This window comes from Litorisediminicola beolgyonensis, assembly GCF_042679605.1.
In the GTDB taxonomy this organism is placed as follows: Bacteria; Pseudomonadota; Alphaproteobacteria; order Rhodobacterales; family Rhodobacteraceae; genus Litorisediminicola; species Litorisediminicola beolgyonensis.
The window spans coordinates 57672-102996 of sequence record NZ_JBHTMU010000012.1 but is presented as its reverse complement, the minus strand read 5'-3'; the positions used below and the strand labels follow the sequence as shown (position 1 = coordinate 102996).

Here is a 45325-nt window from a genome sequence, read left to right as displayed (position 1 = left end):
ATGCTGTCGCCCCTCGAGTTCGAGCGGCAGCAGAAACTGAGGCACGAGGGCGTCTAAGAGACGCGGGGCTATTCAGTAGGTCGCCTGGCTGATCCCCGCCTTGCGGCAGATCTCGGCGATGGGCGTGCCTTCCTCGCCTTGCTTCAGGATGAAAGCCTGTCTCGCGCTTCAGTGAACTTCGATGCCTTCATGCGATTCCGCTCCTCTCCCAGCCGGGGAAATCTAGCGGAAAACTCCAGCTTCAATCGATCCAATTCTCAGGGGGCAGAGCATCAGCGGCAGCAGCCGGGTCGCGAATGCGCGACATGGTTTCAACGCCGCGTGTCGTCTCTGCGAGGCGTCGTTCCCGCATCTGACGGGTAGACGACTGGACGAGGACATCTTCTTGGACGGCACATATCGCCAGCCCAATTTCGAAAACTCGAAAATTGCAGGGCGTGAGAACGTGCAGTCTTAACCCGTCTCCGCCCTCAAGGTGGAAGCTGAGACGTAGTCGGTTGCTGCCAATCTTTGGGACAAACCGATCTCTTCTGACACTTGGCGCAACGGCAGACCTTGTGCGTCGCGAGCGATGACGTTCGGCGGTGGTTGCGAGGGCCGCCGGTCGCTGCGGCACTCCTCTTTCTTTTACCATCCGCGAGCCACAACGCTTTCACCCGTGAGGTCGCGGTCAGCGACGCGTGGCTCACTGCTTCCTCAAGCTCCTGGCCCTGCCAGCTCCGGGTGCAGGTAGGCATCCGGATATGGCATCGGAGAGATCGGGCCGAGAGGGACGACGCCGTTCCAAGACCGGCCGAAATATCCCTGCCGACAATGGATCAGCGAACCGGACTTTGCCACGCCGGGCAGCGCGTAGACACCGCAGATCCAGCGCCAGAGATGTGGATAGTCGAGTATGCGCGCACCGTTGAGCTTCATCCGCAGATAATAAACCGGGTCGTGCCGATAGAGTGTCGGAAAGAGCCGGAGGTCGGCCTCGGTAAAGCTGTCGCCGGTCAGGAACGGGCGACCATCGGACAGCAGCGCTTCGAGACAGGCCAGCGTTTCGAAATAGGCATCGAAGGCGGCAGCATAGACCTCCTGGTCGGACGAGAACCCCGCCTTGTAGGCGCCGTTGTTGATCGCGGTGTATATGCGCTCGTTCAGCGCGTCGATCTCGTCCCTCAGCGTCGGATCGTCGGGATAGAGCCGGACGCGATCGGTCGCGGCGCCGAGGGCTCCGGCATGGGCATCGAGCATCCGGAGGATCTCGGCGCTTTCGTTGTTGACGATCCGCCCCGCGCGCCTGTCGTAGAGGATCGGCAGCGATTGTTCCTCCGAGCCTTCGCGCCGATATATCTCCTTCGCCAGCCTGAGCCCCAAACCCGTGCCGGTGTCCAGTGTGCATTCGGGAAGCGGCGCGCCGGTGAGCGAGGCTCTGCGGTCGGGCGAGAACTCCCACAGGTTCTGACCTGCTGGGTCGTCGTCGCCCGTGCGGTTGGGGAAGGCCACGTCCATCGTGATGCTGTCCCGCAACCCCAGGAGGCTCCTCGCCAATGTCACGCGGTGACACCACGGGCAGTTGAGCGCCACGAAAAGGTGATAGCGCCCCGGCTCGGGCGGGAAATCCGCGTCGCCGATAGCGTGGCGGAAGCCGCTGACGCCGCGCACGAATTCACCTCGTGCGCGGCGCTCCCCCGCCTTGGTCTGGTCTTCCTGAACGGAGGTGTCTTCCGTCATGACGTCGTCAGCCCCTCAGCCGGTGATGCAGGATGAGCGGCACGGCCAACTCTTCCTCGTCGGTCAGATGGCGCTTCAGAAACGCCTCGATCGTTGCGCTGGCGGCATGGACCTGTCCGGCCTCGTCATAGGCCTGCGCCTCGTCCAGCGTGGTCAGCTTTATCAACCGGTTCGCCGACCGGGTGAACCCGTCCAGCACCGCATCCAGATCGGAATGGTCTTTTTCGAGCAACTCGAGGCCCGCATCGAACCGGGGATCGGCCTCGGAGAGTTCCGGGAAATAGGCGTGATCTTCCCAGCTATGGTGGCCGTGCAGGTTTCCGACGAGGCTGCCGCCGTAGGAGGAGAGCCGCCCGGCATAGTCGTCGAGCGCCATGCCGCGGTCGAGGATCACCTCGGTGTCGCGCCGGATCTGTTCGGCAACGCGCCGGCACATCTGGTGCGCGCCAAGCCATTGACGGGTCTTTTCCTTGAAGCCGGGATGCGCCTCCCAGCTGTCGCGGGGATAGGTCTCGAGGAGAAAGCGCATCTCTTCGGGCATGGCGTCCTGGCGGATGGTGTAGCTGGTATCGAGCATCTGTCTCTCCTTTCTAGCGCTTCAAGTGGGGCGGCAAAGCGCCGCCCACCAGTGCGCCGGGCACGAGGGCGGCTATGCGAGGCTTGCAATTCAGAGGCCGCTCCTGCGTTTCGTTCGGAGAATGCCGCGACGCGTGAAGCCGGACCGGTCGTCCTGCCGACAGACGCCGACCAGCGCCAGCAGCGGTCCGGTGCCGAAGCCGAAAGCCAATCTTTACCCGACGCTGTCGCGGCTTGTCCCCTCGTCTCACACTACCGATGCAACGCGACTGCAAGTCGTGGGGCACCTCACTCATGCCACACTTGTCCCCCAAAGTTCGCAGGCACGTTAGCCCGTTACCAGCGAACTGAACCAAATCGTGGTGCATCAAGTGTGAGACACGGGAGAAATCTCTCGGCGCTTCGGAACCGCGGGGCCGCATGGTTGTTCGTTGGACAGAGTACGTTTTCAACGCCGAGATTGGGCACACCCACATGACTGGAACTTGTAGCGTTATGATTGTCGAGGACGAGGCAATCGTGCTCATGGACACTGTCATGCTGGTCGAAGATCTGGGCTTCGACATTCACTCCGAATGCTCGACCATTTCCGAAGCGCTCGGCGCGCTTGAAAGCAGCCTGCCCGATGTCGCGCTTCTGGACATAAACATCCGGACCGAGCTGATCTGGCCGGTCGCGCGCAAGCTGAAGAACCAGGGCAGCAAGATTATCTTCACCAGCGCCAATTCCCGGCACGCGGAGCTGCAAACCGAGTTCGCGGAGTGCCAGTTCGTCGAAAAACCGGTGTCGTCCCGCGACCTCCGCGAAGCTCTCCTCGAAGCGACCGCTGCGGATCGGCCGTCAGTGAACGACGCCGTTGTCCTCGAAAGTTAGCGTGCGGCGGTAACCGTCCGAGGTGCACTCGCCGGTCGCGCTGCCCCCCAGTTGACGTGCCGCAGCAGAGATCAGTCCGGTTCCGAACCCCACGCTCGGATCGCTGGCAGGCTTTTCCATCTGGCCGGTCTCGATCCAGGTGAGCTTGATCATGTTGTCTTCGGTCTGCCACGCGATCTCGATCTGCCCGCTTGGCACCGAGAGCGCGCCGTACTTGGTCGCGTTCGTGGCCCATTCGTGAAGAACGAGCGCCAGCGACGTGATCTGCGAGTTGCTGAGGGCCAGCGGTGTGCCGGTCTTCTCGATCGTCTGGGTTGAGAGGTTCGGTGCGACGACGGTGTCGATCAACTCGCTCAGGAAGACCGCCCGGTCGATGTCGTGAGGCTGGCCGAGCGTGAGGGCGTGAGACTTTCCGAGCGCGTGGATGCGGTTGCGCAGGCTGTTGGCCAGCTCCTGCGAGTCGTCCGACTCCCGTCCCGCGATCGACACCATCGCGGAGACCACGGAGAACAGGTTCTTCACGCGATGGTTCATCTCCCGGATCATCAATTCGCGCTGGTCGAGCAGCTCTCGATCTTTCGAGATGTCGAACGTGACGCCGATGAACTTCCGGACCCATGGACCTCGATCTGCTTGCCGAGGCCGTGGAGCCACCTGAACTTTCCATCGCCAAGCGGAACGCGGAAGGTTTCGTTGAACTCGCGATCGCCCTCGATGGCCATCCTGAGCGCACGGTTCACGCGATCCCGGTCTTCCGACGGCAGCGACGCGAGGATCGGTTCCATCGCGCCCGCCGGATCATCGTCGGAGATGTTCAGAAGCGCGCGTTCGGTCGCATCGAGAACCGTCTTGTCGGTGGCAGGCTCGTATTCCCAGATACCGATCTTCGCCACTTCGAGCACAAGTCTCAGGCGCTCGCGCTCTTCCCTCAGGTTGCGCTGCAGCGAAAGCGCTTCGGTCACGTCGGTGAAGACGAGGGTCGCGCCGTCGATGTCGCCATCCATGAGCCGGTAGGGAATGCTCCGCAGAATGTACTCCGCCTCAAGCTCCGTGGAATGCAGGCTGGTCTCGGTCTGCTCGCCATCGATCGCGGCGCGGCGCGCATCCTCGATCATGTGCCGGGCACTGAGCTTCGTCGGGATCTTGTCCAGCGGACGGCCGATGAAGCTCTTGTCGATGGGGAAAATCTCGAGAGCGGCGTCGGTGAAACTGCGAAGGTTCAGATCCGCGTCCACAACGAGGACGGCAAGCTGGGTGCTGTCGAAGAAGTTCTTGAGATCCGCGTTGGCGACCGTCAGCTGATCGAGCTTGTTCTTGAGCTCGTCATTGACCGTCGTCAGCTCCTCGTTCGTCGACTGAAGCTCTTCGTTCATCGACATCATTTCTTCGTTCGAGCTTTTGAGCTCCTCGTTGGCCGTCTCAAGCTCTTCGACCGTGGACCGCAGGCTGTGCCGTGTGTTCCGAAGCTCGTCCTCGAGGAACTGGATCTGGTTGTCGTCGGACTGGAACTCGTCGAAATCGTCGTTGTCCGTGGCCTCGAGCGGCTTCGTCTCCACGATCACGATCAGGAACGCATAGTCCTGCACCGGCTCGCAGATGACCTTCACGCCCAGCGTACCGAAGTCGGTCCGCACCTCGACGTCGAGCGCGCCGGCCCGGCGTCCCGATTCCGAGACCTGCCGTATCAGTGGCCCGATCTTTTCGCGAAGGCCCGGCTTGGCGAGCGTCGGAACGTGCACGTTGCGCTCCAGCCGTTCCGGGAACTCGAGATAGCGACCGGCGGAACCCCAGCGATCGAGAAGCATGCCCTCGCGATCGACCAGCAGGCTGACCGGCGCGTATTTCTGCGCGACGATCTCCATCGCGCTGACATCCACGCGGCTCGTGCGTTCCGGCTCGGACCGGGTCTTCTCCAGACGCCTCAGCGCCTGCGTCGTCCGGTTGTCCGCCGTGAGCTTGAGCGAGTAGTTGCTCTTTACGTTCCGCCGCCGGAACAGACGCGCGCTCTGCTCGACGACCTCGAACAGGTCCTCGTAGCGACCGATGGCCTCGGACGGGCCAAGAAGCAGGCGCCCGTCTTTTCTCAGGGCGAAGTGGAAGAACGGGATGACGATCTTCTGCAGGCTCTCTTCGAAGTAGATCAGGAGATTGCGGCAGGAAATCAGGTCGATCTTGGAGTACGGAGGATCGCGCACCAGGTTGTGCACGCTGAACCTCACCATGTCCTGGATGCGCGGCGCGATCGAGATCCGGTCATGTCCGACCAGCAGGAAATCGTCGTGAAACTCCTTCGGGATATCCCCCAGCGAGGCCAGCGGGTAACTGGCCTGCCGCGCCAGTTCGAGCATCTTGTCGTCGATATCGGTCGCGAAGATCTGCACATAGGGCCGCTTGCCGTGCTTGCGGACCGCGGCCGCGAACAGCATCGCGATCGAATAGGCCTCATCGCCGCTGGAACAGCCGGGCACCCAGACCCGCAATTCCTCGCCGTCGCGGCTTTCGGCGACGAGCGGATCGATGACCAGCCGGTTCAGGGTGTCGAAATGCTTGGGGTCGCGGAAGAAGCGCGTCACGTTGATCAGGAGATCGCGGAAGAGCGCGTTGCACTCCTCCGGCCCGTGGCGCAGCCGGTCGATATATTGCGCGCTGTCCTCGATGCCGAGCACCTGCATGCGCCGCGCGATCCGGCGATTGAGCGTGCTGCGCTTGTATTGCGAGAAATCATGGCCGACGGCTTCGCGAAGCACGGTGCACAGCTCGTCGACGCTGTCGGCGACATGGCCCGCATCTTCCGCCTCGTCGCCGGTCAGGCTGCCGCGTTCGAAGAAGGATTTCAGATAGCCCAGGATCTCCCGCGGCTCGGATATGATGTCGACAAGCCCCGTGCTGATCGCCGAGGAAGGCATGCCGTCATAGGCGGCGCTTTCGGGGCGTTCGACCACGCAAAGCCCGCCATGTTTCTTGATCGCCCGGAGACCCCGGCTGCCATCGGCGCCGGTGCCCGAGAGGATCACGCAGGCCGCGAGATTCTTCTGGTCGAGCGCGAGGCTCTCGAAGAAATCGTCGATCGGGCGCCGCATGCCGCGCGGGTCCTTGAAATCCGTCAGGCTGAGGATTCCGTCCTTCACCGCAAGGCCATAGCCCGGCGGGATCACGTAGACATGGTTGGGCTTGAGACGCTCGTTCCCTTCCGCCTGGCGGACCGGCATCGACGTGTAGCGGTCGATGAGTTCTGCCATGAGCGACTCGTGCGTGGGATCGAGATGCTGGACGACGACAAAAGCCATGTCCGGCAGGCGCTTGTGGCCGCTGAACATTTCCTTGAGGGCTTCAAGCCCACCAGCCGACGCACCCACTCCGACGACCGGAAAGATGTCGTCGCCGTTCTCAGTCTTCTCCATCGACCCCATCGAGTTTTGCCTGCGCAACGATCGAGTGAGACGATGCCAGAGATTCGTAGCTGCCCGCCAGCAACATCGCACTTTCGCTGAGAACGTCCTTCAAAATCCGGAGATCTTCAAGAAGCGCCGCGTCGTAAAGCTCGGTGTCGTGCTGGCTGTTCCCGGTGACGGAAAACTGCGAGCCGAGAACCATCGCGACGGCGCCCTGCCGATACAGCTTGCTCATGTAGACGAGATTGAGAAACAGCTTCCCGTTGCGCCGGATATTGGGGATCAGGAAGCGTCCATGCGTCTGCGAGGCGTCATGGAGAAACGTCCGCATCCGCTCACGCACCGGCCCCGCGCCGCCCGAGGGCTGCAGGAAGCGGCAATTGCGCCCCAACACCTCGTCCTGCCGGTATCCGCTCAGATCGCAGAACCGCTCGTTCACCGCGATCAGCGGGCAATCGTGTTGGGTGAAATCTGCAAGCGAGAGGGACACTCTGCTGTTCTGGAGCACGTCCCGGAGGCCGGCTGGAATCGGAGGGTCGTCACAGCTCGCGCTCATGCCGCGATCTTGTGCAGTTTCGCGTCCATGGCAAGGGCGGATCGTAGTGACGATGGCCAAAGGCTCACGCGCGGCGCTTGGGCGTCGTCCGCAATGACGAGCGGGCCAGGCGTTTGACAGGTAGTGCAACGGCGTCGCCATCGCTCGATCAGGTGATGAGCCCCGCGGAGCGTGCAGAAGACGTCTTCTGGTTCAGCGGGACCTTCAGTCCGTCGCGCGGACAGAGCCCCTCGACCCCGCTTACAGGAAGACGCGCTCGATGACCCACCAGAGACCAACGAGGCCGATGGCGGCGGAGGCCGGGATCGCGACATAGGCGCGATAGGCGTTCAGCACGTCGCGCCGCGCGACCGAGATCAGGCACAGGAGCGACAGGCCGGCGAGCGGCAGGAGGAACACCGGCGCGGGCGCGCCCATGGCCGCGGCGAAGCCCGTGCCACCGAGAAGGAGCGCGAGCGCGGTGAAGCTCAGCGTCAGGACGCCATAGGTCGCGTAGCCGGTGCGCTCGGAGATCTCGAGCGCGTCGACGCCTAGCGCGACATAGACCAGCGCGAAGGCCGCAGCGATCACCGAGAGCTGCCCGATCTCGACCCCGATATTGAAGCCCAGAAGCGCCGGGATGAATTGCCCGGACGGCAGGCCGAACTCGCCCAGCACCGCGGCGAAGCCGAGCCCGTGGAGAAGGCCGAAGAGGAACACCACCACGGGCCGCCAGCGGCTCAGTCCATCCGAGACGATGTTCTCGACCGCGACGAAGACGATCGACGCGGCGATTAGAGGCTCGACGATGGCGCCGGGGATGCTCACGATCCCGAGCGCGCCGAGCGCCAGCGTGACCGTATGGGCGGCGGTGAAGGCGCTGATCTGCCAGAGAAGCGGGCCGAGCCGGGTCGAGAGGAAGAAGAGCCCCAGCACGAAGAGAATGTGATCGAGCCCCATCGGCACGATGTGCTCGAAGCCCACGGGAATATAGGCCAGGAACGCGCGCCCCGCCGACATCTCGCCTCCGCCCTCGAGCGCGATGGGCTCGGAGGGAACGCCGCCTTCGAGATAGCCGGTATAGGGCTCGTCGACGCCCTGCTGGCGCAGGACCAGCATGCCCCAATTCGCGGGCCAGGTGACCACCAGTTCCGACGCCCCGGGCGGGAGCTCGGCGGTGAAGCCCAGCTGCGTGTCCCGGGGCAGCGACGGGTCGTCCACCGGTCCCGGCGCGATGCGGTCCAGCGCAAGGCCGACCGGCGTGCCGTTCGCGGTGACCGAGAGCGCGTCCGAAATCGCGGCCGCATCGGCGTCGAGCCGCGCGGCCAGATCCTCGGGCGGCAGTTTCCGGAGCGCGTCGATCTCGTCCGAGGCCTCGAGCGCGTCGGTGTCGGCGACCCCTTCGAGATCCGCACCGACGAGCAGCGCTTCGGCGTTCAACGTCACCTCGAGGCTGAGCCTGCCGCCCGTGACCTCGAGATCGGCAATGGCGGGCCGGACCTCATGCGCCTGCGCAGCGGCGCTCCAACCGAGGACAGCGAGGCAAAGAAGAACGAAACGCATCAAAAAACCTTTCCAGTGCGGGCCGGTGCGGCTGGGTGGGACAGAGCAGCCACGTCTCCCATGTCGCGCGAGTTTCACCCGAGGTCCAGAGGCGCTTGCGAAACTGCTCGAAAACCGGGCAGAAGAGATCCCATGACCCGTGCCCCTGCCCCGCCTGACATTCTCTGCATCGGAGCCGTCCTCTGGGACGTGATCGGCCGCACGCCGGGGCATATGGAGAAAGGCTCGGACCTGCCCGGGCGCATCACCCGCATCCCCGGCGGCGTCGCCTTCAACATCGCGATGACGCTGGCGCGCTTCGGAATGCGGCCCGCGCTCCTGGGCGCTTTGGGGCGCGATCCGCAGGGCACCGCGCTGATCGCGGCCTGCGAGGGGCTCGGGCTCGACACCGGCTACCTCTACGTCTCCGAGGACCTGCCCACCGACATCTACATGGCGATCGAGGCCGCGAACGGGCTCATTGCCGCGATCGCGGACGCGCATTCGCTGGAGGCGGCGGGCGCCAAGATCCTCGCTCCCCTGCGCGACGGACGGCTTGGGTCGGCGACCGCGCCCTATGCCGGGCCGGTGGCGCTTGACGGCAATCTGACCGTGAGCCTTCTCGAGGACATCGCGCAGGACCCGGCCTTCGGCGCGGCGGACCTGCGCCTGGCGCCCGCCTCGCCCGGCAAGGCCGAGCGGCTCCTGCCCTTCCTCAGGGCCGGGCGCGGGGCGCTCTATGTCAATCTCGAGGAGGCCGGGCTGCTCTGCCAGACCGTCTTCGAGAACGCACCGGCGGCGGCGCAGGCGCTGATCGCGCGCGGCGCGATGCGGGCGCTCGTCACCGATGGCGGGCGCACCTGCGCCGAGGCCGATGCCGACGGGCTGATCACCGCCGAGCCGCCCAAGGTGCTCGTGACCCGGGTGACCGGCGCGGGCGACACGTTCATGGCGGCGCATATCGCCGCCGAGGGGCGCGGCGATGATCGCAGCGCCGCACTGGCCGCCGCGCTCGATGCCGCGGCCCATTACGTCTCAGGAGACACGCCGTCATGACCGTTCAGCTTTCGCCCGCCGTGGCACATGCGCTCAAGACCCGCAAACCGGTGGTCGCGCTGGAATCGACGATCATCACCCATGGCATGCCCCGGCCCCAGAACCTCGAGACCGCGCGCGCCATCGAGGCCGAAGTCCGCAAGGGCGGCGCCGAGCCGGCCACGATCGCGGTCCTCGACGGCACGCTCTGCGTCGGTCTCGACGACGCGCAGCTCGAGGCGCTGGCCGATGCGAAGGGGGTCGCGAAACTCAGCCGCGCCGACATGGCGGTCTGCATGTCCGAGGGGCGCACCGGGGCGACCACGGTCGCGGCGACGATGATCGCCGCGCGGATCGCGGGCATCGCGGTTTTCGCCACCGGCGGCATCGGCGGCGTTCATCGCGGCGCGGAGACCAGCTTCGACGTCTCCGCCGACCTTCAGGAGTTGTCCCAGAGCCCAGTGACGGTGGTGGCCGCGGGCGCGAAAGCCATTCTCGACCTGCCGAAGACCCTGGAAGTGCTGGAGACCCTCGGCGTGCCGGTCATCGCCTATGGCCAGGATCTGCTTCCGGCCTTCTGGTCGCGCTCCTCGGGCCTGCGCGCGCCGCTCCGCATGGACAACCCCGCGGATATCGCCCGCGCGCACCGCGCCCGCGCCGTGCTTGGCCTTTCCGGTGGCCAGCTTGTCGCCAACCCGATTCCCGAAGAGGCCGAGATCCCGCGCGCCGAGCTCAGCCCGGTGATCGGCAAGGCGATGAAGGATGCCGAGGATCACGGCATCTACGGCAAGGCGCTGACGCCCTATCTCCTCCAGCGGATCTACGAGCTGACCGAGGGCCGCTCGCTCGAGGCGAACATCGCTCTGGTGCTCAACAATGCCCGCCTGGCCGCGGAAATCGCCGCAGAAATGGTCAAGCTGCCCGGCGGCGACGCAGCGGAGACCAGCCAGGCATTGTAGTTGAGACGGAGCGCGACTAGGTAAACCCTTGTAGCTGCACGAGCCATTTCGCCGACCGATGACGACGCCCTTCGAACAAGAACCCCGAAAACCGGGTTTCATCTCCCGTGTCAGGGCCAGCTTCCTGACGGGGATCGTCGTGATCGCGCCGGTCGGCCTGACGATCTGGCTCATCTGGACCGTGATCGGATGGATCGACGGCTTCGTCCTGCCGCTGGTGCCCGCGCGCTTCAACCCCGAGGAATATATCGGCATCAACCTCCGCGGCATCGGGGTGATCTTCTTCTTCGCCTTCACGATCTTCGTGGGCTGGATCGCCAAGGGCCTGATCGGCCGGTCGCTGATCCGCTGGGGCGAAACCCTCGTGCTGCGCATGCCGGTCGTGCGCTCGATCTATTCCGGCGTGAAACAGATCGCCGAGACGGTCTTCGTGCAATCCGAGCGCAGCTTCGAGAAAGCCTGCCTGATCGAATATCCGCGCAAGGGCATCTGGGCCATCGGCTTCATCTCGACCGACACCAAGGGAGAGGTCGCGCGCCGCGCGCCCAACACCTCGGGCATGACCTCGGTCTTCGTGCCGACCACGCCGAACCCGACCTCGGGCTTCTTGCTGTTCTTCCCCCGCGAGGACGTGATCGAGTTGGACATGTCGCTCGAGGATGCCGCCAAGCTCGTGATCTCGGCGGGGCTCGTCTATCCGAGCGGCGACGGCGTCAAGAAAGCCGAGGGCGAGGACAGCCCGGCGCGGCTGGCGTCCTGAGGCTGTCGAGCGCGTAGCTTTCGACAGCCTGAAGCGTCCCTGCCGCGCATAGGGCGCTCTCAGCACTCCCAGGAAATCTTTATCGCCGGGCCTTGATCGCCGCCGCTCCATGCCGATGTCTGCTCGGCCAGAGGCGCGGTGCCCGCGGCTCTTAACGGTTAACGAATGGACGTCCTTCTGATCGCCGCCGGTCTTCCGGCGCTTCTTTTCGGCGGCGAGTGGCTCGTCTCCGGTGCCGTCACCGTCGCGCAGCGGCTGCGCGTGTCGCCCCTCGTGATCGGGCTCACGCTTGTCGGCTTCGGCACATCCATGCCCGAGCTCATCACCTCGCTCCGGGCCGCGTCGCTCGGCAGTCCCGGCATCGCGCTCGGCAATGTCGTGGGCTCCAACATCGCCAATATCCTGCTGATCCTCGGGCTCGCCGCGGCCATCCGCCCGGTCGCGGTCGACCGGAGCGCGCTCAGACGCGACGGAGGCTGGGTTCTGGCCGCGGCGCTGGCCGTCGCGGCGCTGTCTCTCCTGCCGATGATCGGCCGTGGCGCTGGTCTGGCGCTGGTGCTGGCACTCGGGCTCTTCCTCTGGACCGCCCTGCGGTCTGGCAGCGTCGAGGCCGCACCGGACGAGGCCCAGGGCACCCTGCCCGGCGCGCTGATGCGCTTCGGGCTTGGCCTCGCGCTTGTTCTCTCGGGCGCGGTGATGCTGGTCGAGGGCGCCATCGGGATCGCGCGCGCCGCCGGGGTCTCGGAGACGGTGATCGGGCTCACCCTGGTCGCGGTGGGCACGTCGCTTCCGGAGCTTGTGACCTCGGTCGTGGCGGCGCGGCGCGGTCATGGCGCGGTGGCGCTGGGCAACGTGCTCGGCTCGAACGTCTTCAACGTGCTCGGCATCCTGGGCGTCACCGCGCTGGCGCTGCCCCTGCCCGTCGACGAGCAGATCGCGCGGCTCGATGTCTGGGTCATGCTCGCCGCGACGCTGGTTCTTCTTGTCTTCTGCCACTCCGGCGCACGGCTGAGCCGGCGCGAGGGATGGGCGCTTCTCCTGGGATATGTCGCGTATCTGGGCTGGCTCAGCCGAACATTCTGACCAGATCGACGGTCTGAGACACGTTCAGATCGTCGAAATGCTGATCGAGAAAAGTCTCCGCCGCGGCCCGTCCGGCCTTCTTCAGCTGCAGAATGACCGAGGGGATCGGCGTCAGCTTGGTTGCGACGGACAGCCGGTTCATCAGTTCGTCATCGGCGATCATGTGCACGAGGACGTTCTTCATCTGCCCTTCGCCGACCGCGCCGGTCGCGATCAGGCGCTGGACGAAGTTCACTGCCCGGAGATCGCGCAGGAGCGCCGAGTTGAAGCTGATCTCGTTGATTCGGTTCTGGATCTCCTGAGCCGTGATCGGCACCGCGTCGCGGTGGAGCGGGTTGATGTTCACCACCACGATATCGTCGGGCAGATCCTGCTGGTAGAGCGGGAAAAGCGCGGGGTTGGCCGAATAGCCGCCGTCCCAGAAGGCCTCGATCTCGCCGGTGTTCGGGCACGGCTCCTCGACCGCCTGGAAGAGAGTCGGCAGGCAGGCCGAGGCCATCAGCGCGCCGGTGGTGAGCTTGTCGCGGGAGAAGACGCGCACCTTTCCGTCACGCACCGACGTGGCGCAGACGAAAAGCTGCGGGCCGTCGACCGAGCAGACATGCTCGTATTCGAACCGCTCGACGATGGGTCTAAGGGGGTTGTCGTAGAGCGGTCCCCAGGCATAGGGCGAGGTCGCCCGCGCCAGGCTGTCGCCGAAGAGGAAGGCGGGAGAATAGCTGAGGCCCAGCGACACGATCCCGGGATCGGGGAGCCAGGCATTCATCCACTCGGGGAACCCGAGCGCATCGAGGCGCCCGATCTCGGACCAGAGCCAGTCGAGCTCCTCCCGTGCGCCCTCGCGGCCGTTCTTCATCCAGCCGGCCTTGTAGGCGGCCCCGTTGATCGCTCCGGCGGATGTGCCCGAGATGGCGGCGATCTCGATGCGCTCGTCATCGAGGAGACGGTCGAGCACGCCCCAGGTAAAGGCGCCATGCGCGCCGCCGCCCTGAAGGGCGATGTTGATGCGTTTGGATGTCATGAGCTGCTAGATGACCCCGGTTGCGGCTCCTCGCAAGGGGAAGCGGGCCTTGGGCGGCATGCCGCCGCGTCGCGCTGTGTCGCGAGCTCTTTCAGCGAGCAGGTCGAGCGGCCTGTGCAACGCCACCCAAGAGATCCCGCGCGATGCGCTCGAAGATCGCGGCGCCGATGGGGATCAGGTCGTCGGGAAAATCGTAGCGCGGATCGTGAAGCGGCGGGCAGGTCTCGCCCGAGCCGAGGCAGAACATCGCCGACCCGGCCTGCCAGCCGAACACGCCGAAATCCTCCGACGCCCGCATCGGAAGGCCCTGCCCGCTTACAGGAACGCCAAGCGCGTCCAGCGCCGCGCGCACCATCGCGACCGCCTCGGGCGCGTTGATCGACGCCGCGAAATCGTCCTGCACCGTCATCGAGACCGTCAGACCGTGTCGCTCGGCGACGTCTGTGATGATCGCGTCAGCCTCGGCGGCGAGCGCCGCCATGGCGTCGTCCTGCGCGGTGCGCAGGGTGACGTGCAACAGCGCCTCGCCCGGCGCGATCCCGAAGGTCGGCTCTCCGAGCCGCGCATGGGTGATCGTGGCCATGCGGAAGGCGTCCGACCGCTCGTCGCCATGTGCAAGGGCGGTCAGCGCCGGGATCAGCTCGGCCAAAGCCGGGGCGGGCGAGATGCCGGTCTCGGGCGTCGCGGCATGCGCGGTCCGGCCCGAGAGCGTGACAGCCAGCCCGCGCGAGGCGCAGTTCACCAGGCCGTCGCAGAGACCGACCTCGCCCAGCGGACGACCGGGATCGTTGTGGAGAGCGAAGACCCAATCCGGCGCGATCTCCGCATAGCGCGGGTCCGCAACCACGGCGCGCGCACCGGATCCGTCCTCTTCGGCGGGCTGGAACATCAGGACGACGCGGCCTTGCGCCACCTGACGGCGGGCGAGGAGCCGCCCCAGGGCCAGCAAAATGGTCATGTGACCGTCATGGCCGCAGAGATGCCCCTTGCCAGGCACTTGCGAGCGCCAGTCCGGTCCGGGCTCCTCGGGAATGGGCAGCGCGTCCAGTTCGGCGCGGAACAGCACGGTCGGCCCGGGCCTGTCGGAGGCGAAGATCGCGGCCACGCCGGTCCCGCCGAAACCCGTCAGAACCTGCGTGGGACCGAGCGGGACCAGAGCGTCGGCGATCCGGCGCGCGGTGTCGGTCTCTTCGCCGGAGGTCTCGGGCCATTGATGAAGGAGCCGCCGGAAGGCGGTCAGCTCGACGAGATCGGAATTGCTCAGCATCAACCTGACCGGCCGCAGAGCAGGCCACTGCAGGACAAAACCGCCCTACCCAAGCGCATAGCCCGCCCCGCGCACGGTCCGCAGCGGATCGGTGCCGCCGTTGCGCATCAGGACCTTGCGCAGCCGCCCGATATGCACGTCGACCGTCCGCGTATCGACATAGATGTCGCGGCCCCAGACCCGGTCGAGCAGCTGTTCCCGCGACCAGACGCGGCCGGGTTTTTCCATGAAAGTCGCGAGCAGCCGGAACTCGGTCGGTCCCAGCTTCAGATCCTGCCCGTCGCGGGTGACGCGATGGGTCTCGGCGTCGAGCACGATATCCTCGTGTTCGAGCCGCACACCCACGGTCGCGGGCCGTGCGCGGCGCAGCTGAGCGCGGACCCGGGCCATCAGCTCGACCACCGAGTAAGGCTTCACGACGTAGTCGTCGGCGCCGGTCTCGAGCCCCCGCACGCGGTCGACCTCTTCGGAGCGCGCCGAGAGCATGATCACCGGCAGCGCGCGGGTCTCGGCGCGGGTCTTCAGACGACGGCACACCTCGATCCCCGAGACCTCGGGCAGCATCCAGTCGAGCACGACGATGTCGGGATTCTCCTCCTCGACCATCAAAAGCGCCTCCTCGCCATTCTCGGCGGCGGCGACGCGAAACCCCTCGGCTTCGAGGTTGTAGGTCAGGACCGCGCGCTGGGCGGCCTCGTCCTCGACCACAAGCACGGTGGGCTGCTCGGAGCTCATCGCGTCACTCCTCGGAGACCGTGCCGGGGCTGTAGGTCGGATCCGACGAGGTCAGGTCGGCCTTCGGGCGCGGCGAGCCGGGCTTTTCGCCCGAGACCACGAAGATCACCTGCTCGGCGATGGACGTGACGTGATCGCCCATGCGCTCGATGTTCTTGGCGATGAAATGCAGATGCATGCAGGCGGTGATGTTGCGCGGGTCTTCCAGCATGAAGGTCAGGAACTCGCGGAAGAGCGTGTTGTACATCTGGTCGACATCGCGGTCGCGCTCGATCACGTCCTGCGCCAGCTCGGGATCGCGCTGCACATAGGCGTCGAGCGCGTCCTTCAGCATCAGCTCGACCTCGCGCGCCATGCGGCGGATCGAGGCGGGCGAGCTTTCGATGGGCTGGAGCTTGATCAGGACGCCGGTGCGCTTGGCCATGTTCTTTGCCAGATCGCCGATCCGCTCGAGATTGGCCGACATCCGGAGGACCGACAGCACCACGCGCAGGTCCGAGGCCTGCGGACCGCGCAGCGCGATCACCCGCGCGGCCTCGTCCGAGAGCTGCTCTTCCAGCGCGTCGATGGCGCGGTCGCCGAGCCGGACCTTCTCGGCCAGCTCCTCGTCGCGGCTCTCGAGACTGCTCGCCGCTTCGCGGATCGCGGTCTCGACGAGCCCGCCCATTTTCATGATCTGCGCCTGGATCCCTTCGAGGTCGCGGTCGAAGGCCGAGGCGATATGCGGGGTCATGTCACTGCCGGCCATCAGCCGATCCTCCCGGTGATGTAGCTTTCCGTGCGGCTGTCGCGCGGATTGGTGAAGATCTTGTCGGTGACGTCGTATTCCACGAGGTTGCCCAGGTGGAAGAACGCCGTCTTCTGGCTCACCCGCGCGGCCTGCTGCATCGAGTGGGTCACGATCACCACCGAGTAGTCGCGGCGGAGCTCGTCGATCAGTTCCTCGACCTGGCTCGTGGCGATGGGATCGAGCGCCGAGCACGGCTCGTCCATCAAGAGAACCTCCGGCTCGGTCGCCACGGCGCGCGCGATGCAGAGACGCTGCTGCTGGCCGCCCGAGAGGCCCGTCCCCGGCGCCGCGAGCCGGTCCTTGACCTCGTCCCAGAGCGCCCCGCGGCGGAGCGCCTTCTCGACGATCTCGTCGAGCTCGGCCTTGTTCTTGGCGAGCCCGTGGATCTTCGGGCCGTAGGCCACGTTGTCGTAGATCGATTTCGGAAACGGGTTCGGCTTCTGGAAGACCATGCCGACCTTGGCGCGCAGCTGCACCGGATCGACGCGCTTGTCGTAGATGTCCTCGCCATCGATCAGGATGTCGCCCTCGACCCTCGCGATCGGGATCGTGTCGTTCATCCGGTTGAGACAGCGCAGGAAGGTCGACTTGCCGCAGCCCGACGGACCGATGAAGGCGGTCACGGTCTTGTCCTGGATATCGACCGTCACGTCCTTGATGGCATGGGTGTCGCCGTAGAAAACCTGGACGTTCTTGGCGGAGATCTTGGTGTCGGTTGCGCTCACGGTTCTCTCCGAAAGGGGGGTGTCGTACATGGTTCTATACTCCTTACCAGCGGCGCTCAAACTTGCGGCGCAGGAGCACCGCGATGAGGTTCATCGCGAAGAGAAACACCAGAAGGATGATGATCCCGCCCCAGGCGCGTTCGTAATAGGCCGGATCGGCGCGTTTGGCCCATTCGTAGATCTGCGCGGGCATCGCCGAGTTGGGATCGAGAAAGCCCGAGGCGATCCCGTCGGGATAGTTGGTGGCGATATAGCCGACCATGCCGATCAGAAGGAGCGGCGCGGTCTCGCCCAGGGCCTGCGCGAGGCCGATGATGGTGCCGGTCAGGATGCCGGGCATCGCGAGCGGCAGGACATGGTGGAAGACCGACTGCATCTTCGACGCGCCCACCCCGAGTGCGGCGTCCCGGATCGAGGGCGGCACCGCCTTGAGCGCGGCGCGGGTCGAGATGATGATCGTCGGCAGCGTCATCAGCGTCAGGACCAGCCCGCCCACGACCGGCGCGGATTGCGGCAGCTCCATGAACTGGATGAAGACCGCAAGACCTAGGATACCGAAGACGATGGAGGGCACCGCGGCGAGGTTCGAGATATTGACCTCGATCAGGTCGGTGAAGCGGTTCTGGGGGGCGAACTCCTCGAGATAGATCGAGGCGGCGACGCCGATGGGCAGCGACAGGATCAGGACCGTCAGCATCATGAAGAGCGAGCCCAGCATCGCCACGCCCATGCCCGCCTGCTCGGGGCGGCTTTCCGAGGCGTCGGTGCCGGTGATGAAATCCCAGTTGAAGCCTTTGACCACGTCGCCCTCGGCGCGGAGCGCATCGACGAGATCGAGATGCGCCGCGTCGATGTTCTTGTCGCGGGCGACGCTGTCGCGGCTGACGCGGTCCTTGAGATAGCCGTCGACCCGGCTCGCCGCGAGAATGCGCACGTCGATGGTCTCGCCCACCAAGGCGGGATTGGCCAGCACCCGGTCCCGCACCTGGGCCGCGGCAGAGGCCGAGAAGAGCTCCTTCATCGCCTTCGGACCCTCGAGCTCGGTCTCGATGCCGCGCTCCTGGACATGCGCCCAGACCGCCTCCTGGATCAGCGGCGCGTAGCCGAAGGTCGAGACCTTGGCCATCTCCTCGGGGTCGCGGTTGCCGTTCTTGTCGAGCTTGGCGGGGTCGAGATAGACCGGCACCTCGATGAAGGTCTGCTGGAACGCGGTGACGCCGTTGCTCAGGATCGCGGCCAGAAGGACCACGAGGAAGAAGAGGCCTGCGCCGATGGCGGCGATGCCGTAGGCCCGGAAGCGCTTCTCCGCGGCGTTGCGCTTGGCGGTGCGCGCGTCGGTCCGGATCAGCGAGGATTTGGGGCGCGGCGCGGCGCCCGATTGTGCGGTCGCATCGGTCATTCGTACTGCTCCCGGTATTTGCGCACGATGTAGAGGGCGAGGACGTTCAGCCCCAGCGTGATGACGAAGAGCGTCATCCCGAGCGCGAAGGCCACGAGCGCCTCGGGCGAGGCGAAATCCGCGTCACCGGTCAGCTGGCTGACGATCTTGGCGGTAACGGTGGTCATCGCGTCGAACGGGTTGAGCGAGAGCCGCGCCGCGGCCCCGGCGCCCAGGACCACGATCATGGTCTCGCCGATGGCACGGCTCGCGGCCAGAAGGATGGCGCCGACGATGCCCGGAAGGGCTGCGGGCAGGATCACCTGGCGGATGGTCTCGGACTGCGTCGCGCCGAGCCCGTAGGATCCGTCGCGCAGCGATTGCGGCACCGCGTTGATGATGTCGTCCGACAGCGACGAGACGAAGGGGATCAGCATGATCCCCATCACCAGCCCGGCGGTCATCACCGCCGTGCCCGCCTGCATCCAGCCGAGCCCGTCATCCCCGAAGACGCCCAGAAGAAGCGGCCCGACGGTCAGGAGCGCGAAGAGGCCGTAGACGATGGTCGGGATCCCGGCCAGCACCTCGATCGCGGGTTTGGCGATGGAGCGGACGCGCTTGGTCGCGTATTCCGACAGGTAGACCGCGGCGAAGAGGCCGATGGGCACCGCGACGATCAGTGCGATCAGCGAGATGTAGAGCGTACCCCAGAGAAGCGGCAGGATGCCAAGCTCCGAGCCGCCGCCGAACGAGGGCTGCCACGTCGTCGACAGGAAGAAATGCGCCGCCGGGTAGATCCGGAAGAACTCGATCGTGTTGAAGACGAGGCTCAGGACGATGCCGATGGTGGTAAGGATCGCGATGCAGGCGGCGCCGATCAGGATGGCGCGCACGCCCTGCTCCACCACGTTGCGGGCGCGGAACTCGGCCCTCGCCTCGCGGAGCGCCCAGACGAAGCCCGCGACGGCCATGACAAGCGCCAAGCCGGTCAGGATCATCTGCCCGGTGGACGACAGCGCCCGGTAGCGCTGTGCGGCGTCGAGGACGGGGGGGCTCACGTCCGAACCAAGCGCGACGCCGGCCCGTGCGAGGCTGTCGCGGATCGCATCGTCATCGGCGGAGAGCGTGGCGACCTCTTCGGTGCTGAGGATGCCCTGCGCGAGGGCCGCGTCGAGCCCGTAGGCCACGCGGCGCACATCGGCGAGCATCAGGCTCAGGTCGCGGTCCTCGCTGGCCGCGCTTTCGGCGAGCCGGTCCGAGACCGCGTATTCGACGACGAGCGGCTGGGCGATCAGCCAGACGACCATCAGGCCGAGCGCCGGGGTCGCCGCCTTCAGCGCGACGTTCCAGCCGTAATAGCCGGGCAGCGAATGCAGCTGCCGGCGGTCGCCGCCGACACTGGCGAGCGCGCGGCTGCGGCCGAGGGCGAACCCCAAGGCGGCAAGAGCGAGGATGAGGCAGGCAAGCCAGAAGCCGGGCATGGAGACCTCTCTGGTGGTCGGATATCGGCCCCGGAGCAGACCGGAGGCCGGAAAATGGCTCCGGGGGCGGATCGGCGCCGCCCCCGGACAGGATCAGTCGGCCGGGATCAGGAGCCCTGGCCCATGGTCACCTCGTCGGCCACCACGGCCTGCGTCTCGCCCAGGGCGGGGTCGGCCACAAGACCGTAATCCGACAGCGGGCCGTCGGGGCCTGCGATTTCGTCGGCGACGAAGAACTCGGCGAACTCCTTGAGGCCGGGGATCACGCCGATATGCGCCTTCTTGATGTAGAAGAAGAGCGGACGCGACACCGGATACTCGCCCGACGCGATGCTCTCGGTGGTCGGCTCGACGCCGCCCATGGTCGCGACCTTCAGCTTGTCGGTGTTGTTCTCGTAGAACGCCAGGCCGAACACGCCGATGCCATCGGGGTTCGAGCTGATGCGCGCGAGGGTCTCGGTGTAGTCGCCATCGATATCGACGGCCTTGCCATCGGCGCGGACGGCCATGCAGGCCTCCTCGGTGGCGTCCTCGTCCATGCCCATGTCCATCATCGCCTTCATGGCGCCGGTGTCCTCGCAGCCCTGCAGCAGGACCTTCTCTTCGAAGACCTCGCGGGTGCCGTGCTTGGTGCCGGGGATGAAGGCGGCGATCTCGACCGCGGGCAGGTCGCCATTGACATCGGCCCAGGTCATGTTCGGGTTCGCGGTCATCGCGCCGTCGACGGGGATCTCGGCGGCCATGGCGCTGTACCAGTCGGCGGGCTCGAAGGCGGTGAACTCGGGGCCGTCGATCTGGCTGGCGAAGACGATGCCGTCATAGCCGATGCGGACCTCGATGATGTCGGTCACGCCATTGGCGGCACAGGCCTCGATTTCCTTCTCGCGGATCGCGCGCGAGGCGTTGGCGATGTCGATGGTGTTCTCGCCCACGCCTTCGCAGAAGCGCTTGAGGCCCGCCGAGGAACCGCCCGACTCCACCACCGGCGTCGGGAAGTCGAAGTTCTCGCCAAAGGCTTCGGCGACGATCGAGGCATAGGGCAGGACGGTCGACGATCCGGCGACCTGCACGTTGTCGCGGCTCTGGGCAAAGGCCGGAGTGGCGGCCGCGAGGGCCAGCACGGACGCGGCGGTGAACTTGGTGGCGTTCATGGATGAATGCTCCTTGTCAGGCAGTCTTGTGACGACCGGCGGTGAGTCCGCCGGTGCTGTCTGCGGCATAGGCGTCACGCGCAATGCTTTTGTGACAGTTGCGTAACAGTTTTATGACGCTGGAGGGTGTAAGCTTTTCCACAAGCTTATTCACAAGGCCGCGCCCAGATGCTGGCCCCTCGGCGTCCGCAGCCTACATGATTTTGTAACACGAGAACGGCAGGGTCTGACCGCAATAGCGCCGCTTTCTCGTGTGAGGATGAGACCATGATGGAAACCGACGGATATCGCGATCGCTCGATGGTCCTGATGGACCTTCCCCGCTCGCAATGGCTGGCCGACGCGGCCGTCAATGTCGCGGGCGTCATCGCGGCCTTGGCCGGCGGTTTTGTCCTCGTCTTCGCCGTCGTGCCCGAGATCGGACTGCCCGGACAGGCCGCGCTCTGTCTCTACGCCTTCTGCGTTCTGGCCAGTTTCCTGGCTTCGGCGGTCTATAATAGCGGCCCCTTCATCTCGCACCGCGCGGTCCTCCGGCGGCTCGATCACGGCGCGATCTACATCAAGATCGCGGGCACCGCGACGCCCTTCATGGTGATGTCGGGCAGCTCGATGGCCTGGGGCGGGCTGGTGATCATCTGGGGCCTGTCGCTTTACGGCGCGGTAAAGAAGATCGTCTTCTGGAGCGAGCCGGGAAAATACGACCCCTATCTCTACCTCGTCCTCGCCTGGTCTGCCGCGATCCCGACGGCGGAACTGATCGGAGAGGTCCCGGCGCGGATGTTCCTCTGGATGGCATCGGGCGGCCTGCTCTACACCGCGGGCGTCCTGGTTTATGTCCGCGACACGATGCCCTTCTCACGCGCGATCTGGCACCTTTTCGTCCTCGCCGCCGCGACCTGCTTCTTCGTCGCCATCATCCTCGGCACGATCGCGACGCTCGCGGTTTACTGATCTGGAGTGCGCGCTGCGTCAGGCGCGCGCACTGCCCTCAAGCCCTACGATTTTCGCCAACCGCTTGATCCGAAGCGCAACTCAAGGCGCCGGTCAGACCGGGAGAAGAATCTCGAAGCGCGTGCCCTGCCCCGGCTCGGACACGATCCGCATCCGCCCGCGATGGCGGTTCACGATATGCTTGACGATGGCCAGCCCGAGCCCGGTGCCGCCCTGCTCGCGCGAGCGATGGGTATCGACGCGGTAGAACCGCTCGGTCAGGCGCGGCAGATGACGCGGGTCGATCCCGGGACCGGTATCCGCGACGCTCAGGAGGACGCCTTCGGCGCGCAGACGCGCGCGGTGGGCGGGCGGCTCGATCGCGACGGTGACGGTCGCCCCGCGCCCGGCATATTTGATGCCGTTTTCGACGAGGTTCACCAGAACCTGCCGCAACTGGTCCGTATCTCCGCGAATCTCGACCGGAGCCTCGGGCAGATCCCGCGCCAGCGTGACAGCGGCAGCCTCGGCCAGCGGCTGCAAGCCCCCAAGCACCGAGCGGACCTTTTCGCCGAGATCGAGCCGATCGGTCGGGCGCATGCGCTCTTCCGCCTCGACGCGGCTCAGCGACAGGAGATCCGAGACCAGACGGTTCATCCGGCCTGCCTCGGCCTCCATGATGGTCAGGAACCGGTCGCGCGCCCCGGCATCGTCGCGCGCGGGGCCTTTGAGCGTCTCGATGAACCCCAGGACCGAGGTCAGCGGCGTCTTCAGCTCGTGGCTGACATTGGCGACGAAATCGCGGCGCATCTGCACCGCCTGCTCGACCGAGGTGACATCCTGGAAGGCCACCAGAACGCCCTCGAGGCCCACGGCGCGCAGCGTGACGTCGAAGGCCGTGTCCTGGCGTCCGTCATTGCCGAGATAGCGCGCGGTGCGCGGCTTGGCGTCGCGCATCGTCGCCTCGATCGCATCGAGCAGCATCGGCTGGCGCAGCGCGGTGATGAAATGCCGCCCGTCGATCCCCTCGCCCAGAAGCGCGCGGGCGGCGCGGTTGGTCGCGCCGATCCGCTCGTTGCGCTGGATGAACACCGCCGGGATCGGCAGCGCGTCGAGGAAGTCGCGCGGCTCCATCAGACCTCGGCGGCGGCGAGCCCGGCATCGAACGCGGCGATCAGCGCGTCCGCGTCCTCGAGCCCGACGGAGACCCGGAACGTGCCCTCGGTGATCCCGAGCGCGGCGCGCCGCTCCGGCGTCAGCGCGCGATGCGACGAGGATGCCGGGTGCGAAATCGTGGTGCCCACATCGCCGAGCGTCGGCGCGAAGGCAAGCGCCTCGGCGCCACGGGTAAAGGCATTGGCCGCGGCGCGTCCACCGGGGATCTCGAAGGTGACCATGTGCCCGCCCTGACCGCGCAAGAGCCCCTGGGCCCGCGCCGCGTCCGGATGATCGGGGCGCGAGGGATAGAGCGCGCGGGTCACGCCGGGATGCGCGGCCAGGTGATCGGCCAGCCGGTGCGCCGTCTCCTGCGCGCGGGCGAAGCGCAGATCGAAGGTCAGAAGCCCGCGCTCCGCGAGCCAGCAATCGAAGGGGCTGGGCGTGAGGCCCGTGGTCACCGCGAAGACCCGCAGCCGCGCCGCAAGCTCGGGATCGCGCGCCGCGACCCAGCCGAGCGTGACGTCGGAATGCCCCGCAAGCAGCTTCGTCACCGACTGGATGACGATATCGGCACCATGCGCTGCGGGCCGGATCGCGGCGGGCGTGGTGAAGGTGTTGTCGACGGCCAGGAGGATCCCCCGGTCGCGGCAGAGCGCCGCGATCCCTTCGAGATCGGCGATGCGGAGCGTCGGGTTCGAGACCACCTCGATCAGCACGAGCTTGGTTTCGGGCCGCAGCGCCGCCTCGATCGCGTCGACGCGGGTCGGATCGGCCAGCGTCGTGTCGATGCCGAGGCGCGGCAGGTCCTCGGCCATCATCCGAAGCGACCGGCCATAAAGTTGATCGCCGCCGACGACGTGATCGCCGCTCTTCAGAAGCCCGAGGAGAACCGCCGCCACCGCCGACATGCCCGATCCGGTGACGACGCCGTCTTCGATGCCTTCCAGCGCGTCGAGACGGATCGCCAGAGCGTCGGCGTTCGGGTGGCCCTCGCGGGCATAGGTGTAGCCCAGCGCCCGCCCCTCGTATTGCGCATCAAGCGCGTCGGGGCTTTCGGAGGCATAGACCACCGAAGGCTGGATCGGGGTCACGACGGGTCGGGACGCGGTGCGCGCGGGCCCCGCGGGGCGCATCAGGGTCGGCTTGATCATGGACGGTTCCTCTGTTCCGGGGCCAGCCGTGCCACAAGGCCCCGGCCCCGGCAAGAGGGCGCGCTCAGAGGTAGTCGGCGCGCTGGAGACCGTATTTCGCCATCTTCTCGTTCAGCGTCCGGCGTGGCAGGCAGAGCTCGTCCATCACCGCCGAGATCGCGCCCTTGTGACGCCGCATGGTGTTGTCGATCAGCATGCGTTCGAAGGCTTCCACATATTCCTTGAGCGGCTTGCCCTCGGTCGTCATCACCGGCTGCATGTCCTCGTGATCGTTCATCAAAAGCGACGAGATCGTGCCCGACCCGCGCCGCGACTGCAGCACCGCGCGTTCGGCGAGATTGATGAGCTGGCGGACATTGCCCGGCCAGGGCGCCTGCACGAGCTGCGCGGCCTCCTGTGCGGACAGCTCCGGCGCGTCGCAGCCGTATTCCTCGGCATATTGCTCGGACAGGCGGGTGAAGAGCGTCAGGATGTCCTCGCCGCGCTGGCGGAGCGGCGGCACGGTGATCCTGAGCGAGGCCAGCCGGTAGAAGAGATCCGAGCGCAGCGCCGTCTCGCAGGTCTTGCCCTCGTCCTGGAGATTGCAGATCGCCACGATCCGGGTCTCGGGCGGTGTGCCCTGGTCGTTGATCACCGACAGAAGCCGCGCCTGGGCAGCGTCCGACAGGCTCTCGATGTCTTCCAGGACCAGCGTCCCGCCCCGCGCTTCCTCCATCGCCGGAAGCCGCGTGTCATCGGCGTCCATCGGCCCGAAGAGCCGCTTTTTCAGCGCATCCTCATCCATCGCGGCGCAAGGCAGGAGCACGAAGCGCTTGCCCGCCCGGCTGCCGACCGCGTGCAGCGCATGCGCGATCAGCGTCTTGCCGGTGCCGGTCTCGCCGTCGATCAGGACGTGATTGTCGGCCTGACCCAGATCGAGCACGTCCTCGCGGAGACGCTCCATCGCGGGCGAATTGCCGATCAGCTTCTTCATGATTTCGCCGCCATCGGACAGCTCGCGCCGAAGCTGGCGATTGTCGAGCGTCAGCCGACGGTTGTTGGTGGCCTTCTTGGCCAGCTCCGACATCCGGTCCGGGTTGAAGGGCTTCTCGAGAAAGTCGAAGGCCCCGATCCGCATCGCCTCGACCGCCATCGGCACGTCGCCATGACCGGTGATCATGATCACCGGCAGCGAGCTGTCCGCGCTCATTAGCTTCTTAAGGAACTGGATCCCGTCCATGCCGGGCATCTTGATGTCCGAGATGACCACGCCGGGATAATCCGGCCCGATCTGGCCGAGCGCCTCTTCGGCGGAGGCAAAGGTTTCGGTGTCATAGCCCGACAGAGCCAGCCATTGGCTGATCGACTGGCGCATGTCCTTCTCGTCGTCGACGATGGCGATTTTCATGGCCTTGGCCATAGCGTGTTACTCCGCCGCTTGGGTCTTTGTTGCGTGAATGGGCAGCTGCATCTCGAAAACCGCGCCGCCGCCCTCGGCGTTCCGTGCGGTCAGGCGGCCTCCGAGATCGGACACGATCCCCGACGAGATCGCGAGCCCCAGCCCGACACCGTCGCCGGGCTGCTTGGTGGTGTAGAACGGCTCGAACAGCGCATCGAGGTCCTCGATGCCCGTGCCGTTGTCGCGAACCGAGAGCGTCGCGGTCTCGCCGGAGGCCAGCAGGATCTCGATCTCGGGATTGCGCACCGACTTGGTGGCGTCGAGCGCGTTGCGCAAGAGGTTGACGAGAACCTGTTCGATCCGCACCCGGTCGGCGAGCACGGTCACGGGGTGCTCGGGCAGGATGCGGCTAATCCGCACCTTCCGGCTCTTGAGCTGCGGCTCCATCATCGACAGGGCGCCGCCCAAGGCCTCGGCCATGTCGACGGGCTGAAGCTCTTCCTGGCCCTTCCGGGCGTAGCTCTTGAGCTGGCGGGTGATGGCCCCCATCCGCTCGATCAGGTCGTCAATCCGGTGAAACGCGCTCAGCGCCTCTTCAGGGCGGTTGCGCCGCAAAAGCAGCCGCGCGCCCGCCAGATAGGTCTTCATCGCGGCGAGCGGCTGGTTCAGCTCGTGGCTGACCGCCGCCGACATCTCGCCAAGCGCGGCAAGCTTCGAGCTCTGCGCCAGCGTCTGCTCGGCCACGGCGAGGTTCTCCTGCACCCGCTCCCGCTCGGCAATCTCGCGCTGGAGGCGCTGGTTCAGCGCCCGAAGCGCCACGCTCTCGCGCTGGAAGAACGCCATCCGAAGGGCGGTCTTTCGGCTGAGACCGTAGAAAAGAAGGGCCGCGACGAGCGCGAAGCCCATGATCTCAAGGGACAAAACGCCATTCACCCGCTCACGCACGCTGGCATAGGTGGTGAAGCTGGTCATCGACCATCCGCGGAACGGGATCCGCCCCTCGATCCGCATCACCGCCTCGCCGCCGAGATAGGCGTCGGCCGGAACCGCGGTCCAATCCGCGGTGGCCTGGATGGCCCGGGCGATGGCGCTGTCGGCAGGCTCGCGGCGCAGCGCGTCCTCGACCGTCAACCCGCGCCAGCGCGGCTCGGTCGCGAGGATGATCCGCCCCTCGGAATTGGTGACGAGGACCGCGTCGGAGATGCCCGCCCAGGCGCGTTCGAACTTGGCGAGGTCGACCTCGACCACGATCACGCCGATCGCGGTGCCCTGGTCCTCGATCCGGCGCGAATAGGAGAAATGGAACCCGCCGCTTTCGCGCTGGACCGACGTGAAGACCGTGGCCGAGGAGCGCAGCGCATCGACGAAGAACGGCGCGTTGCGATGCGCCTCGCCCAGCCGGTTGCGGTCGGTGGCCGCGACCGCGCGCCCGTCCCGGTCGAGAAGCATCAGCGACGCGGCGCCGATCTCGTCGACGAAGGAGATCAGCCGTTGCGAGGACTGGCTGTAATCCGACCCGTTCAGCGCCCCGATAAGCGCCGGGTCGCGGGCCAGAAGCTGCGGCACGATGGCGTTTCGGCGCAGCTCGGACAGGAGGTTGCCGGAATAGAGCGCCAGGCGCAGCTCGGCGCGGTTGCGCGTCGTCTCGGTGAAACGGTCGGTCAGAAGCCGGTTGGTCACGTAGACCGTCGCGACCGCCAGGACGAGCAGCGCAATCAGCGCGGCGCGCAGCCGCCAGCTGATCGGGACGCGACCGGTCTGCGCGCTGTCCTTGGAGTAATCCGACATGGGTCAGACGATACGCGCCGCCCGTCCGGGCAACAAGTCAGGCGCCGACCATCGGCTCGGCGAGATGAGCGAAAAGGCGCTGACCATCGGTGCCGCCATGGCCGGCATCCGCCGCCCGCTCGGGATGCGGCATCATGCCGAGCACGCGCCGGTTCTCCGACAGGATGCCCGCGATGTCGCGCTGCGAGCCGTTGGGGTTCTCGGCATAGCGGAACGCCACCCGGTCCTCGCCCTCGAGCCGGTCGAGCGTCGCGGTATCGGCGTAGTAGTTGCCGTCGTGATGGGCGATGGGGATCGCGATCTCCTCGCCCGCGCCATAGCCGCGGGTGAAGACGCTCTCGGTCGTGGCGACGCTGAGCGGCACGGTGCGGCAGATGTATTTCAGCCCCGCATTGCGCAGAAGCGCGCCCGGCAGGAGGCCCATCTCGCAGAGGATCTGGAAGCCGTTGCACGGCCCGAAAACGTAGCCGCCCCGCTCCGCGTGATCCTTGACCGCACGGTTGATCGGCGAGTTCGCGGCGATCGCGCCGCAGCGCAGGTAATCGCCATAGGAAAACCCGCCCGGCACACCGACGAGGTCGGTGCCTTCGGGCAGCGCGGTCTCCTTGTGCCAGACGAAGCGCGTCTCGAGCCCCGCCGCCTCGAAGGCGCGGAAGAGATCGCGGTCGCAGTTGGAGCCGGGAAAGACGAGGACCGCGGCGCGCATCAGAGCGTCTCGATCCGGTAGCTCTCGATCACGGTATTGGCGAGCAGCTTCTCGCACATCTCCGCGATCCGCGCCTCCGACGTGCCCTCGGCCAGATCGAGCTCGATCACCTTGCCCTGCCGCACACCGTTCACGCCCTCGAAGCCGAGGCTTCCCAGCGCGTGACGCACCGCCTCGCCCTGCGGATCGAGGACACCCTCTTTCAGCATGACATGCACCCGTGCCTTCATCGCGTCTCTCCGTCTGCCAGGCACCGACCTGCCTGCTTCTTCTTTTTCCAAATACGCAACACGACGCCTGCCGCCCGCGCCGTCAGTTGATCAGGGTCGGCTTGGTGATGGGCTGCGCGCTTTTCGGCATCAGCCCGAGCCGCCGGGCGACCTCGGTATAGGCGTCGGTCAACGAGCCCAGGTCGCGGCGGAACACGTCCTTGTCGAGCTTCTGCCCGGTCTCGATGTCCCAGAGCCGGCAGCTGTCGGGCGAGATCTCGTCGGCCACCACGAGGCGCTGGAAATCGCCGTCATAGACGCGGCCGATCTCGATCTTGAAATCGACGAGCTTGATGCCGACGCCGTACATCAGGCCCGACAGGTAGTCGTTGACCCGCAGCGCGAGGCTCAGGATGTCGTCCATGTCCTGCTGGCTGGCCCAGCCGAAGGCGGCGATATGCTCCTCGGTGACGAGCGGGTCGCCGAGCTTGTCGTCCTTGTAGCAATATTCGACGATCGGGCGCGGCAGCGGCGTGCCCTCCTCGATCCCGAGACGCGTCGCGAGCGAGCCTGCGGCGAAATTGCGGATGATCACCTCGAGCGGGATGATCTCGCAGGAGCGCACCAGCTGTTCGCGCATGTTCAGGCGTCGGATGAAATGCGTCGGCACGCCGATATTGTTCAGCCCGGTCATGAAGAACTCGGACAGGCGGTTGTTCAGGACCCCCTTGCCGTCGATCACGTCCTTTTTCTGGGCGTTGAATGCCGTGGCATCGTCCTTGAAGTACTGAACGATCGTTCCGGGCTCGGGGCCTTCATAGAGAATCTTGGCCTTGCCCTCGTAAATCTTCTTGCGTCGTGCCATGGAAGCCTTTCCCGACGGAAAACGGCGGGCGCGCGGGGCGCGGCCCGTTTTGCGCCCTCATAGTCCAAGCGTCCCGCCCCCGCAAGCGCGGTGCTTGCACCCACCCGGACAAGGGCGTTACTTGGAGAGGTGTAGGCAAAGGGAGACACGAGGCATGAGCACTTTCGATGATCGTGAGCGCGGTTACGAGAACAAGTTTGCCCATGATGCAGAGACGACCTTCCGCGCCGAGGCGCGGCGCAACAAGCTCGTCGGTCTCTGGGCAGCGGAGCTTCTGGGCAAGAGCGGCGCCGAGGCCGACGCCTATGCCGCCGAGGTGGTGAAATCGGATTTCGAAGAGGCCGGTCACGAGGATGTCGTGCGCAAGCTCGCGGGCGATCTCGGCGACAAGGCGACCGATGCCGAGATCCGCGCCAAGATGGCCGAGTGCCTGATCGAGGCGCAGAAGCAGCTCGCTTCTGAGTAAATCGGAGGTCCCGCGAGCCCGCCGCGGCGCCATACCGGCTTGGGGGCTGTGCAAACCGCCCTCAAGATGATCTTGAGCATTATGAATTTGCCTCATCCCGTGCCCTGTGACAGGAGGGGCGCGACCCGCGTATCCGCGATCCCAGGAGGCCTTTCATGACCGACGCGCTTACCAAGCTTCTCTCGACGCGGGACTGGCTGCTCGCCGACGGCGCGACCGGCACCAATCTCTTCAACATGGGCCTGAGCTCGGGCGATGCGCCGGAGTTCTGGAACGAGGACGAGCCCGACAAGATCCGCGCGCTCTATCGCGGCGCCGTCGAGGCGGGCTCGGACATCTTCCTCACCAATTCCTTCGGCGCCAATGCCTCGCGGCTGAAGCTGCACGACGCGGCGCATCGCGCCCGCGAACTCAGCCGTCTCTCGGCGGAGCTGGGCCGCGAGATCGCCGATGCCGCCGGTCGTCCGGTGATCGTCGGCGGCTCGGTCGGCCCCACCGGCGAGATCATGGAGCCCGTGGGCACGCTGAGCCACGCGCTGGCGGTCGAGATGTTCCACGAACAGGCCGAGGGTCTCAAGGAAGGCGGCGCCGATGTGCTCTGGCTCGAGACCATCTCCGCCCCCGAGGAATACCGCGCCGCCGCGGAAGGCTTCGCGCTGGCGGGCATGCCCTGGTGCGGCACCATGAGCTTCGACACCGCCGGGCGCACAATGATGGGCGTGACCTCCTCCGATCTCGCGCAGCTGGCCGATGGCCTTCCGAACCCGCCGCTGGCCTTCGGCGCCAATTGCGGCACCGGCGCGTCGGACCTTCTGCGCACCGTCCTGGGCTTCGCCGCGCAGGGCACCGAGCGGCCCATCATCGCCAAGGGCAATGCCGGTATCCCCAAATATCACGACGGCCATATCCATTACGACGGCACGCCCGAGCTCATGGCCGAATACGCCGTGCTTGCCCGCGATGCGGGCGCGACGATCATCGGCGGCTGCTGCGGCACGATGCCCGAGCATCTCGTGGCGATGCGCGCGGCGCTCGAGACCCGCGAGCGGGGCCCGCGTCCGACGCTCGACCAGATCGTCGACATCGTCGGGCCGTTCTCGTCCGAAAGCGACGGCACCGGCGAGGACGAGGCTCCGAAGCGCGCCCCGCGCCGCAGGCGCCGCGGCTGAGCGGAGCGCTGGCAGAATTTTAATTAAAATTCTGCCGCCGAGAGGATCAGAACAGCGACAGCTGATCGCCCCGCTTCGGCGGCACGCGAAACAGGTCCGTCCGCAATGGTGCGGTCGGGCGATCGAGACCGAGGCGTCTTGCGGCAAGGGCAAACCGATGAGCGATGATCTGGGCATGCGGCCCCTCGCCGCGCATCCGGCGGAACCAGGTGGCGTCGTACTCCTTGCCGCCATGCATCTCGCGCAGCCGTGCCATCACCTTGGCCGCGCGGTCGGGGTAATGCGTCTCGAGCCAGTCCTGCCAGAGCGGCGAGACCTCGCGCGGCAGCCGCAGCATGATCCAGTTCGCCGCATCCGCCCCCGCCTCTGCCCCGGCGGCGAGGATCGCCTCGATCTCGGGATCGGTGAGACCGGGCACGACCGGCGAGACCATGACCCGCACCGGCACCCCGGCGCCCGTCAGCGCCCGGATCGCCGCGAGCCTGCGCGCCGGTCCCGGCACGCGCGGCTCCATCCGGCGCGAGAGCACCGGATCGAGCGTCGTCACCGAGATGCCGACGCGCACCAGCCCCTCCGCCGCCATCGGCGCGAGAATGTCGAGATCGCGCTCGACCATCGCGCCCTTGGTGACGATGCCCACCGGATGACGAAACTCGCGCAGCACCTCGAGCACGCCGCGCATGACGCGCCAGTCGCGCTCGACCGGCTGGTAGGGATCGGTATTGGTGCCGATGGCGATGGGCTTCGGGACGTATCCGCGCTTCGACAGCTCGCGCGCCAGGATCTCTGCCGCGTTGGGCTTTGCGGTCAGCCGCGTCTCGAAATCGAGCCCCGGCGACAGCCCCAGATAGGCATGCCCCGGACGCGCGAAGCAGTAGATGCACCCGTGCTCGCAGCCGCGATAGGGATTGATCGAGCGGTCGAAGGGAATGTCGGGCGAGCTTTGCCAGGTCAGGATCGAGCGCGCCCTCTCGGCGCGGACCTCGGTGCGCTCCTGCCGGACCTCTTCCGGGATGTCCCAGCCGTCATGCGCAAGTTCGCGGCTGTGGCTCTCGAACCGGCCCGCATCGCGGCTTGCCGCGCCGCGGCCCTTGCGGGCGTCCCGGGGGACAGGGTTCTGGTGACGCGCCATGCCGCGAAACTAGAACGGAACAAGAACATGCGCAAGCGCACTTGCGTGTTCGGGTCTCGACAGGTCGGCGCTGAACTGAACCTTGTCGCAAACCGCCAATTGATCGGCCCGGAAAGGCCACATAGCTGTAATCAAACCGCTTCGAAGGCTTCGCGCCCGCCAAGCAACAAGGACCTATGCCATGTCGGATGAAGACGACGATCTGATCCTCGCGGACCTTCCGGACGAGGAACTCGTGCCCCAGATGCATGACGACCTCTATGACGGTCTCAAGGAGGAGATCGAGGAGGGTGTGAACATCCTTCTCGAGCGCGGATGGGAGCCCTACCGGGTCCTGACCGAGGCGTTGGTCGGCGGCATGACCATTGTCGGACGCGACTTCCGCGACGGCATCCTCTTCGTGCCCGAGGTTCTCCTAGCGGCGAACGCTATGAAGGCCGGGATGGCGATCCTGAAGCCGCTCCTCGCCGAGACCGGCGCCAAGCGCGTCGGCAAGATGGTCGTCGGCACGGTCAAGGGCGACATCCACGACATCGGCAAGAACCTCGTCTCGATGATGATGGAAGGCGCCGGGTTCGAGGTCGTCGATCTGGGAATCAACAACTCGGTCGAGGATTACCTCGAGGCGCTCGAGCGCGAGAAACCCGAGATCCTCGGGATGTCGGCGCTTCTGACCACCACCATGCCCTACATGAAGACGGTGATCGACACGCTGACCGAAAAGGGTCTCCGCGACGATTACATCGTGCTGGTGGGCGGGGCGCCCCTGAACGAGGAATTTGGCAAGGCCATCGGAGCGGATGCCTATTGCCGCGACGCCGCCGTCGCCGTCGAGACCGCGAAAGAGATGATGGCCCGCCGCCATAACCAGCTTGCCGCAGGGTGAGCTGGTTCTATTCCTCACGGAACCGGCGAAACCCCTTTTTCTTTCGGCCCTCCTGCCCCATATTGATCGGGGAAGGGGGAAACTGAATGCCAGTTACGTCTTTTGCACTTCTCGTCCTCGCCGTGATCGGCGCTGCCGGCCTGACGGTCGTCGCGCTGAACGCGTGGGGGCTCTGGACAGTGCTTCCGCTGATGATGGTGCTCGCCGCTTTCGCCCGCTGGGCGCTGGGGCATGTGCCCTTCGATGACAGCCACCAGTCCTGACGATGCGACGCTCAGGGATGACGGCCTGGCCCCGCGTGGAGCGGGCCGCGTCCTTCTGATCGCCTGCGGTGCGCTGGCCCGCGAAATCCTCGATCTGACACGTCTGAACGGCTGGGATCACCTCGATCTCGCCTGTCTCCCCGCCATCCTCCACAACCGGCCAGACCGGATCGTGCCCGCGCTGGAAGAGGCTCTGGCGAAGCACGGACGGGGCTATGACGCCATCCGCGTCGTCTATGCCGATTGCGGCACCGGCGGCGCGCTGCAGGCGGCCTGCGACCGGCTCGGGCTCGAGATGGTCGAGGGGCCGCATTGCTACGCGTTCTACGAGGGCCTCGACGCCTTCGCCGCCCGCGACGAGATCGACGCCTTCTACCTCACCGATTTCCTCGTGCGGCAGTTCGACGCCTTCGTCTGGAAGCCGCTGGGGCTCGACCGCCATCCCGAGCTGCGCGACGCCTATTTCGGCCATTACCGGACGCTGGTCTACCAGGCCCAGACCGACGATCCGGCGCTGACCGCGCTGGCGGAGAGCCATGCCGAGAGGCTCGGGCTTGCCTTCGAGAGACGCCTCACCGGATACGGCGATCTTGAGACCACGCTGGCGCGTTGGAGCGCCGAGGCGCGCGCGCGGACCTAGCGCCCGATGTCCTGAAGGATGGTCGAGACCGGCACCAGCGCCACTTGGCTGGCGCGGTCTTGCAAGCCCCAGAGCACCAGCGCCGAGAGCGTGTCGGCCCGGAGCCGTCCCATCATCACCACCGCGCCCTCCTGCCGCGCCCGGAAGGCGGCCTGGTCGAGAAACCGGCGCTGCACCCGCGCATCCTGACCGTCGCCGTCGAAATCCCGGAACACGGTCTCGGCGGCGACGCCTTCGCGGCGGGCTAGCGCCTCGGCGGTGTTGAGACCGCCCGGAAGGAGCACGAGCCCCCTGCCCTCGGACGCCAGGAGACCCGCCACCTGCTCGGTCACGGCGCGGTTCGATTGCAGGCTTGATTGTGGGCTTTCGAGGATCGCGACGCTTTCGGGCAAGATGGCGACCGAGGCCTCGAGCACGGTGGCCGCGTCCTGCGCGCTCGCGCCTTCGGGCACGGCGGCGAGCGCCAGAACCTCGAAGCCCTTGGCCCGGTAGCCGCGCATCCGCTCGGTGGCGTCGGGCGCGGCGGGATCGATGGCGAAGCTGACCGGGAACGGCATCTGGTCGATGGCGCTCGGCCCCAGCGGCCCCGAGCCGTCGTCGATCAGAACGACCGACAGACGCGGCTGGTCGCCTTCCGGCGCGGGCGCCTCTGCGGCGTAGCGCAGGAGCGGCGGCAGATCCTCGGGCGACGGGCCCTTGTCGGTGGTTTGCTCGGGCGCGCCTGGGTCCGGTTCGGCCTCGGGCTGCGTGTCCGCGACGGTCGGCAGGCGGCGCGTTGGCACCGCGCTTTCGCGGTTGAGAAGAGAGCCCGCGGGACGCCCGATCCCGGGCCCGGAGGTCGCGGGCGTCTCGGGCTCGGGGTCAGGCTCGGGCAAGGCGGCGATGACCGGCGGTTCTGCCTCGGTCTCGGCCGGTGCGGGGGCGAGCGTGTCTGTCTCCGCCATCTCCGGCTCACGCGCCGGTTCCGCTGGGGTCACTGGCTCGGTTGTGTCCACTGCGGTGTCGGGCTCGGACGCGTCGGGGATACCGGGCGTCTCGGCAACCGGCGCGGAGATCTCTGGTTCCTGGGTCTCGGTCTGCGCGTCGGGCTCGCTGGAAGAATTCGCATCCTCGGTCGGCGCAGCCTCTTCGGAGCCTGCGCCCGCATCCGCCACGAGACCGCTCTCGGCCTCGGGCATGGCGGGCAGAGGCGGCTGCGCGGGATCGGTCGAGATCGAGGGATCGCCCGTTGGCACGGGAACCGTGGGGCGCTCCGGCCCGCCGGTCGCCAGCATCGGCGCATCGGTGCCGAGCGAGGGTGCGGATGGGGCGTCACCGGTTTCGGGGGCCGCAAGCGGGTCCGTGGCGATCTCGACCTCGGGACGCGCGGCAGGTGCGGCGATCGCGGGTGCGCCTTCGATGCCCTCGGCGGTGGGCTGGGACAGGTCGGGATTGCCGACCCGTGCGACCTGCGCTTCATCCCCGGGACGGCGCGCAGGCGCGGGCGGCTCAGGGATCTCGGCCGTCTCGGGCGTCGGCGCGTCCTGCGGGACGTCACCCGTGTCCTCCCCGGATGGCGCAGCGGACGCGGGAGCCTGGGTTTCGGTCGGCTCAGAGCGCCCCGGCTCCTGCGTGGCCTCGGCGGTCTCCGGCTCGCCCTCGTCCGGCTCGGACACCGGCGCGACCGGCACAGGCTGCGAATTGGTCTCGGTTGCGGGCGGCTCGATCAGCGTCTCGGGCGCCTCCGCCGTCTCGGTCTCGCGCGGCGCGGATGCCTCGCCGGACGACATATCGGGAGCCTTGGACGGCTCAGGCGACGGCGCGACGGCGGCTGTGCCTCCGGAGGCCCCCGGCAGGCGCGGCATCGCCTGCTCGATCCGCCCGAGCGCCACGGACAGTCCCGACGCCGCGATCACCGACACCACCAGGCCCGTTGCGGCGCCCGCCAGAAATCCCCGTGCCATGTCGCCAGACCCTCTTGCTGCCCGTGTCGTCCTCAGCCGGTCTCTCGCGGACCGCTTCGCGGCGCGGGCGCCCTTGACGCCGCATTGCCGCTCGGCCCATCTATACCGCGAACCGCCGCTCTGCGACCAGCCCCGAGTTCCGCGCTTCGACGCGCGCCTGATCGAAAAGACCCATGCTGCTTCTCATCGATAATTACGACAGCTTCACCTACAATCTCGTGCATTACCTGGGCGAGCTCGGCGCCGAGGTGAAAGTCGCCCGCAACGACGCGTTGAACGTGCAGGAGGCGATGGCGCTGAAGCCTGAGGGCATCCTGCTCTCGCCAGGCCCCTCGGACCCCGACCACGCCGGCATCTGCCTCGCGCTCACGGCCGCCGCCGCCGAGACACGCACGCCGCTCATGGGTGTCTGCCTTGGGCACCAGACCATCGGCCAGGCCTTCGGCGGCACGGTCCGGCGCCATGACGAGATCGTGCACGGCAAGATGGGCAAGATGCATCACGCGGGCGGCGGCGTCTTCAAGGGCCTGCCCTCGCCCTTCGCGGCGACGCGCTACCACAGCCTTGTCGTCGAACGCGCCACGCTGCCCGAGTGCCTCGAGGTCACGGGCTGGCTCGAGGACGGCACGATCATGGGGCTCAGCCACAAGACCCTTCCGATCCACGGCGTCCAGTTCCATCCCGAGAGCATCGCCTCGGAGCATGGTCACCAGATGCTGCAGAATTTCCTCGACGTGATGAAGGTCCCGGCATGAGCGACCGCCTGAAACCGCTGATCGGGGCCGCCGCAGAGCGCCCGCTCACCCGCGACGAGGCCGAAGCCGCCTTCACCGTCCTCTTCGAGGGCGACGCGACGCCCGCGCAGATCGGCGGACTTCTGATGGCCCTCCGGACGCGCGGTGAGTCGGTCGACGAATACGCCGCAGCCGCTTCGGTGATGCGCGCCAAGTGCCACAAGGTCGTGGCGCCCGTGGGCGCGATGGACATCGTCGGCACCGGCGGCGACGGCAAGGGCACGCTCAACATCTCGACCGCGACGGCCTTCGTGGTCGCGGGCGCGGGCGTCCCGGTCGCCAAGCACGGCAACCGCAACCTGTCGTCGAAATCCGGCGCGGCGGATGCTCTGGGCCAGATGGGCGTGAACGTCATGCTCGAGGCCAAGCGCGTCTCCGAGGTGCTTGCCGAGGCCGGTATCTGCTTCATGATGGCGCCCATGCACCATCCCGCCATGGCCCATGTCGGCCCGGTGCGGCTGGAGCTTGGCACAAGAACGATCTTCAACATCCTGGGGCCGCTCACGAATCCCGCAGGCGTCAAGCGCCAGCTGACCGGCGCTTTCAGCCGCGCGCTGATCCGGCCGATGGCCGAGACCCTCGCCGCGCTCGGCTCGGAGCGCGCCTGGCTGGTGCACGGCTCGGACGGCACCGACGAGTTGAGCATCAGCGGGGTCAGCTGGGTCGCCGCGCTGAACGAGGACGGCTCGGTCACCGAGCACGAGGTTCATCCCGAAGAGGCCGGTCTGCCCGTCCATCCGTTCGAGGCCATTCTCGGCGGCACGCCCGAAGAGAACGGCCGCGCCTTCCGTGCGCTCCTGGCCGGGACCGAGGGCGCATATCGCGACGCGGTCCTGCTGAACGCCGCCGCCGCGCTGGTCGTCGCCGGACGCGCCAGCGATCTCCGCGAAGGCGCCGGTCTCGCGCGCGAGAGCATCGACAGCGGCGCGGCCCTAGCCCGGATCGAGACGCTGGCCCGCCTGACCCAGGGATGAGCCTGACCCCGCCGGCCGCCTGGGCGCATCTTCCGTTCTTCACAGACCGGCTGCCGGGCATCTCGGCGGCGCTCGCCGCAGATCCGCGCCAAATCCTGCCTCCGGAGCCGCAGATCTTTGCAGCGCTCGAGGCCGCGGCTCCCGAGGATGTCCGCGTCGTGATCCTGGGCCAGGATCCCTATCCGACGCCGGGCCATGCCCACGGGCTTGCCTTTTCGGTCACGGATGGAACGCCCCTGCCCCGCTCTCTTCGCAATATCTACATGGAGTTGTCGGACGACCTTTCCGTGATGCGTGAAACCGGATCGCTCCTCGGCTGGGCCGATCAGGGCGTGCTCCTCCTCAACACCGCGCTCACCGTGCCCGCGGGAGAGGCCGGCGCGCATGCGCGCTTGGGATGGTCGGAGCTGACGCGACAGGTGCTCGGCGCGCTATCGAATCGCCCGCGCGCCTTCGTGCTCTGGGGCGGGCATGCGCAGGGATTTTCGGACGCCATTGGCGGCGACGACCACCTCGTCCTGGGCTCAGCGCACCCCTCGCCACTCTCGGCCCGGCGGGGCTTTTTCGGCTCGCGCCCCTTTTCGCAGATCAATGCATGGCTTAAGGCAAGGGGCGAGACGGAGATAGATTGGGGACGCGCATGACCGACACCATTCTGGACAGGATCAAGGCCTACAAGCTGACCGAGATCGCCTCGGACAAGGCGACGATGCCGCTGAGCCTGATCGAAGAGGCCGCGAAGAACGCCGACCCCGTACGTCCCTTCGCGGAGGCCCTGCGCCGCGCCCAGTCCACCGGCTACGGCCTGATCGCCGAGGTCAAGAAAGCGTCGCCTTCCAAGGGTTTGATCCGAATAGATTTTGACCCCGCCACGCTCGCCGCTGCCTATGAGCGCGGCGGCGCGACCTGCCTTTCCGTCCTGACCGACATGCCGAGCTTCAAGGGCGCGAAGCCCTATCTGACGCAGGCCAGGAAGGCGACGCGCCTTCCCGCGCTGCGCAAGGATTTCATGTACGATCCCTACCAGGTGATCGAGGCGCGCTCGCTGCATGCCGACTGCATCCTGCTGATCATGGCGACCCTGTCCGACGAACAGGCCGCCGAGCTCGAAGCCTGCGCGACCGAGTGGGGCATGGACGTTCTGGTCGAGGTCCATGACCGCGAGGAGCTGGATCGCGCGCTCACCTTGAAATCCAGGATGATCGGCGTGAACAATCGCAATCTCAAAACCTTCGAGACCTCTCTTGATGTGACGAAGGAGCTTGCCGAAGGTCTCCCCGAGGACATCCTTCTGGTCTCTGAAAGCGGCTTGTCGACGCCCGCCGATCTCGCCGAGATGGCCAGGTTCGGGGCGCGCAGTTTCCTCATCGGCGAAAGCCTGATGCGGCAGGACAATGTCGAAGCCGCAACGGCGCAGCTGCTCGCGGATCCGGTGGCCTGATGGCGGAGCTGACGCATTTCGACGCCAAGGGCGATGCCCATATGGTCGATGTCTCCGACAAGCCGTCAACGGCCCGCGTTGCCGTGGCCGAGGCCTGGGTCAAGATGGCGGCCGAGACCTTCGCGCTGATCACCGAAGGTCGCGCCAAGAAAGGCGACGTGATCGGCGTCGCGCGTCTCGCGGGCATCATGGGCGCCAAGAAGACGCCCGAGTTGATCCCGCTCTGTCACCCTCTGCCCGTCACCAAGGTCGCGGTCGAGCTCGAGCCCGATGCCGACCTGCCGGGTCTGCGCATCACCGCGACCGTCAAGACGACCGGTCAGACCGGCGTCGAGATGGAGGCGCTGACCGCCGCCTCGACCGCGGCGCTTACGGTCTACGACATGGCCAAGGCTGTCGATCGCGCGATGGAGATCGGCGGGTTGCGGGTGGTGCTGAAAGACGGCGGCAAATCCGGCCGGTACGAGGCGCCATGATCTCGGTCGAGGACGCGCTCGACGCGCTCTTCTCGCTGGTGACGCCTCTGCCGAAGGAGGTCGTCGCCCTGACCGATGCCGATGGCCGGGTCTTGGTCGAACCGGTCACCGCAAAGCGCGACCAGCCGCCCTTCGCGGCGTCTGCCATGGATGGCTACGCGGTCGCGTCCTGCGCCCCGGGCGAGACGCTCGAGGTGATCGGAGAAAGCGCCGCAGGGCATCGCTTTGACGGTCAGGTCGGGCCCGGACAGGCCGTGCGCATCTTCACCGGGGCTCCCGTGCCAGGTGGCGCCACGCGCGTGATCATCCAGGAGGACACCGAGCGCGACGGCGATCGTATCCGCATCTCGTCGGACCCAGAGACGGCGACTCATATCCGACCCGCCGGTGCCGATTTCCGCGCGGGGTTCCAACTCGACGCGCCGCGGCGGCTCTGGCCCGAGGATATCGCTCTGCTGGCGGCTCTCAATGCGGATCGCGTTTCGGTATCGCGGCGACCGCGCGTCGCCCTGATCTCGACCGGCGACGAATTGGTGATGCCGGGAGAGGCCCCTGCATCCGATCAAATCGTGGCATCGAATATCTTCGGGTTGAGCGCGCTTTTCACGCGCGCCGGTGCGGAATGCCGGGTACTCCCCATCGCGCGCGACAGTGTGACGGCGCTGCGCGAGGTGATCGGCTTGGTCGACGATGCCAATCTGGTCGTCACGATCGGCGGCGCGTCCGTCGGTGATCACGATCTCGTCGCCAAGGTCGCAGGCGAACTTGGGTTGGAGCGCAGCTTCTACAAGGTGGCGATGCGACCGGGAAAACCGCTGATGGCGGGGCGCCTCGGCGGCGCGATGATGATCGGCCTGCCCGGGAACCCGGTTTCAGCCATGGTCTGCGGACATGTCTTCGTCTGCCCGGTGCTGAACGCGATGCAGGGACTTCCCGCGGAACCAACGCCGCTTTCGGCAGCGCCGTTGTCTAAGCCGGTTGGGCCCAACGGACCGCGTGAGCACTACATGCGCGCCCGCTGGAAAGACGCGGGTCTCGAAATCGAGGACCGACAGGACAGCTCGCTTCTGACTGTCCTGTCCGGCAGCGATGCGCTTGTCGTGCGCCCGCCGAATGACGGTCCTCGGGCTGCGGGTGAGCTTGTCTCCTACCTTCCGTTGCGCCGCATCCCCTCGCTCGGGTGAAGACACTTACCTTCGGTTCCATCACGACAATCGCGCGGCCACAGTGTCGGTCAGGTCGTTCAGAGAAAACGGTTTTGCCAAGAACGACGCGTTCGGCATCTGGTGCGCTGCGTTATCGAGCGCGTCTTCGGCGTAACCCGAAACGAAAACCACGCCGATATCCGGTCGCTGCTCGCGGGCTTTGCGCACCCAGCTCGGACCGTCTAGCCCCGGCATGATGACGTCCGAAACAAAGAGATCGACCTCAACCCCTGCATCCTCGAGGATCGCGAGCGCGGCTTCGGCGCAGTCCGCTTCGATCACGGTATAGCCGCGGAGCTTCAGTGCACGTGACGCGAAAGCCCGGACCGGCGCCTCGTCCTCGACCAGCATGATCACGCCGTCTCCGGATGCCTGGATCGGTCTCGGAGCTTCGAGCTCTGGTTTGGGCGCGGCATCGATCTGCCCTTCGTAGACGGGGATAAGGAGTTGGAAACAGGTGCCTTTACCGACCTCGCTATCGACGAAAATGAACCCGCCCGTCTGCTTGATAATGCCGTAAACTGTGGAGAGTCCGAGGCCGGTCCCTTCGCCTTGGCGCTTGGTGGTGAAAAACGGCTCGAATACTTTCTGGAGCTTGTCTCGTGGGATGCCGACGCCGTGGTCGGTGACGCGCACGCGCACATAGGAACCGGGCGCGACGACCGCACGGTCGCGTTTCAAGGGTTCTGTCAGCACGACGCGATCCGTCTCGACCGCGATGACACCGCCATCGGTCATCGCATCGCGGGCGTTCACCACGAGGTTCATCAAGACCTGCTCGAGTTGCCGACGGTCCCCGCGTATGTTCGGAAGCGCCGGATCATGGGTCAGTTCCAGCCGGACCCGCTCTCCGACCAGACGGTTGAGCAGATGCGCCAGGTCCGAGAGCGTGTCACGCAGGTCGAGCACTTCGGGCCGAAGGGTCTGCTTGCGGGAGAATGCCAGAAGTTGTCCGACCAGCGCCGCGGCGCGATTGGCGTTCTGGTTGATCTGGACCAGATCCCCGAAATCCGGATCGCCGCTGTCGTGGCGCAGGAGAAGCAGGTCGCAATGACCCGAGATCGCCGTCAGAAGATTGTTGAAATCATGGGCCACCCCGCCGGCAAGCTGGCCGATTGCCTGCATTTTCTGGCTCTGGACGAACTGCGCCTCAAGCGATTTCAACTCGGTCGCGTCGTTCAGCACCGCGATCAGGACGGTCTCGCCCTGCTCGAAGATTCGGCTGAGGGTGACCTGAACGAAGACTTCCCGGTCGTCGCGTGTCAGCCGCAGGAACTCGGAATGGTTCAGGGCACGACCGGCGGCGGCCTCGGCCAGCCAATCCGGGATGGAGCGACCCAGACCTTCCATGAACTGCGACAGCGGTGCGCCCGCGATCTCGGAGGCGGCGAGAAGCGTCTGCGCTTCGCGGTTGGCGCGGAGGATTGCGCCGTCAGGGTTCAGGCGCAGGAGCGCGATCGGAAGCGTGTCGAATTCCGACTCACCCTGGTCCGGCGATGCCGGAAGCAGCGTCATTTCCCGGCGACCGGGACCGGTCTCGAAAATGCCGATCACGAAACTTTCGACACCGTTGCGCGTCAGGACCTGCTGCGCCTTGCCGGACAGGACCGGTCCCTTGGGAATAAGGTCGGACAGCGCGCGCAACCGACGCCCGATGAGGTCACGCGCGGCCGCGTTCATCGACAGAACGACATCGTTGCGACCCAGGGTGATTGTCGGCAGGGCATCCTGCGAGGCCGCGGCGGCATCGACCCGCGCGAACCGCCACAGGCGCAGCCCAGCAGGCAGTCTTTGGAGCGAGATGCGCAAGGGGCCGTCGCGCAGCTCGACCTCGGCGCTGGTGCTCGAGGCGGTCCGGAGGCCCTGTTCGACCCGGTGCAGAACCTGTCCGGGAGCCGCCAGATAAGGGCGGAGAAGAATGGGCAGGCTTCCGCCTTCTTCGATATCGTAATCCCGCCGGGCCTGCGCATTGGTGTCGAGGACCGTTCCGGCCTCGTCGCAAATCAGGGCGGCCGTGCTGTCCTCGGCGATGAGGCTTGCGGCGAGGTCCATGCCGAGACGCTGGTCGCGCCTGAGAAACACCCGACCAAGCGCCCAGATCACCAACAAGACCGTGGCCGCAGAGACCATGGCGGCGGCGAGATGCGCGCCGCCGAGAAACACCAGCAAGGCACCGGCGCCGCCGACGCCACACACAAGTCCGGTGAGCGCAAGCGCGCTTCTCGACGGGCTCGCGACGCGCGCCCCGAACTTTTCGGTCATGGTCATGTGCGATTCTGCTCCCTCGTTCATCGCGACACGGGAGACACTTCGCCATAGCGGTCTTAATAGTGGTTTAATGTCCCTCGAAGAGACTCGTAAAAGTTGATTCCAAGTCTCGTCAACGACAGAATAACACGCATAGGTAGAATCCATCCCCGGCGTGATCTGGAAGAAACCGTAGTTCGTCTCCCCGCTCCCACTTCGGATTGCGGTCGAGAAAGCTTTTGATCTGACTGGAGTTTTCCGCGGACAGGATCGAGCATGTGGCATAGGCCAGCGCGCCTCCGGGCCCGACGAGCGTCGCGGCCCGATCGAGGATCTCGGCCTGAACGGTCAGGAGGTCGTCCAGATCGCCCGGAGACAGACGCCATTTCGCTTCGGGCGCGCGGCGCCACGTCCCGCTGCCCGAACAGGGCGCATCGCAGAGAACGAGGTCATAGGTACCCTCGGGGGCAGGCACGATCCGCAGATCCGCACCGGCGCGGGCCGCGCGCGCGGGCAGATCGGCCATGCGGCGCGGCGCGGCGTCGTGGCAGTCGATCCGGCCGCCGGTTTCCGCTGCCATGGCCAAGGCCTTGCCGCCGCCCCCGGCACAATAATCCAGAACGCGCGCGCCGGGCTTGAGCGGCAGCGCTGCGACAATGGCCTGGCTCGAGGCGTCCTGCAGCTCGACACGGCCGTCCTGATAGGCGGCGCTCTGCGCCACGCGGCGTGGATTGCTGGTGACGGTCAGCGCCAGAGGCGCTCGGGGGTTCGGCTCGGTCTCGATGCCCTCCGCGGAGAGATCGGCGCGGGCGGCCTCGAGCGTGGTCTTGAGACGGTTCACGCGCAGGGTGACCGGGGCGCGGTGGCGCAGGGCCTGGGCCGCGGTCTCGGCCTCGTCGCCCAGGTCATCGGTAAATCGGCGGGCCAGCCAGTCGGGCAGATCCCAGGCGGCTGCGCCTTCGGGCGCGGCGCCTGCGGCACGCTCGGCGTCGCTCAGAGGCTCCGGCGCGAAGCGCTCTCCGGTGAAGAGGGTCTCGGGGTCGATGCCAGACGCCCTGAGAAGGCCGATCATGCGCCCGCGCCCGCTTTCGGAGCCGCCGAGCACGGCGGAAGAGCGCCATTGCCGGAGCGCGTCGAAGACGTGATCGCGCACGGCGGCGCGGTCCTTCGACCCCGCATAGCGCGATCGCCGCCCCCAATCCGTCAGGACCTGCTCCGCCGCCGCGCCCGAGGCGATCCGGTCGAGGCATTCGATCGCGGCCTGAACGCGCGCAGCCGGGGTCACCGGCTCATCCGATCCGGTAGTTCGGGCTTTCGCGGGTGATCTGCACGTCGTGGACATGGCTTTCGCGCAGGCCCGCCCCGGTGATCTTCACGAACTGGCAGTTGGCACGCATCTCGTCGACGGTGGCGCAGCCGGTATAGCCCATCGCGGCACGGAGGCCGCCCACGAGCTGATGGATCACCGCGCCGGCCGCACCCTTATAGGGCACCTGCCCCTCGATCCCTTCGGGCACGAGCTTGTCCGAGGCGGCGTCCTTCTGGAAATACCGGTCGGCCGAGCCGCGAGCCATGGCGCCGAGCGAGCCCATGCCGCGATAGGCCTTGAAGGAGCGGCCCTGGTAGAGGATCACCTCGCCCGGGCTTTCATCGGTTCCGGCGATCATGCTGCCGACCATGGCGCAGGACGCGCCCGCGGCGATGGCCTTGGCGAAATCGCCGGAGAACTTGATGCCGCCATCGGCGATCACCGGCGTGTCGCCCGCGGCCGAGGCGCAATCCATGATCGCGGTGAGCTGCGGCATGCCGACGCCCGCGACCATGCGCGTGGTGCAGATCGAGCCCGGGCCGATGCCGACCTTGACCGCATCGGCGCCCGCGTCGATGAGCGCGCGGGTGGCCTCGGCGGTGGCGACGTTCCCGGCGATCACCTGCAGCTCGTTCGAGAGCCGCTTGGCGCGGGTCACCGCCTCCAGCACGCCGCGGGAATGACCATGGGCGGTGTCGACCACGACGATGTCGACGCCCGCATCTAAGAGCGCCTCGGTGCGCTCGAACCCGGAATCGCCGACCGAGGTGGCGGCGGCGACACGCAGACGCCCAAGCCGGTCCTTGCAGGCGGTGGGGTTGAGCACGGCCTTCTCGGTGTCCTTGAGCGTCAGGAGACCGGTGAGCTTGCCGCTGGCATCGGTGATGAGGAGCTTCTCGATCCGCCGCTCGCGCATCAGGTCGATGGCCTGGTCGCGGTCGGCGGGCTCGCGCAGGATGGCGAGATTGTCGGAGGTCATCATCCGCGCGACCGGGGTCTCGTCCTTCTGGGCGAAGCGCATATCGCGGTTGGTCACGATCCCCACCACGCGCCCGCTTTCATCCACCACCGGGAAGCCGGTGAAGCCGTAGCGCTCGGTCAACGCCTTGGCATCGGCGAGCGTCTGGTTCGGTGTCAGGGTGACCGGGTTGTAGACGATGCCGCTCTCGAAGC

At 66.8% G+C, this 45325-nt stretch carries 43 protein-coding genes and 1 pseudogene (1 of these 44 running past the window's edge); 17 read left to right on the top strand and 27 right to left on the bottom strand.

The window, feature by feature from the left end; genetic code table 11:
• Positions 1-75: 75 nt before the first annotated feature.
• The 3 genes and pseudogenes from ACFQ4E_RS08950 to ACFQ4E_RS08940 form a co-directional block, all read right to left on the bottom strand.
• A pseudogene (locus ACFQ4E_RS08950) lies at positions 76-191 on the bottom strand (transposase); the annotation flags it as partial.
• 505 nt (positions 192-696) lie between these two features.
• Positions 697-1719, bottom strand: a complete 1023-nt coding sequence (locus tag ACFQ4E_RS08945; RefSeq protein WP_386802711.1) for a glutathione S-transferase C-terminal domain-containing protein — start codon at positions 1717-1719, stop codon at positions 697-699.
• A 7-nt stretch (positions 1720-1726) separates the two neighbouring features.
• On the bottom strand, positions 1727-2296 hold the full coding sequence (locus ACFQ4E_RS08940) for a hemerythrin domain-containing protein (RefSeq protein ID WP_386802709.1): 570 nt from the start codon (positions 2294-2296) through the stop codon (positions 1727-1729).
• A gap of 419 nt (positions 2297-2715) precedes the next feature.
• Here ACFQ4E_RS08940 and ACFQ4E_RS08935 point away from each other — a divergent pair, with 419 nt between their 5' ends.
• The gene (locus tag ACFQ4E_RS08935) at positions 2716-3168 is read left to right on the top strand and encodes a response regulator (protein WP_386802707.1); all 453 of its coding nucleotides are present in this window, start codon (positions 2716-2718) and stop codon (positions 3166-3168) included.
• Here ACFQ4E_RS08935 and ACFQ4E_RS08930 read toward each other — a convergent pair.
• The 4 genes from ACFQ4E_RS08930 to ACFQ4E_RS08915 all read right to left on the bottom strand — a co-directional run bounded on the left by ACFQ4E_RS08930 (position 3136) and on the right by ACFQ4E_RS08915 (position 8658).
• Positions 3136-3702 (bottom strand): sensor histidine kinase, encoded by a 567-nt coding sequence (locus tag ACFQ4E_RS08930; protein WP_386802705.1) that lies wholly within the window; start codon positions 3700-3702, stop codon positions 3136-3138. The two genes, ACFQ4E_RS08935 and ACFQ4E_RS08930, sit on opposite strands and share 33 nt — an antisense overlap.
• A gap of 11 nt (positions 3703-3713) precedes the next feature.
• Positions 3714-6569 (bottom strand): chemotaxis protein CheB, encoded by a 2856-nt coding sequence (locus ACFQ4E_RS08925; RefSeq protein WP_386802703.1) that lies wholly within the window; start codon positions 6567-6569, stop codon positions 3714-3716.
• The gene (locus ACFQ4E_RS08920; RefSeq protein WP_386802701.1) at positions 6556-7116 is read right to left on the bottom strand and encodes a PAS domain-containing protein; all 561 of its coding nucleotides are present in this window, start codon (positions 7114-7116) and stop codon (positions 6556-6558) included. Before ACFQ4E_RS08920 ends, ACFQ4E_RS08925 begins: the two co-directional genes overlap by 14 nt.
• Positions 7117-7356: 240 nt before the next feature.
• A complete protein-coding gene (locus tag ACFQ4E_RS08915) occupies positions 7357-8658 on the bottom strand; it encodes a HupE/UreJ family protein (RefSeq protein ID WP_386802699.1) in 1302 nt (433 codons plus the stop codon).
• A gap of 132 nt (positions 8659-8790) precedes the next feature.
• Between ACFQ4E_RS08915 and ACFQ4E_RS08910 the strand changes: the two genes are divergently transcribed.
• The 4 genes from ACFQ4E_RS08910 (at position 8791) to ACFQ4E_RS08895 (ending at position 12474) form a co-directional block, all read left to right on the top strand.
• Positions 8791-9693 (top strand): PfkB family carbohydrate kinase, encoded by a 903-nt coding sequence (locus tag ACFQ4E_RS08910; RefSeq protein WP_386802697.1) that lies wholly within the window; start codon positions 8791-8793, stop codon positions 9691-9693.
• Positions 9690-10631 (top strand): pseudouridine-5'-phosphate glycosidase, encoded by a 942-nt coding sequence (locus ACFQ4E_RS08905; protein ID WP_386802695.1) that lies wholly within the window; start codon positions 9690-9692, stop codon positions 10629-10631. Before ACFQ4E_RS08910 ends, ACFQ4E_RS08905 begins: the two co-directional genes overlap by 4 nt.
• 58 nt (positions 10632-10689) lie before the next feature.
• Positions 10690-11391 carry a DUF502 domain-containing protein gene (locus tag ACFQ4E_RS08900; protein WP_386802693.1) on the top strand — a complete coding sequence of 234 codons (702 nt, stop codon included), beginning with the start codon at positions 10690-10692 and terminating at the stop codon, positions 11389-11391.
• 165 nt (positions 11392-11556) lie between these two features.
• Positions 11557-12474, top strand: a complete 918-nt coding sequence (locus ACFQ4E_RS08895) for a calcium/sodium antiporter (RefSeq protein ID WP_386802691.1) — start codon at positions 11557-11559, stop codon at positions 12472-12474.
• Here ACFQ4E_RS08895 and ACFQ4E_RS08890 read toward each other — a convergent pair.
• The 8 genes from ACFQ4E_RS08890 to ACFQ4E_RS08855 form a co-directional block, all read right to left on the bottom strand.
• Positions 12458-13495 carry a patatin-like phospholipase family protein gene (locus ACFQ4E_RS08890; RefSeq protein WP_386802689.1) on the bottom strand — a complete coding sequence of 346 codons (1038 nt, stop codon included), beginning with the start codon at positions 13493-13495 and terminating at the stop codon, positions 12458-12460. The genes ACFQ4E_RS08895 and ACFQ4E_RS08890 overlap by 17 nt on opposite strands.
• Positions 13496-13586: 91 nt before the next feature.
• The gene (locus ACFQ4E_RS08885; protein ID WP_386802687.1) at positions 13587-14762 is read right to left on the bottom strand and encodes an amidohydrolase; all 1176 of its coding nucleotides are present in this window, start codon (positions 14760-14762) and stop codon (positions 13587-13589) included.
• A 45-nt stretch (positions 14763-14807) separates the two neighbouring features.
• Positions 14808-15497 carry a phosphate regulon transcriptional regulator PhoB gene (gene phoB, locus ACFQ4E_RS08880; protein ID WP_386802685.1) on the bottom strand — a complete coding sequence of 230 codons (690 nt, stop codon included), beginning with the start codon at positions 15495-15497 and terminating at the stop codon, positions 14808-14810.
• Between the two features lie 4 nt (positions 15498-15501).
• The gene (phoU, locus tag ACFQ4E_RS08875; RefSeq protein WP_386802683.1) at positions 15502-16245 is read right to left on the bottom strand and encodes a phosphate signaling complex protein PhoU; all 744 of its coding nucleotides are present in this window, start codon (positions 16243-16245) and stop codon (positions 15502-15504) included.
• Positions 16245-17042, bottom strand: a complete 798-nt coding sequence (gene pstB / locus ACFQ4E_RS08870; RefSeq protein ID WP_386802680.1) for a phosphate ABC transporter ATP-binding protein PstB — start codon at positions 17040-17042, stop codon at positions 16245-16247. The genes phoU and pstB overlap by 1 nt, the downstream gene beginning before the upstream one ends.
• A 13-nt stretch (positions 17043-17055) precedes the next feature.
• On the bottom strand, positions 17056-18411 hold the full coding sequence (gene pstA / locus ACFQ4E_RS08865) for a phosphate ABC transporter permease PstA (protein ID WP_386802678.1): 1356 nt from the start codon (positions 18409-18411) through the stop codon (positions 17056-17058).
• The gene (gene pstC / locus ACFQ4E_RS08860) at positions 18408-19871 is read right to left on the bottom strand and encodes a phosphate ABC transporter permease subunit PstC (RefSeq protein WP_386802675.1); all 1464 of its coding nucleotides are present in this window, start codon (positions 19869-19871) and stop codon (positions 18408-18410) included. Before pstC ends, pstA begins: the two co-directional genes overlap by 4 nt.
• A 107-nt stretch (positions 19872-19978) precedes the next feature.
• On the bottom strand, positions 19979-21022 hold the full coding sequence (locus ACFQ4E_RS08855) for a substrate-binding domain-containing protein (protein ID WP_386802673.1): 1044 nt from the start codon (positions 21020-21022) through the stop codon (positions 19979-19981).
• A 267-nt stretch (positions 21023-21289) separates the two neighbouring features.
• Between ACFQ4E_RS08855 and trhA the strand changes: the two genes are divergently transcribed.
• Positions 21290-21973 carry a PAQR family membrane homeostasis protein TrhA gene (trhA, locus tag ACFQ4E_RS08850; protein ID WP_386802671.1) on the top strand — a complete coding sequence of 228 codons (684 nt, stop codon included), beginning with the start codon at positions 21290-21292 and terminating at the stop codon, positions 21971-21973.
• 93 nt (positions 21974-22066) lie between these two features.
• Here the strand turns inward: trhA and ACFQ4E_RS08845 are convergent, their stop codons facing one another.
• From ACFQ4E_RS08845 to purC, 7 genes are all read right to left on the bottom strand, one after another.
• The gene (locus tag ACFQ4E_RS08845) at positions 22067-23086 is read right to left on the bottom strand and encodes an ATP-binding protein (protein WP_386802669.1); all 1020 of its coding nucleotides are present in this window, start codon (positions 23084-23086) and stop codon (positions 22067-22069) included.
• Positions 23086-24261 carry a trans-sulfuration enzyme family protein gene (locus tag ACFQ4E_RS08840; protein ID WP_386802667.1) on the bottom strand — a complete coding sequence of 392 codons (1176 nt, stop codon included), beginning with the start codon at positions 24259-24261 and terminating at the stop codon, positions 23086-23088. The genes ACFQ4E_RS08845 and ACFQ4E_RS08840 overlap by 1 nt, the downstream gene beginning before the upstream one ends.
• 64 nt (positions 24262-24325) lie before the next feature.
• Complete coding sequence (locus ACFQ4E_RS08835; RefSeq protein ID WP_386802665.1) at positions 24326-25660, bottom strand: sigma-54-dependent transcriptional regulator; 1335 nt, start codon at positions 25658-25660, stop codon at positions 24326-24328.
• 6 nt (positions 25661-25666) lie between these two features.
• Positions 25667-27427, bottom strand: a complete 1761-nt coding sequence (locus ACFQ4E_RS08830; protein WP_386802663.1) for a sensor histidine kinase — start codon at positions 27425-27427, stop codon at positions 25667-25669.
• 37 nt (positions 27428-27464) lie between these two features.
• A complete protein-coding gene (purQ, locus tag ACFQ4E_RS08825; RefSeq protein WP_386802661.1) occupies positions 27465-28133 on the bottom strand; it encodes a phosphoribosylformylglycinamidine synthase subunit PurQ in 669 nt (222 codons plus the stop codon).
• The gene (gene purS, locus ACFQ4E_RS08820) at positions 28133-28363 is read right to left on the bottom strand and encodes a phosphoribosylformylglycinamidine synthase subunit PurS (RefSeq protein ID WP_386802658.1); all 231 of its coding nucleotides are present in this window, start codon (positions 28361-28363) and stop codon (positions 28133-28135) included. The genes purQ and purS overlap by 1 nt, the downstream gene beginning before the upstream one ends.
• 82 nt (positions 28364-28445) lie before the next feature.
• Entirely contained in the window at positions 28446-29207 is a 762-nt protein-coding gene (gene purC / locus ACFQ4E_RS08815; protein ID WP_386802656.1) for a phosphoribosylaminoimidazolesuccinocarboxamide synthase, read from the bottom strand.
• Positions 29208-29361: 154 nt separating this feature from the next.
• On the opposite strand from purC, the gene ACFQ4E_RS08810 reads away from it, so the two are divergent.
• Positions 29362-29673 (top strand): DUF1476 domain-containing protein, encoded by a 312-nt coding sequence (locus ACFQ4E_RS08810; RefSeq protein WP_386802654.1) that lies wholly within the window; start codon positions 29362-29364, stop codon positions 29671-29673.
• Positions 29674-29828: 155 nt separating this feature from the next.
• Entirely contained in the window at positions 29829-30842 is a 1014-nt protein-coding gene (gene bmt / locus ACFQ4E_RS08805; protein ID WP_386802652.1) for a betaine--homocysteine S-methyltransferase, read from the top strand.
• 46 nt (positions 30843-30888) lie between these two features.
• Here the strand turns inward: bmt and ACFQ4E_RS08800 are convergent, their stop codons facing one another.
• Positions 30889-31974, bottom strand: a complete 1086-nt coding sequence (locus ACFQ4E_RS08800) for a PA0069 family radical SAM protein (protein ID WP_386802650.1) — start codon at positions 31972-31974, stop codon at positions 30889-30891.
• A gap of 181 nt (positions 31975-32155) precedes the next feature.
• On the opposite strand from ACFQ4E_RS08800, the gene ACFQ4E_RS08795 reads away from it, so the two are divergent.
• The 3 genes from ACFQ4E_RS08795 to ACFQ4E_RS08785 all read left to right on the top strand — a co-directional run bounded on the left by ACFQ4E_RS08795 (position 32156) and on the right by ACFQ4E_RS08785 (position 33763).
• Positions 32156-32860: a corrinoid protein gene (locus tag ACFQ4E_RS08795; protein ID WP_386802648.1), complete on the top strand. Its 705-nt coding sequence runs from the start codon at positions 32156-32158 to the stop codon at positions 32858-32860.
• 86 nt (positions 32861-32946) lie between these two features.
• The gene (locus tag ACFQ4E_RS08790) at positions 32947-33123 is read left to right on the top strand and encodes a hypothetical protein (protein ID WP_386802646.1); all 177 of its coding nucleotides are present in this window, start codon (positions 32947-32949) and stop codon (positions 33121-33123) included.
• Positions 33104-33763, top strand: coding sequence for a DUF1638 domain-containing protein (locus ACFQ4E_RS08785; RefSeq protein ID WP_386802644.1), 660 nt, complete (start codon positions 33104-33106; stop codon positions 33761-33763). The genes ACFQ4E_RS08790 and ACFQ4E_RS08785 overlap by 20 nt, the downstream gene beginning before the upstream one ends.
• On the opposite strand, the gene ACFQ4E_RS08780 is transcribed toward ACFQ4E_RS08785, so the two are convergent.
• On the bottom strand, positions 33760-35706 hold the full coding sequence (locus ACFQ4E_RS08780) for a divergent polysaccharide deacetylase family protein (RefSeq protein ID WP_386802641.1): 1947 nt from the start codon (positions 35704-35706) through the stop codon (positions 33760-33762). The genes ACFQ4E_RS08785 and ACFQ4E_RS08780 overlap by 4 nt on opposite strands.
• A 173-nt stretch (positions 35707-35879) precedes the next feature.
• On the opposite strand from ACFQ4E_RS08780, the gene ACFQ4E_RS08775 reads away from it, so the two are divergent.
• Genes ACFQ4E_RS08775 through ACFQ4E_RS08750 form a run of 6 tightly spaced genes read left to right on the top strand, consistent with a single transcriptional unit; the run spans position 35880 to position 40575 of the window.
• A complete protein-coding gene (locus ACFQ4E_RS08775; RefSeq protein WP_386802639.1) occupies positions 35880-36461 on the top strand; it encodes an anthranilate synthase component II in 582 nt (193 codons plus the stop codon).
• Complete coding sequence (gene trpD, locus ACFQ4E_RS08770; RefSeq protein ID WP_386802637.1) at positions 36458-37474, top strand: anthranilate phosphoribosyltransferase; 1017 nt, start codon at positions 36458-36460, stop codon at positions 37472-37474. The genes ACFQ4E_RS08775 and trpD overlap by 4 nt, the downstream gene beginning before the upstream one ends.
• Positions 37471-38118 carry a uracil-DNA glycosylase gene (locus ACFQ4E_RS08765; protein WP_386802635.1) on the top strand — a complete coding sequence of 216 codons (648 nt, stop codon included), beginning with the start codon at positions 37471-37473 and terminating at the stop codon, positions 38116-38118. The genes trpD and ACFQ4E_RS08765 overlap by 4 nt, the downstream gene beginning before the upstream one ends.
• Positions 38115-38915: an indole-3-glycerol phosphate synthase TrpC gene (trpC, locus tag ACFQ4E_RS08760; RefSeq protein ID WP_386802633.1), complete on the top strand. Its 801-nt coding sequence runs from the start codon at positions 38115-38117 to the stop codon at positions 38913-38915. Before ACFQ4E_RS08765 ends, trpC begins: the two co-directional genes overlap by 4 nt.
• Entirely contained in the window at positions 38915-39391 is a 477-nt protein-coding gene (moaC, locus tag ACFQ4E_RS08755; RefSeq protein WP_386802631.1) for a cyclic pyranopterin monophosphate synthase MoaC, read from the top strand. Before trpC ends, moaC begins: the two co-directional genes overlap by 1 nt.
• Positions 39388-40575 (top strand): molybdopterin molybdotransferase MoeA, encoded by a 1188-nt coding sequence (locus ACFQ4E_RS08750; RefSeq protein WP_386802629.1) that lies wholly within the window; start codon positions 39388-39390, stop codon positions 40573-40575. The genes moaC and ACFQ4E_RS08750 overlap by 4 nt, the downstream gene beginning before the upstream one ends.
• A 21-nt stretch (positions 40576-40596) precedes the next feature.
• On the opposite strand, the gene ACFQ4E_RS08745 is transcribed toward ACFQ4E_RS08750, so the two are convergent.
• The 3 genes from ACFQ4E_RS08745 to guaB form a co-directional block, all read right to left on the bottom strand.
• Positions 40597-42858, bottom strand: coding sequence for an ATP-binding protein (locus tag ACFQ4E_RS08745; RefSeq protein WP_386802715.1), 2262 nt, complete (start codon positions 42856-42858; stop codon positions 40597-40599).
• Between the two features lie 118 nt (positions 42859-42976).
• Complete coding sequence (locus ACFQ4E_RS08740; RefSeq protein WP_386802627.1) at positions 42977-44128, bottom strand: RsmB/NOP family class I SAM-dependent RNA methyltransferase; 1152 nt, start codon at positions 44126-44128, stop codon at positions 42977-42979.
• A 4-nt stretch (positions 44129-44132) separates the two neighbouring features.
• Positions 44133-45325, bottom strand: the 3' portion of a protein-coding gene (guaB, locus tag ACFQ4E_RS08735) for an IMP dehydrogenase (RefSeq protein ID WP_386802625.1). It continues 256 nt past the right edge of the window; the window shows 1193 of its 1449 coding nt (coding positions 257-1449); the start codon falls outside the window, past its right edge; it ends in the stop codon at positions 44133-44135.

What these genes read in the sequence shown, in the direction of transcription:
- ACFQ4E_RS08945 (WP_386802711.1), bottom strand. Translation starts at nt 1,719, where the DNA reads ATGACGGAAGACACCTCCGTTCAGGAAGACCAGACCAAGGCGGGGGAG.
- ACFQ4E_RS08940 (WP_386802709.1), bottom strand. Translation starts at nt 2,296, where the DNA reads ATGCTCGATACCAGCTACACCATCCGCCAGGACGCCATGCCCGAAGAG.
- ACFQ4E_RS08935 (WP_386802707.1), top strand. Translation starts at nt 2,716, where the DNA reads ATGGTTGTTCGTTGGACAGAGTACGTTTTCAACGCCGAGATTGGGCAC.
- ACFQ4E_RS08930 (WP_386802705.1), bottom strand. Translation starts at nt 3,702, where the DNA reads ATGAACCATCGCGTGAAGAACCTGTTCTCCGTGGTCTCCGCGATGGTG.
- ACFQ4E_RS08925 (WP_386802703.1), bottom strand. Translation starts at nt 6,569, where the DNA reads ATGGAGAAGACTGAGAACGGCGACGACATCTTTCCGGTCGTCGGAGTG.
- ACFQ4E_RS08920 (WP_386802701.1), bottom strand. Translation starts at nt 7,116, where the DNA reads ATGAGCGCGAGCTGTGACGACCCTCCGATTCCAGCCGGCCTCCGGGAC.
- ACFQ4E_RS08915 (WP_386802699.1), bottom strand. Translation starts at nt 8,658, where the DNA reads ATGCGTTTCGTTCTTCTTTGCCTCGCTGTCCTCGGTTGGAGCGCCGCT.
- ACFQ4E_RS08910 (WP_386802697.1), top strand. Translation starts at nt 8,791, where the DNA reads ATGACCCGTGCCCCTGCCCCGCCTGACATTCTCTGCATCGGAGCCGTC.
- ACFQ4E_RS08905 (WP_386802695.1), top strand. Translation starts at nt 9,690, where the DNA reads ATGACCGTTCAGCTTTCGCCCGCCGTGGCACATGCGCTCAAGACCCGC.
- ACFQ4E_RS08900 (WP_386802693.1), top strand. Translation starts at nt 10,690, where the DNA reads ATGACGACGCCCTTCGAACAAGAACCCCGAAAACCGGGTTTCATCTCC.
- ACFQ4E_RS08895 (WP_386802691.1), top strand. Translation starts at nt 11,557, where the DNA reads ATGGACGTCCTTCTGATCGCCGCCGGTCTTCCGGCGCTTCTTTTCGGC.
- ACFQ4E_RS08890 (WP_386802689.1), bottom strand. Translation starts at nt 13,495, where the DNA reads ATGACATCCAAACGCATCAACATCGCCCTTCAGGGCGGCGGCGCGCAT.
- ACFQ4E_RS08885 (WP_386802687.1), bottom strand. Translation starts at nt 14,762, where the DNA reads ATGCTGAGCAATTCCGATCTCGTCGAGCTGACCGCCTTCCGGCGGCTC.
- phoB (WP_386802685.1), bottom strand. Translation starts at nt 15,497, where the DNA reads ATGAGCTCCGAGCAGCCCACCGTGCTTGTGGTCGAGGACGAGGCCGCC.
- phoU (WP_386802683.1), bottom strand. Translation starts at nt 16,245, where the DNA reads ATGGCCGGCAGTGACATGACCCCGCATATCGCCTCGGCCTTCGACCGC.
- pstB (WP_386802680.1), bottom strand. Translation starts at nt 17,042, where the DNA reads ATGTACGACACCCCCCTTTCGGAGAGAACCGTGAGCGCAACCGACACC.
- pstA (WP_386802678.1), bottom strand. Translation starts at nt 18,411, where the DNA reads ATGACCGATGCGACCGCACAATCGGGCGCCGCGCCGCGCCCCAAATCC.
- pstC (WP_386802675.1), bottom strand. Translation starts at nt 19,871, where the DNA reads ATGCCCGGCTTCTGGCTTGCCTGCCTCATCCTCGCTCTTGCCGCCTTG.
- ACFQ4E_RS08855 (WP_386802673.1), bottom strand. Translation starts at nt 21,022, where the DNA reads ATGAACGCCACCAAGTTCACCGCCGCGTCCGTGCTGGCCCTCGCGGCC.
- trhA (WP_386802671.1), top strand. Translation starts at nt 21,290, where the DNA reads ATGATGGAAACCGACGGATATCGCGATCGCTCGATGGTCCTGATGGAC.
- ACFQ4E_RS08845 (WP_386802669.1), bottom strand. Translation starts at nt 23,086, where the DNA reads ATGGAGCCGCGCGACTTCCTCGACGCGCTGCCGATCCCGGCGGTGTTC.
- ACFQ4E_RS08840 (WP_386802667.1), bottom strand. Translation starts at nt 24,261, where the DNA reads ATGATCAAGCCGACCCTGATGCGCCCCGCGGGGCCCGCGCGCACCGCG.
- ACFQ4E_RS08835 (WP_386802665.1), bottom strand. Translation starts at nt 25,660, where the DNA reads ATGGCCAAGGCCATGAAAATCGCCATCGTCGACGACGAGAAGGACATG.
- ACFQ4E_RS08830 (WP_386802663.1), bottom strand. Translation starts at nt 27,427, where the DNA reads ATGTCGGATTACTCCAAGGACAGCGCGCAGACCGGTCGCGTCCCGATC.
- purQ (WP_386802661.1), bottom strand. Translation starts at nt 28,133, where the DNA reads ATGCGCGCCGCGGTCCTCGTCTTTCCCGGCTCCAACTGCGACCGCGAT.
- purS (WP_386802658.1), bottom strand. Translation starts at nt 28,363, where the DNA reads ATGAAGGCACGGGTGCATGTCATGCTGAAAGAGGGTGTCCTCGATCCG.
- purC (WP_386802656.1), bottom strand. Translation starts at nt 29,207, where the DNA reads ATGGCACGACGCAAGAAGATTTACGAGGGCAAGGCCAAGATTCTCTAT.
- ACFQ4E_RS08810 (WP_386802654.1), top strand. Translation starts at nt 29,362, where the DNA reads ATGAGCACTTTCGATGATCGTGAGCGCGGTTACGAGAACAAGTTTGCC.
- bmt (WP_386802652.1), top strand. Translation starts at nt 29,829, where the DNA reads ATGACCGACGCGCTTACCAAGCTTCTCTCGACGCGGGACTGGCTGCTC.
- ACFQ4E_RS08800 (WP_386802650.1), bottom strand. Translation starts at nt 31,974, where the DNA reads ATGGCGCGTCACCAGAACCCTGTCCCCCGGGACGCCCGCAAGGGCCGC.
- ACFQ4E_RS08795 (WP_386802648.1), top strand. Translation starts at nt 32,156, where the DNA reads ATGTCGGATGAAGACGACGATCTGATCCTCGCGGACCTTCCGGACGAG.
- ACFQ4E_RS08790 (WP_386802646.1), top strand. Translation starts at nt 32,947, where the DNA reads ATGCCAGTTACGTCTTTTGCACTTCTCGTCCTCGCCGTGATCGGCGCT.
- ACFQ4E_RS08785 (WP_386802644.1), top strand. Translation starts at nt 33,104, where the DNA reads ATGACAGCCACCAGTCCTGACGATGCGACGCTCAGGGATGACGGCCTG.
- ACFQ4E_RS08780 (WP_386802641.1), bottom strand. Translation starts at nt 35,706, where the DNA reads ATGGCACGGGGATTTCTGGCGGGCGCCGCAACGGGCCTGGTGGTGTCG.
- ACFQ4E_RS08775 (WP_386802639.1), top strand. Translation starts at nt 35,880, where the DNA reads ATGCTGCTTCTCATCGATAATTACGACAGCTTCACCTACAATCTCGTG.
- trpD (WP_386802637.1), top strand. Translation starts at nt 36,458, where the DNA reads ATGAGCGACCGCCTGAAACCGCTGATCGGGGCCGCCGCAGAGCGCCCG.
- ACFQ4E_RS08765 (WP_386802635.1), top strand. Translation starts at nt 37,471, where the DNA reads ATGAGCCTGACCCCGCCGGCCGCCTGGGCGCATCTTCCGTTCTTCACA.
- trpC (WP_386802633.1), top strand. Translation starts at nt 38,115, where the DNA reads ATGACCGACACCATTCTGGACAGGATCAAGGCCTACAAGCTGACCGAG.
- moaC (WP_386802631.1), top strand. Translation starts at nt 38,915, where the DNA reads ATGGCGGAGCTGACGCATTTCGACGCCAAGGGCGATGCCCATATGGTC.
- ACFQ4E_RS08750 (WP_386802629.1), top strand. Translation starts at nt 39,388, where the DNA reads ATGATCTCGGTCGAGGACGCGCTCGACGCGCTCTTCTCGCTGGTGACG.
- ACFQ4E_RS08745 (WP_386802715.1), bottom strand. Translation starts at nt 42,858, where the DNA reads ATGACCGAAAAGTTCGGGGCGCGCGTCGCGAGCCCGTCGAGAAGCGCG.